Here is a 56693-nt window from a genome sequence, read left to right on the forward strand (position 1 = left end):
ACAACAGGCCGTCCACGCCGTCACGGTCGGTCGTGAAATCCTCCGCGAACCGCCGCTCACCTGTCGCGTCGGGCACGTACTTCACACAGACAACGATCCTCAAGCTCACGACCTGTCTCCTGTACTGGTCACGTTGTTACTGTCAGGTAGCTTACGCCCTGCGGCGCGCCGACGAGCGGACACCCACCCTATGAGTGCTGTTCGAGGCCCATACTCCCCCACCGCGCACGGAAGGGAATGCCGAGGGTGCCGCAACCACCTGTGACATCGACCCTATTGACCGTCATCGGCCCCCGATCCGACCGTCGATCGACCCCGGGTCGACCACCCCCGACAACGGTATGGATGTGACGACAATCTCCCGCCCCGGCCTGCTCCCTACGTGACACGGGCCGTCCCAAAGGGGCACCATCTGACGTCGGCAACTTACGCTGACGTAACCGTAGGCTCGGGCACAGGCCCGCTGACGTTGGGCTGACTGTGGCAGATCTGGTGTACCCGCCGGTCATCGGGGCGGCGCTGACCGCGTTCCGCGCGCTGGACCTGAAGATCGAGATCGTCGGCGCGGAGAACGTACCGCGTCAGGGCGGGGCCGTGCTCGTCAGCAACCACATCAGCTACCTCGACTTCCTCTTCGCCGGGCTCGGCGCGTTCAAGTCCGGCAAGCGCATGACCCGCTTCATGGCCAAGGACGACGTCTTCAAGCACCGGATCTCCGGCCCGCTGATGCGCGGCATGAAGCACATCTCGGTGGACCGCTCGGACGGCCAGCCCGCCTACGACGAGGCCGTGCGGGCGCTGCGCGCGGGCGAGGTCGTCGGCGTGTTCCCCGAGGCGACGATCAGCCGCTCGTTCATGCTGAAGAAGTTCAAGACGGGCGCGGCGCGGATGGCCGCGGACGCGCAGGTCCCGCTGCTGCCGATGGCCCTGTGGGGCACCCAGCGGCTGTGGACCAAGGGCCGCCCGAAGAACCTGACGCGGCGTCACACCCCCGTCGCCATCTACATCGGCGAGCCGATCACCCTGACCGAGAAGGACCGCCCGGTCATGGTCACCCGCAGGCTGCGTGCCGCGATGACCGACCTGCTGGAGCGCGCGCAGCGCGCGTATCCCGACGCGCCCTCCGGCCCCGACGACCGCTGGTGGCTCCCGGCGGCGCTGGGCGGCACGGCGCCGACGCCGGAGGTCGCGGAGGCAGAGGACGAGGCGGCGGCGGCGCGCCGCTCGGAAGGCGCCTGACGTTCGCACGGACGGACGTTGCAACACCTCAGGGGCGCGGGGCTCTGCTGATGTGCGGCTCCGCCGCGTGGGCGCGAGAAGCCACCCTGTGAGGTGAGTCCCCGAACGCGCAGGGCCATCCGCACGGGGTGGTTGATCGCGCAGTTCCTCGCGCCCCCGAGGTGTTGCAACGTCCCCATTGCCGCAAGTGCAACCCTCAGCTGAGCATCCGCGCAGCGTGCAAGCGGCTCGCGTGTTCGACCAGGGCGATCAGCACCCTCTTGCCCGAGTCGCGCTCACGCGCGTCACAGAGCAGGACAGGTGTCTCGACCTCCAGGTCGAGGGCCTCGCCGACCATTTCGACGGCGTGGCGGCGGGCGCCGCTGAAGCAGTTGACGGCGACGACGAACGGGATGCCGCGGCGTTCGAAGTAGTCCACCGACGGAAAGCAGTCTTCCAGGCGGCGGGTGTCCGCCAGGACGACCGCGCCCAGAGCGCCGTGGGCGAGTTCGTCCCAGAGGAACCAGAAGCGGTCCTGGCCGGGCGTGCCGAAGAGGTAGAGCGAGAGCCCGTCGCGGATGGTGATCCGGCCGAAGTCCATGGCCACCGTCGTCGTGGTCTTCTGCTCGACCCCGCCGAGGTCGTCCACGCCGCGGCCGGCCTCGGTCAGGAGTTCCTCCGTACGGAGCGGGCGGATCTCGCTGACCGCGCCGACCAGCGTGGTCTTGCCGACGCCGAAGCCGCCCGCCACCAGGATCTTGAGGGCGAGGGCGGGTTCCTCATGGGGATCGTGCGGATCATGCGGATCGTGCTCGGCGTGCGTGTTCGAAGGGACAGGGGCTTCAGAGTGCACGGAGGCCATTGATCACTTCTCGCAGGATGCGCTCGTCGGGGAGCATGGCGGGAGGAACAGGACGGCTGACGCGGATCAGACCCGCGTCCAGGAGGTCGCCGAGCAGGACGCGGACGACGCCGACCGGGAGGTCGAGGTCCGCGGCGATCTCGGCCACGGACTGCGGGCGGTAGCGGCACAGGCCGAGGATCGCGACCGACTCGGGCGCGAGACCGGGCTCGACCCCGTAGGGGCCGTCCCCGGCATACGGGCTGTCCCCGGCGTAGGGGGCGTCCGCGCCGTACGGGGTGTCGGCGACGACCATCGCGATCAGGTCGAAGACCTCGCTTGCGGGCCTGGTCCGGCCCTTGGTCAGGGCGTAGAGGCGGACCATGGGACCCGCCTCCTCGTCGAACCAGTTCGGATCCATCACGCTCATCCCGCTGACGGCGAGTCCACCGCGATGCGCGGCGGCGTGTACAGGTGCTCGCCCACGCGGCGGACCAGGCGGGCCATCTCGTAGGCGATCAGGCCGATGTCGGAGTCCGCGCCCGCGAAGACGGCCAGGCAGGTGCCGTCCCCGGCGGCGACGACGAAGAGGAAGCCGCCGTCCAGCTCGACCATGGTCTGGCGGACCTCGCCCGCGTCGAAGTGGCGGCCCGCGCCCTTGGCCAGGCTGTGGAACCCGGAGGCCACGGCGGCGAGGTGCTCGCCGTCCTCCCGGCTCAGCCCGGCGGAGACGCCCAGTGCCAGACCGTCGCGGGAGAGCACGACGGCGTGGCGTACCTGGGCGACGCGGGACACCAGCTCGTCGAGGAGCCAGTTGAGCTCACCGGTGGGAGTCGGATTGGTCGTCGCGGCCATCTGCGGCCTTCCTCTCGAAATCTGGTTCCTGGATCTTCAGATGGCGGGTCGGTCCGTTGGTCGCCGGTCCGTTCGCGGACGAGCGGCGACCGCGGGTCCAGCCCTCGCGCAGCGCGGACATGGTCTCCCTGGCCTGCTCGGGACTGCGTTCCGGCGTGCCGCCGGAGCGGCCGGGCGCCCGGTGGGTCTCGGTCGGCGCCTCGCGCAGCTGCACGGCGAGGCTGGCCTGGCGGACCCGTCGCGGCAGCTCGTCGCCGTTGCGGCGCAGCGGGGTCGGGGCGGGCACGGCCTGCTCCGTCACAAGGCGGTCGGGACCGCGTCGCTCGGGCTCGGGTCGCTCGGGCTCGGGTCGCTGGGGATCCGCCCGGTCGGGATCCGCCCGGTCGGGCACGATCTGCGGGTTGTCCGGCGGGATCTGACGGTGCATCGGTTCCTGGGAGCGTGGTCCGTTCGGGGCGGCCTGGGCGCTCGGCGACGGTCTGCGCTGCGCCGAGGGTCGTGTCGAAGGCCGGGTCGGCAGCCCGCCTCCCGCCTGCGCGGACGCGACCGACCCGGTCGTACCGGGCCGCGTGGGCGGAGCCGTCAGCGGCGGGAGGTCGAGCTCGGCGTCGATCGGGGGTGCGGTGACGATCCCCGCGCCGCCCGCGTCCCGCTGGCGCCCACGGCCGGTCTCCAGCAGCGCGTTCGGGAGCAGCACGACGGCCGTCGTCCCCCCGTACGCGGAGGGCCGCAGGCTGACCCGGACGCCGTGGCGGCGGGCCAGGCGGCTGACCACGAAGAGGCCGAGCCGGTCGCTGTCGAACAGGTCCGCCTGCTGCGCGTCGGCGATCTTGCGGTTGGCGTCGCCGACGGCGTCCTTGCCCATGCCGAGGCCGCGGTCCTCGATCTCCACCGCGTAGCCGGTGCCGACCTGTTCGCCGGTCACCTGGACCCGGGTGTGCGGGGGCGAGAAGGCGGTCGCGTTCTCGACGAGTTCGGCCAGCAGGTGGGTGAGGTCGGCGACGGCCGCGCCGACCACCGACACGCCGGGCAGGGAGCGGACGTCGACCCGGGCGTAGTCCTCGACCTCGGCGACGGCCGAGCGGACCACGTCGAGCAGCGGAATCGGCTTGCGCCAGGCGCGGCCGGGCGTGGCGCCGGAGAGGATGATCAGGCCCTCGGCGTGGCGGCGCATCCGGGTGGTGAGGTGGTCGAGCCGGAAGAGGTCCTCGAGCTCGGACGGGTCCTCGGTGCGGCGCTCCATCGCGTCCAGCAGAGTCAGCTGACGGTGCACCAGCACCTGGCTGCGTCGTGCCAGGTTGACGAAGACGCCGGAGACGCCCGACAGGACCTCCGCGCGCTCGACGGCGGCGGTGAGAGCGGCGCGCTGGACGGTGTTGAGCGCCTCGCCGACCTGGCCGATCTCGTCGTCGCCGGGCTCGATCACGGGGGCTTCGGACTCGATGTCGAGCTCCTCGCCCGCACGCAGCCGCCGCATCGCGTCGGGGAGGCGGCGTCCGGCCAGCTCCAGCGCGGAGTTCCGCAGGCCGACCAGCTCGATCACCAGGCCGCGGCCGATCCGCACCGAGATGAGCAGCGAGAGCGAGACCGCGGCCAGACCGAGGAGGACCGCCAGGCCGTTCGTGCTCAGCAGCCCGAGATAGGGGTCGTTCTGGGCCCCGGTCGCGGTCTGGCGGGCCTGGGTGAGCACGGTGTCGAGCTGTTGCTCGACACCGGTCGCGGTGGCGGTCCAGCCCGCGCCGGCGGCCTGCGCGGCGCGGGTCCCGCCGCCGCTGGCCTGGACGGCTGCCTCCAGCTGGGCCAGCGCCACCGCCTGCTGACCGCCCGTCACCTGCTGGAACGCGGCGTCGTCGGCCGCCGCCAGGTCCGGCGCGGCGGACTGCGTCAGCGTCTGGCGGGCGTAACGGGCGCCGACGAACTCCTGGTACTGGTCCGAGGTCATCCGACCCTGCGCCTGGGCGGCCTGGACGGCGGCGTCCTCCCGGGTCAGCATCTCGCGGGCCTGCGAGAGCTCCAGCAACACGCGCGCGTCGGAGGCGGCGGAACCGTTCTGCGTACCGGTGATCTGCCCGGTGACGCTGCTGAGCGAGCCGACGACGCCGAAGCCGCTGTCGATCACACCGGTGTAGGAGGTCGACGCGTCCGGCCAGCTCAGCTGACGGCCGGTCACCCGGTTCCGCAGCTGCTGGAGCGAGGCGGTCGCGGTGTCGAGCGTGCCGATCCGGGAGACCAGCGTCGCGGACAGGCCGCTTGCGGCATTCTCGCCGAGCAGCACGTCCTGGTTCATCGAGGCGACGGCCATGTCGGTGAGGTGCTGCCTGCCCTGGTAGGTGGCCAGCCGGTCCCCCGAAGGCGCGGCCAGATAGGCGAGCCCGGCGGTGCGCTCGGCCTGCACCGCGTCGACGGTCGCACCGATGGGGGCGAGCAGCGTCTGGTCGACCTGCTTGAGCTGGATCAGCGCGTCGACGGACTGCGCGGTGGTGACGGTCGCGAAGGCCCAGAGCGCGAGCAGGGAGACAACGGGAACCATCAGCAGCGAGATGATCCTGGCCCGGACGGTCCGCGGTCGCAGCCGGACGGAGAGGTTCAACGGATGCGCGCCGGTCAGCGGACGCGAGCGGTAGCCCGACGGGTGGTGCGCCGCGCCCAGCCCCTCGTCGGCGGGGCGACCGGCGTGGGCGGGGCGCGGACGGGTGCGGCGCGCGCCGGCGTCGCCGCGGGCGTCGTGGGCCGTGGAGTTCTTGGGCGTCCTGGGGCTCTTGGGACTGCCAGGGCTGCTGGGGGGTGCCGAGGTCATCGGGTCACCGCCGGGAGCACGCGCAGGCCTTCGGCGTCGGCATTGGCGGCACGTTCCTGCGCGGTGGGCGAGAGCGCGACGAACGCGGACGTCAGGAAGAGGTACGAGCCGAGCCCGACCGCGAGCGGGAAGATGAACTGCATCAGCGACGCGCCGTGCAGCGGGACGTTGGACGGGTGCACCTGAACGGTGACCGCGCGCATCCCGGTGTAGTGCATCGAACTGACGGCCAGGCCCATGACCAGCGCCGCTCCGGCCGCCGCCAGCGGCCCGCTGACGTTCAGTCCGGCCCACAGCGCGGCCGTCGCCGCGACCACGGCGATCACGACGGAGAGCGCCACCGTGGTCGGGTCGTAGTGCAGCGTGCCGTGCAGGTCGAGGGCCAGCATGCCCAGGTAGTGCATGGCCGCCACGCCGAAGCCGGTGGTGATCCCGCCCACGATCAGCGAGCGCCACTTGTGCGTGCCGTAGCCGACCGCGAAGAGGCCGAAGCCGACGAAGACCACCGCACTGACCAGACTGAGCACCGTCAGCGGGACGTTGAAGCGGATGTCCGTCCCGGTGACGGTGAACCCGAGCATCCCGATGAAGTGCATCGTCCAGATGCCCGCGCCGATCGCCGACGCGGCGGTCAGCAGCCAGTTGCGCTTGGACCGCCCGGTCGCGGCGACCGCGCGGACGGTGCAGCGCAGCCCTAAGGCGGAGCCGAGGACGGCCATCAGATACGACAGGATCGGCGTGAGCCAGCCGTAGCCCAGCTCGGTCATGCTCCCCATGGCGCCCATGCGGCGGCCCTCCGTGTGCCCTCCGTGGTCCGGCAGAGGTCACGGACGCTATTGCCCGGTTCACTCGAAATCGCGGACATGGGCAAAAGCCCGGCAAGGGCGTGCGGGTTGTGCTGGACTAATGGGGCTTGTGCCTACGGTGTGTCCACCAGGGGCGGTCGACCAGGGGTGTGTCCACCGGGTGCCGTGCCCTGCGTCCCGCCTACTGCAGGACGTTGACGGCGCGGGCGATGATCAGGGCCAGGGCCAGCAGCGAGATGATCGACTGCGAGGCCATCAGCAGCTTCGCCCAACGCGACAGCGGCATGGTGTCGGTGGGGCTGAACGCGGTCGCGTTGGTGAAGGCCACGTAGAGGTAGTCGGCGTACTCCGGCTCCCAGTCCGGCGGCGCTATCCCCTGCTGCTGCATCTGCGGGAAGAGCAGGTCGGGGTACTTGTGCGTGCCCGCCGCGCGGGCCAGCGGACCGCCGCGGTCCCACTCCCAGTACCAGAGGCTGTAGGCGATGATGTTGGTCAGCCAGACGCCCGCGCCGGTCATCAGCAGCTGCACCGGGGTGAACCCGTGCGAGCCGTCGATCAGGTCCCTGCCGAGCAGCACCGCGGACCACCCATTGGCCAGGCTCACCGCCGCGGCGAGCAGCAGGCCGAGCACGCGCACCGCCCGCGACTGCTTGGCGATGCGCGGATGCGGGTTGACCGCGACCAGCGCCACTATCAGCGCGGCCTCCAACACGGGCAGCAGCCAGTGCGGGTGGATGGTCAGCCGCTCCGGCAGCATCCACTGGATGACGATGGCCACGAGCAGCGCCGCGGTCACGCCCCAGCGCTGCTCGCCTTCGGTCCGCCGCAGCCACGCGGGGAGGGCGTCGGCGGTGGCGGAGGCGTGGTGGTCGTTCTGTTCGTGCTGTTGGTTCTGTTCGTGCTGTTCGTTCTGCCCGTTCTGCTGAGTCACGGCGATCATTGTGCCGGGCACCGGTAAGGACGCCTCAGCAGCGGCGCGTCGGCACGAGATTCGTCAGGGCGCGTCGACGCGGAACGGGTCGTGCTCGGCGAGGAGCTTGTCCAGCCTGGCCTGGTCGACGCGGCTGCTGTAGCGGCCCTCGTCCTGGCGGTCGCGGACGACCTTGGCCAGCGTGAAGGCGGAGGTGACGACGTAGAGGAGCCCCAGGGCGAGGAACGCCCGCTCCCACGCGTCGGTGTGGAGATAGGCGATGCCGAGGCCCATCGCCACCAACGAGGCCGTGAAGGAGATCACAGCCTGCACGGAGTACGCGCTGGTCGTGCCCGGTCTGACGGGCGGAGTGTTGGCCATGTCGGCAGAATGCAGGCCCCGAACCCGACTCGCATGAGTACGCGTACTCAAAGGAGCATGATCCACAGGCAACTCGATCGCTACTCTCGACCACGTGAACGAGAGCGGAACCTCCCACCCACGCGAGCCTCGCGAGTACCGCACCGAGGAGTTGGCCCACGAGGCGGGCATTCCGGTGCGTACCCTCCGCTTCTACCGGGAACGCCGGCTGCTCCCGCCTCCCCGGCGCGAGGGCCGGATCGCCTGGTACAACGAGGACCATCTGGCCCGACTCCGGGTCATCGCCGACCTGTTGGAGCGCGGCCACACGCTCGGCGGCATCGCCGAGCTGCTGGCGGCGTGGGAATCCGGCCAGGACGTCGCCGAGTTGCTCGGGCTGCGAGCCGCGATCGCCGAGCCCTGGTCGCAGGAGACCGAGGTCCCGCTGACGCGCGAGCAGCTGCTCGCGGCGTTCCCCCCGGAGGAGGCCGAGTCCGCGCTGACGACGTCGCTGGAGCTGGGTTACCTGCGGCCGCGGGGTGAGGACACCTACGTCCACGTCAGCCGCCGCCTGCTGGACGCGTCGGCGGCGCTGGTCGGCGAGGGCGTGCCGCTCGCCGCGGTCCTCACCACCGCGCGGGGCGTCCGCGCCAGCGCGGACGCCCTGGCCGACCAGTTCGTGGACCTGATCGTCGACCAGCTCCTCTCCGGCCTCGACGACCCCCTCCCCCCGGGCGAGCCCACCCGCCTCGCCGACGCGCTCACCCGCTTGCGCGGCGTGGCGCGGACCGTCGTCGACGTCGAGTTCTCCCTCGCGATGGACCGTCGCGTCCAGCGCGAGGTGAAGCGGCTCTCGCCGCGGCTGGCGGAGGGGTTGGGCGCGGCGGACTGAGCGGGGGCGCTGCGCGCCGGCGGGCAGTTGCACCACCTCAGGGGCGCGGGGCTGTGCCGATCTGCGGCTCCGCCGCGCGGGCGCGACCGGTCACTGACGCTCCCGCAGGTGGTTGCACCTCCAGGGGCGCGAGGAACTGCGCGACAAGCCACCCACGCAGCTGGCAGGCCGAACGCGCAGGGCCATCCGCACAGGGTGGTTACTCGCGCAGTTCCCCGCGCCCCTGAGCGAAGTGCAACTTCCGCAGCGGCGCCGGCCCAGCGTGTCGCGCCCACGCGGCGGAGCCGCAGATCAGCAGTTCCCCGCGCCCCTGAAGGTGCAACTCACTCCGCCGGAAACGCCTCCGGTCCGCCACGGTGGAGGTAGCGGTCCATGATGGTGGTGCTCCAGGGGCGGACGAGGTCGTGCAGGCGACGGGTGCGGTCCCAGCCGAGGGCGAGCCAGGGGGCGAGCCCCAGGCGGTCCGTCAGATCCTCGATCTCCTCGCGGGTCTCGCGTCCGCGCAGTGTCAGCCCGCCTTCCTCCGTCAGCAGGCCGCGGTCGTGGAGGCGTTGCTCCGCCGCCTCCCACTGCGTGTCGGTCCAGCCGCGGCGGGGCTGGATGGAGGCGCGGTGCTCGTGGCCGGTTGCGACCGCGTTGACCAGGACCTCGACCGCGTCCAGGCCGGAGGCCAGCAGCGCGGTGTTGTGGCCGTCACCACGCCACTCCCGGAAGGTGGTGACCGCCTGCCAGAGCGCCAGGTGCGGCGCGTCCGGCAGCGGGAGCGCGGCGTTGGCCGCGCCCAGCGGGCGGCCGGCCGTGCGGCACGCGGCCGCGGCCTCCGCGGCGAGCTCCGCCGCCTCCGCCATCTCCGGGGAGGCCAGCACCTCCTCGCCCAGGGCCTCGCGCAGCCCGGCGTCGGTGGCCTCCAGGCGCAGGGCGAGCAGCTTGTCGGGGGTGGCCGCCTCGCGGACCGCGTTCATGTGCTGGGCGACCATGCCCGGCTCGAAGTGGTAGAAGATCGCCTCCACCAGGCCCTCCGACGCCGCGCCCAGCGGCGCCGAGCGGCCGGCGAAGTAGGCGCCCCACCGGTCGAGGCCGACGGTGTCGAACACCGCGGTTGCGGCCGGGCTGAAGATCAGGGCGGCGTGGTACGCGTCGAGGCCGTCGCGCATCGCTCGGGCCACACGCAGGTCGAAGGGTCGAGTCGTCATCGCGACAGCCTAGGACCATGAGGGCATCGAGTGAAGAGGTTGACCAACTAAACCTTTCTCGTCTAAAGTTTCGCCAAGAATTACTTCAGGCTCTCAAGTATCCACACACTGAAACACCTGGCGAAGGACCCGCTCTGATGAGCAGCACCCCCCTCTCCTCCCGGCGCGGGAGCACCCCTCTGATCCTGGCCCTGGGCCTGGCGGCCATGGTCGTCTCCATGGCGCAGACCCAGGTCGTGCCGATCCTCGCGCTGCTCGGCAACGACCTGCACGCGTCCAGCGCGGGCATCAGCTGGGTGACCACGGCCACCCTGCTCTCCGCCGCCGTCTTCACCCCGCTGCTCGGGCGGGTCGGCGACCTGTACGGCAAGAAGCAGACGCTGGTCGCGGTGCTCGCGGTGATGGTCGCGGGCTCGCTGCTGGCCGCCACGACCACCTCGCTGACCCTGCTGATCATCGGGCGGGTGCTGCAGGGCTCGGCCACAGCGATCTTCCCGCTGGCGCTGTCGATCATCCGCGACCAGGTGCCGCACGAGAAGCTGCACGGCGCGATGGCGCTGGTCAGCAGCACGCTGGCGTTCGGCTCCGGCCTCTCGCTGGTGATCACCGGCCTGCTCACCCAGGGCCACAACCCCAACTACCACTCGGTCTTCTGGGTCTCCACCGGCCTCTCGCTGCTCGCGCTGCTCGCCGTCGTCTTCCTGGTCCCCAACCGCGGGCACGCCACCGGCGGGCGGATCGACTACCTGGGCACGGTCACCCTGGCCGGGTTCCTGGTCCTGCTGCTGCTCGGCATCTCGCAGGGTCACGAGTGGGGCTGGTCGTCCAGCTCGATCATCGGCTGCTTCGCGGGCGCGGTGGTCATGGCCGTCCTGTGGGTGCTGGTCGAGCGCAAGGTCGCCGCACCACTGGTGGACATGCGGATGTTCGCCCACCGTCAGGTCGCCTTCACCAACGCCGCCGGGCTCTTCGTCGGATTCGCCTCCTTCGCCCAGTTCATCGGCATCTCCTACCTGGTCCAGATGCCGCGTGAGCTGACCGGCTACGGCTTCACCGCCTCGGTGCTCCGCGCCTCGGTCGAGTACCTGCTGCCCAGCTCGCTGATCGCGCTGATCGCCGCCCCGATCGGCGGCATGCTGGTCCGGAAGCTCAGCGCCCGCGGCACCCTCGCGCTGGGCGCGGTGATCGGCGCGGCCGGGTTCGGCTGGCTCGCGTTCGGGCACGGCAGCAGCGTCAACGTGATCCTGGCCGGTCTGCTGACCGGTACGGCGATCGCCTTCGGCTACGCCTCGATGCCGGCGCTGATCGCCGCCAGCGTGCCGCTGGAGCAGACCGGCATCGCCAACGGCATCAACTCCATCTCCCGGTCCGTCGGCAGCTCCATCGCCTCGGCGGTGGTGACCTCGCTGCTGGCCTCCAAGCTGATCCACGGTCTGCCGCCGGGCGTGCCGCCGCTGCCGCAGCAGAGCCAGTTCACGACGAGCTTCGCGATCGGCATGGTCGCCATGGTGCTCACCGTCCCGGTGGCGCTGATCGGCCTGACCCGGCACCACCGGCCGCTGACCGTCGCGGCCTCGTCGGTTCCGGCCACGGACACGACGCGGAATCCGGCCGACAAGGCCGGTGAGGTCGCCACCGAAACCGTCGCCGCCGAGGTGCAAGCGCCTCTCGCGGACGGCTCCGAGGCCGCCGCAGAGGCTCTGGCCGAACAGAGCTGACCAGCAGTTTTCTGCCCGCTCTGGGCCCGGCATTCCCTGCCGGGCTCCGGGCGGGTATCTTTGCGCCGCCACATGACCGGCCCACGTCACAAGGTGCACATTACTTACCTCCTCTTACTTCGCGATCATCGGATGAGTAGCCTCTCCCCCGTGCCTGCACTCCCGGATGCCCCGACCGCGGTCGGCAGCTTCGCCGCGATCTGGAGCCGCGCGCTCTATCCGTCCGCGCGAAGCGGGCTGACGCGCGATCAACTGACGCTGCTGCTGACCCCCCTCGCGGGGCAGCTGCGCGACGCCCTGCACCAGGACCGGTTCGACCCGCGCCCGGCCCGGGCCATCGGCTGGCAACTGGTCCGCAGCCACTCCGACGAGCCCGACGCCCTCGCCCAGACCCTCGGCGTCCTCGACGCCTACCTGCTGCTCTACTTCCCCCCGCCGAAGGAGTTCTCCGGCCCCATCGCCCGCGCCCGCTCGGCCCGCCTCCAACACGCGGTGGCAGCGGGCTTCGTGGAGGCCCTGCGGGACGGCTGACCGCCCGCTGATCCCCCACCACTGGTCCCAACGCTGGTCCCGCCACCGGTTCCAGCACCCACGACGCTAGCGCCCGCCACTGACAGAATCCGCCGGGAAGGCCGAACCCGAGCCACTGTGTCCTGAGCTGTCAGTGGCAGGCGTTACTGTCGGGGGCTATGCGCTTTCTGCACACCTCCGACTGGCACCTGGGCAGGTCTCTGCACCGGGAGAACCTGCTGCCCGCGCAGCGGGCTTTCCTCGACCACCTGGTCCGCACCGTCGAGGCGGAGGGCATCGACGCCGTGCTCGTCGCCGGCGACGTGCACGATCGTGCCGTGCCCAGTCTGGGCGCGGTCGAGTTGTTCGACGAGGTGCTGCACAAGCTGGCCGCGCTCGGCGTGCCCGTGGTGCTGATCAGCGGGAACCATGACAGCGCGCAGCGGCTCGGGATCGGCGCGGGGCTGATCGCGCGCGCCGGGGTGCACCTGCGGACGGATCCCGACGCGGTCGGCGAGCCGGTGCTGCTGCGGGACGAGCACGGCGAGGTCGCCGTCTACGGCCTGCCGTACCTGGAGCCCGCACTGGTCGGGCGGCGGGTCGGGGCCGAGGAGGTCAGCCACGCGGCCGTGCTCGGTGCGGCGATGGACGCGGTCCGGGCCGATCTGGCAGGCCGTCGACAGGCCGACAGCAACTGCCGCTCGGTGGTGCTGGCGCACGCGTTCGTCATCGGCGGCGAGGTCAGCGACAGCGAGCGGGACATCTCGGTCGGCGGCGTGCCGAGCGTGCCCGCCTCGGTCTTCGACGGCGTCGACTACGCGGCGCTGGGCCATCTGCACGGCTGCCAGACCGTCAACGAGCGGGTGCGCTACAGCGGTTCGCCGCTGGCCTACTCCTTCTCCGAGGCGGACCGGCGCAAGTCGATGTGGCTGGTGGACCTGGGCGCCGACGGCGAGGTGACGGCGCGGCGCATCGACTGCCCGGTGCCGCGACGCCTGGTGCGGCTGCGGGGCGAGTTGCACGAGCTGCTCACCTCCCCCGACCACGACGACGTCGAGGACTGCTGGGTGCAGGCCACGTTGACGGACGCGGCGCGCCCCGCGCAGGCCATGGAGAAGCTGCGCCAGCGCTTCCCGCACACGCTCCAACTCGCCTTCGAGCCGGAGAACCGCGCCGACGACGGCCTCGCCTCCTACGGAGCGCGCGTGCGCGGGCGGGACGACGGCGCGGTCGCGCTCGGCTTCGTCCGCCATGTGCGCGGCTCGGTCGCCAGTGAGGCGGAGTCGGCGCTGCTGGTCGCGGCGGTCGAGGCCGCGGCGCGGACCGAGGGGGACGACTGATGCGCCTGCACCGGCTCACCGTCACGGCATTCGGTCCCTTCGGCGGACGCGAGGAGGTCGACTTCGACGCGCTGGCCTCCGGCGGGCTCTTCCTGCTGGCGGGCCCGACGGGAGCGGGCAAGACGAGCGTGCTGGACGCCGTCTGCTTCGCCCTCTACGGCTCGGTCCCCGGCAGTCGGGGCCGGGCCCGCAGCCTGCGCAGCGACCATGCCCTGGCCGGGCAGCTGACCGAGGTGGAGCTCGAACTGACGCTGGGCGGCCGACGGTTGTGCATCCTGCGCCGTCCCGAGCAGCACCGGCCCAAGCGCCGCGGCGAGGGCAGCACGCCGGAGAAAGCACAGACCCTGCTCAGCGAGTGGTCGACCGAGCTCGACGAGTGGCGTCCGCGCAGCGGTTCGCACCAGGAGATCGGCGCGGAGCTGCAGCAGCTGATCGGCATGAGCCGAGACCAGTTCTGCCAGGTCGTGCTGCTGCCGCAGGGCGAGTTCGCGAATTTCCTGCACGCCGACGCACAGAAGCGCAGGGAGCTGTTGGGCCGCCTCTTCGACACCGGCCGCTTCGGCGCGGTGGAGGCCTGGCTGACGGAGCATCGGCAACGCTGCGAGAAGGAGGCCCAGTCCGTCCAGGCCGACATCGCCGCCCGTGTGGAACGGCTGTCCGAGGCGGCCGGGGAGGCACCGGAGGGCGTCCTCGGCCCGGACGAGGCGCTCGCCTGGGCGGCGGAGCTGCGCGAGCGCGCGGCGCTGCGGCAGGAGGTGGCGGAGGTCCGCCACGCCCTGGCCGCCGAGCGCCGCGCGGCCGCGGACGAACGCCTGCGCGCGACCCAGGAGCTGTTCGACCGTCAGCAACGTCACCGGCGTGCTCTGGAGACGCGCGACGCACTGCTCGCCGAACAGCCCGCCCAGCAGGAGCGGGAGCAGCGCCTCGCACGCGCCGAGCGGGCCGCCACGGTCACCCCGCTGCTGCGCCGCCTGGCCGAGGCGGAGCGGGAGGCCGAGCGCGCCGCCGCGGCCCGCGGGCGGGCGCTCTCCGCGCTTCCGGTCGAGTTGCACGCCCGCGATGTCCAGGCTGCGGATCTCCGCGCCGAGGAGCGCGAAGCGCTGGGCCGCACCGGCGAGTTGCGCGCCCTGCTCCAGGCCGAGCAGCGGCAGGCGGAGATCGTCCGCGAGACGCAGCAGCTGGAGCGCCGCTCCGCCGACGCCGAGGAGGAGCGCTCCGAGGCCGAGGCCTGGCTCGCCGACGCGTGGCCGCGCGAACGCCAGGCCGCCCAACGCGATGTGGAGGCCGCGCGTGACGCGGCCACCGGCCGTGACGCACTGGCCGAGCGCCTGCGTGCCGCCGCGCAGCGGTTGGAAGCCGGTCAGCGCCGGGACGGGCTGGCCACGCGGGTCGCCACGGGCGAGCGAGCCGTGGCCGGCCTGCGCGAGCGGCGTTCCGAGGCGCGCGAGGCCTGGCTGGAGCTGAAGCAGCGTCGGATCGAGGGCATGGCCGCCGAGTTGGCCGCCCGACTGCAGGCGGGCGAGCCGTGCGCGGTCTGCGGCGCCACCGAGCACCCGCGTCCCGCCGAGGCCGCGCCCGACCAGGTCACCCCTGAGGCGGAGCGCACGGCCGAGGCCGCCTACCGCACGGCGGAGCAGCAGTTCCACGAGGCCGAGCACCAACTGGCCCGCCTCGTGGCTGACGCGGCCGCCGCCCAGGCGCTCGCGGACAGCCGCGCCACGGCCGAGCTGTCCCAGGAGGCCGAGTCGCTGCGTCGCGAACACGCCGACGCCGAACGCGCCGAGGCCGCCGGTCTCGCCGCCGCACGGCAGTTGGAGCGGCTGGAGCGCGAGCACGAGCAACGTGCGGCGGCCCTCTCGTCCGCCCGCGAGACCCTGGCGGCCGCCGAGGAGGCCCTCTCCCGGCTCACCGCCGAACGCGAGCAGCTCGACGTCCGCCTCACTGAGGCCCGGGCCGGAGCAGCCTCGGTGGCGGCCCGGATCGCCGCGCTGGACGCCAGGGCCGCGCTGCTGGGCCAGGCGGCCGAGGCGGTCACCGCCGCGTCCGTTGCGGCCGACGCGGCGTCAGCTGCCCGCGCCGTGGCGGAGGAGGAGTGCACGGCGGTCGGCTTCCCGTCAGCCGCCGAGGCGCAGGCGGCGGCGCTCGGCGCGCCCGAGGCGGAGGCCCTGCGGGCAGCCGTCACGCGCCACGGCGAGGGCCTGGCCCGCGCCCGTGCCGAGGCGGCGTCCCCGGAGCTGGTCGCGGCGGCGGCGCTGCCCGAGGCCGAGCCCGGCACTGACCGGGCAGCGGCGGCGGCAACGGAGGCGGCGCTCTTCGACGCGCACTCCGCGCTGGAGAGCGCGACGCACCGGGTCGCCCAACTCGCGCGGCTCAGCGACGGACTGGCCGAGGACGTCACCCACCTGCGCCCGTTCGCGGAGCGCTTGGCCACCGCGACGGAGCTGTCGCAGTTGGTCGCCGGTACCAGCCGGAGCAACGAGCTGCGGATGTCACTGGAGAACTACGTGCTGGCCGCACGGTTGGAGCAGGTGGCGGCGTCGGCGGGTCTGCGGCTCGCGGCGATGTCCGGCGGCCGGTACACCCTGGAGCACACCGACGCCCGCTCCCGCAACAACGCCCGCTCCGGGCTTGGCCTCCAGGTCCTCGACGCCTGGACAGGCCGCTACCGCGACACCTCGACGCTCTCCGGCGGCGAGTCCTTCTTCGCCTCCCTGGCCTTGGCGTTGGGCCTGGCCGACGTGGTGACGGACGAGGCGGGCGGCATGCCGCTGGATACCCTCTTCGTCGACGAGGGCTTCGGCTCGCTCGACGCGGACGCGCTGGAGGAGGTCATGTCCGTCCTCGACTCGCTCCGCGAGCGGGACCGTGCGGTCGGCATCGTCAGCCACGTCAGCGAGCTGCGGGATCGGATCCCGAACCAGCTGCACGTGCGGAAGGGCCGGGCGGGGTCGAAGCTGAGCCAGGCGAGGTAGGTGCACATTCGCGGGGGTGCGGGGCTCTGCTGATCTGCGGCTCCGCCGCGTGGGCGCGACAATCCGAGCGTGTGCTGCCGCAGGTAGTTGCAATCACCTCAGGGGCGCGGGGAACTGCGCGACAAGCCACCCTGCGAGGTAGAAGCCCGAACGCGCAGGGCCATCCGCACAGGGTGGTTTCTCGCGCAGTTCCCCGCGCCCCCAGGTAGTGCAATTCACTCCGACAGCGCATCAACCACTCTCTGCAACGCGACGTCCGCTCCGCCGACGATCGCGTCGCCGTGGCCGAAGCAGGCGATGTCGACGGAGTCGAGCCGGGGCAGGCGCTTCAGCGACTCCCCCGCCTGTCTGCGGTTGACGTTGAAGATGCCGCGCATGGTGTGGCCCTCCACGTTGGCGACCGTGTCGCCGAGAAAGATCACGCCGTGCTCCGGCAGGTGGAACGCCGCGCTCCCCGGTGTGTGGCCCGGGAGGGCGACGATGCGCGTACCGCCGCCGAAGGCCAGGGTGTCGCCGTCGTCCAGATCCGTGATCGCCTTGACCGGTGGCACGTCCGGCATCGGCGGCAGGTTGGCGTGGAACTCGCGCTCCCACTCCGGCGCGTCGGAGAGGTCCGGCGGGATCACCGGTGTCTCGCCGCGGACGACCGCCGCGTCGAGCCGGTGGGCGAGGATCTCGACCCCGCCCCAGGCGGCGACCTCCGCCGCCGCGCCCGCGTGGTCGCGGTGGAAGTGGGTCAGCAGCAGGCGGCGCACGTCGCCCGGCTCGGCGCCGAGCCCGCGCAAGGCCGCGGCGATCCCCGCGCCCGAGCCGACAGGACCTGCGTCGATCAGCGACACCCCGCCGTCCTCGTCGCGCCAGACATAGCCCTGACCGACCCGGAAGTTCAGCTGGTGCAGGCGCCCCGGAAGCAGTTCGACGACCTCGATGTCCGTGTCCATACCTTCACCGTAGGCCTGGTGCGCGCGCCACGTCGGAATCGTTCGCCAACGGCACAACCACGCGGGCCGCCAACCGACTTCGGAACGCGAAGAGGCCCCTGCCGCACGGGGGGACGGGAGGGGCCTCGACACTCATCGTACGAGCTGTCGGACCGTCACCAGTGCCAAATCCACGTCAGGATTCACTGAGCCATCGATTACTGGCAAGGTTGACGGTCCCATCTGTACTGTTCATGACCGCTATTTCGCCAAACCGGCGCGTCGCAGGGCGTCCGCCATCGCGCTGTTGGCGATCCCGCCGTCGCGCGGGGCCGGAGTACGGCGGTCGCCGCCGCCGCGACGGTCCCGGTTGCCGCCCTGACCGCCTTGCCCGCCCTGACCGCCTTGCCCGCCCTGACCGCGGTTCTGGCCGCCGCCCTGGCCCTGACCACCCTGCCCAGGGCCGCCCTGTCCCTGGCCACCCTGACGCTGCCCACCCGGCCGCTGGCCGCGCTCGCGACGCTCGCCGCGCTCACCGCGGTCACCCCGGTCGCCGCGCTCGCCGCGCTCGCCGCCCGGCTGGGCGTCGTCGTCCAGGCGCAGCGTCAACGAGATGCGCTTGCGCGGGATGTCCACGTCCAGCACCTTCACGGTGACGATGTCGCCCGACTTGACCACCTCGCGCGGGTCCTTGACGAAGGTCTTCGACAGCGCGGAGACGTGCACCAGGCCGTCCTGGTGGACGCCGATGTCGACGAAGGCACCGAACGCGGCGACGTTGGTGACCGTGCCCTCCAGGACCATGCCCGGTGTGAGGTCGCCCAGCTTCTCGACGCCCTCCTTGAAGGCGGCGGTCTTGAACGCCGGACGCGGGTCGCGGCCGGGCTTCTCCAGCTCGCCCAGGATGTCGACGACCGTCGGCACACCGAAGGTGTCGTCGGCGAAGTCGGACGGCTTGAGCGCGCGCAGCTTCGCGCCGTCGCCGATCAGCGCCTTGAGCTCGCCGCCGGTCGCGGTCAGGATCCGGCGGACCACCGGGTAGGCCTCGGGGTGGACGCTGGAGGCGTCCAGCGGGTCCTCGCCGCCGGGGATCCGAAGGAAGCCCGCGCACTGCTCGAAGGCCTTCGGGCCGAGCCGCGCGACGTTCTTCAGCTCCTTGCGGCTGTGGAACGGGCCGTTGGCGTCGCGGTGGGCGACGATGTTGTCCGCCAGGCCCGCGCCGATGCCGGAGACGCGGGTCAGCAGCGGCGCGGAGGCCGTGTTGACGTCGACGCCGACGCCGTTGACGCAGTCCTCGACCACCGCGTCCAGCGAGCGCGACAGCTTGGTCTCGGAGATGTCGTGCTGGTACTGGCCGACGCCGATCGACTTGGGGTCGATCTTGACCAGCTCGGCCAGCGGGTCCTGGAGACGGCGGGCGATGGAGACCGCGCCGCGGATGGAGACGTTGAGCTCCGGCAGCTCCTGCGAGGCGAAGGCGGAGGCCGAGTAGACCGACGCGCCCGCCTCGGAGACGACCGCCTTGGTGAGCTTCAGCTCCGGGTGACGCTTGATCAGGTCCAGTGCCAGCTTGTCCGTCTCGCGGGAGGCGGTGCCGTTGCCGATGGCGATCAGGTCGACCTTGTGCGCCGCGCAGAGCTTGGCCAGCGTGGCGATCGACTCGTCCCACTTGTTGGCCGGGACGTGCGGGTGGATGGTGTCGTGCGCGACGACCTTGCCCGTCGCGTCCACCACGGCGACCTTGACGCCGGTGCGGAAGCCCGGGTCCAGGCCGAGGGTGGCGCGGGTGCCGGCGGGGGCGGCGAGCAGCAGGTCGCGCAGGTTGGCGGCGAAGACGCGGACCGCCTCGTCCTCGGCCTCGGTGCGCAGGCGCAGCCTCAGGTCGATGCCGAGGTGGACCAGGATGCGCGTGCGCCAGGCCCAACGGACGGTGTCCTGAAGCCACTTGTCGGCCGGGCGGCCCCGCTCGGCGATGTCGAAGCGGTTGGCGATGCGGGACTCGTAGCCACCGGGCGCCTCGGCGTCGGCCTCGTCGGCGTAGGGCTCCATGGTGAGTTCGAGCACGTCCTCCTTCTCGCCGCGCAGCATGGCCAGCACGCGGTGGGAGGGCAGCTTGACGTAGGGCTCGGCGAAGTCGAAGTAGTCGGCGAACTTGGCGCCGTCCTGCTCCTTGCCGTCGCGGACCTTGGCGGCCAGCCGGCCGCGGCCCCACATCCGCTCGCGCAGCTCGCCGATCAGGTCGGCGTCCTCGCCGAAGCGCTCGACCAGGATGGCGCGGGCGCCGTCCAGCGCGGCGGCGGCGTCGGCGACGTTCTCGCCGAGGTACGCGGCGGCCTCCGCCTGCGGGTCGCGCGTCGGGTCGCCGAGGAGCGCGTCGGCGAGCGGCTCCAGGCCGTTCTCGCGGGCGATCTGCGCCTTAGTGCGGCGCTTGGGCTTGAACGGGAGGTAGATGTCCTCCAGGCGCGCCTTGGAGTCGGCGGCACGGATCTGCGCTTCCAGGGCCTCGTCGAGCTTGCCCTGGCTGCGGATCGACTCCAGGATCGCGGCCCGGCGCTCCTCCAGCTCGCGCAGGTAGCGCAGGCGCTCCTCCAGGGTGCGCAGCTGGGCGTCGTCGAGCGACCCCGTCGCCTCCTTGCGGTACCGGGCGATGAAGGGGACGGTCGCCCCTCCGTCGAGCAGTTCCACGGCGGACTGCACCTGTGCGGGACGGACGCCGAGCTCGTCGGCGATGGTCTGCTCAATCGACAGGGTCACTCTTGGTTACCGCTCTCTCGCTGGGTACTTGCGGCAGCATTCTGTCCCGATCGGCGCGGCGAGGAAAACCACCTCGCGTTCGGGCGGGTCGCGGTGTCAGGATCGCGCCATGCAGATCCGCGAGGCGACGGACGCCGACTGGGCGTCCATCTGGCCGTTCTTCCACGCGATCACGGCCGCCGGGGAGACCTTCACCTATCCGACGGACGTCGACGAGCCGACCGGCCGCGCGATGTGGATGGTCCGCGCGCCGGGCCGTGTCGTCGTCGCGGTGGACGAGGACGGCACGGTCCTCGGCACAGCGAACATGTACGCCAACAAGATGGGCCCGGGCGCGCACATCGCCAGCGGCAGCTTCATGGTCGCCCCCGAACACTCCGGCCACGGCGTCGGCCGCGCGCTGTGCACCTACCTGCTGGCGTGGGCGCGTGAACACGGCTTCCGCGGGGTCCAGTTCAACGCGGTGGCGGCGAGCAACACGCGTGCGGTGGGGCTGTACGAGTCGCTCGGCTTCGAGGTCATGACGACGATCCCGGAGGGGTTCCACCACCCGACGCTGGGTTACGTCGGGCTGCACATCATGTACCAGCGGCTCGTCTGACGGCGGGCACCGTCAGTCCTGGTACATCCGGAAGCCCGACGTGTCGACCGTCCACGGGCCGACGACGATGCGGTCGCCGAAGGTGTACGGCACGGCCTTGCGGTAGCAGATGCCGTCCGGCCCCTGGCTGGACTCGGAGTACACCATCCCATCGCCCTTGCGCGGGTCGACGATCATATAGACGGGGATGCCCATCGCCGGGTAGTCCCGGGCCTTGACCTCAAGGTCGTTGCGGGGATTGCTCGGGGAGACGACCTCTGCGGCAAGGAGGACGACACGGCTGCTGACGCGCGCCCCCACCGCGTCGACCTCGGACTCGGGGACGATCATCAGGTCGGGGACCTTGCGCAGCCCGCTGACGGGGTCCTCGGTGTCCGTGTCGGAGAACGCGGCCACACCGGCGTCCTGCTGCTCGATCTGACGCCGGAGCCGCAACACGTTGACGCCGTGCTGACCGCTGGGGCTCATCATCATGACGGTGACCTGGCCGTCGGTGATCTCGACCTTCCAGTGCTCCTGCTGGCGGTCGGCCACCTCGGCGAGCTCGTCCGCAACGGCACGCAGCCGTGCGAGCTCCTCGGGAGCCGGCTGAGGACGGTTGTCGGTCATGCCCTCAGCCTATAGCCGCCGTCCGGCCCCGCCGCGTCAGCGCGGGACGACGGCCAACTGCCGCGACTGCGCCACCAGGCGGTCGCGGGAGTCCCAGATCTCGCAGTCCTCCTCCAGATAGCCGCCGGCGAGGTTGCGGGTGGAGTGGGTGATGCGGAGCCAGCCCGGGGCGGGGAGGGCCCGGATGTGGGCGGTGAGTTCGACGGTTGGGGTCCAGCCGAAGAGGCCGAGGTCGAAGGTGACCGGCGGGAGCGCGTCGAGGGCGAAGAGGAGCGAGAGCGGGTCGGGCTCGCGGCCGTCGGCGAGGCGGAACCAGCCCTGGATCCGGCCCTCCCCGGAGGGCTTGCCCAGCGCCCAGCCGACGTAGGCCGGGTCGAGGCGGAGGTCGATCCGCTCCAGCATGTTGGCGGAGGCGAGGAACTCCGGCGGGGCGTGCTCGGTGCCGACGCACTGCTCGACCGGCGGCAGCTTCGGCGGCGTGGCGCTGGTGCGGACGTCCTCGTCGGCGCGGGCCAGGTCGCCGAAGTGCGCCAGCACGCGCAGTCGTTCGAGCGTGCGGCCCTCGTCGTCGGCCTGCAGCAGCGAGGCCTGGCCGGTGGAGTGGCTCCGGGCGGCGCGCACGGTCTCCACGCGCAGCTCGGCCGGGCCGGGGCGGGAGGCGCTGACGTAGTAGCCGCTGACCGAGACGGGGTACGGGTGCAGACCCCGTGCTGCCGCGAAGTGCTCGCCGATGGAGCGCGCCGCGAGGGAGAGCAGCAGGCCGCCGTTGATGCCGCCGCCGATCTGCCAGCCCTTGTCCAGTTCGGTGTCGAAGACGCTGCTGTCGACGGCCTCGTCGGGACGGCGGACGACGGCGGTACCCTCGTCGAACTCGCTCACGGTGCACTCCCACCACTCACTAAGTTACTTATCAGTAGCTAACTATACCTTCGCTGTCGCTTCCAACGTCAAGGCGCATCTGCTACCACCACAGGCATGCTTCCTCATGCTTATGCGCTGGACGGACGGGTGGCCATCGTGACGGGCGCGGGCAGCGGCATCGGGCGGGCCACCGCCCGGGTGCTGGCCGAGGCGGGGGCGCGCGTCGTCTGCGCCGACCTCGACGGCGAGGCGGCCACCGCCACCGCCAAGGAGTGCGACGGCATCCCGGCCGCCGTGGACGTGTCCCGCCGGGCGGCCGTCTTCGCCCTGGTCGAGAGCACCGCCGAGCAGCAGGGCCGGCTCGACATCCTCTGCAACGTCGCCGGGGTGATCCGCACCGGGCTGGTCGTCGACGTCCCCGAGGAGGACCTCGACGCGGTGATGGACGTCAACTTCAAGGGCACCTTTCACACCTGCCAGGCGGCGGCGCGGATCATGTGCGCGCAGGGCGGCGGAGCCGTCGTCAACACCGCGTCGGGCGCGGTGGACAGCGCCACACCCGAGATCATGAGCTACTCGGCGTCCAAGGCGGCCGTGGTCCAGTTGACGAAGAACCTCGCCGCCGAGGTCGGCCGCTACGGCGTGCGGGTCAACGCGGTCGCACCCGGACTGGTGCGCACCGCGATGACCGCGCGTCACTACCTGCGCCCCGACGGCAGCGTGGACGAGACCGCCCGCGCCGCCGGGGAGAAGCCGCTGCGGCGGATGTCGCCGCTCGGCCTGATCGGCGAGCCCGAGGACATCGCCTACGCCATCCACTACCTGGTCAGCGATGCCGCCCGGTTCGTGACCGGACAGATCCTGCGTCCCAACGGCGGCGTGGCGATGCCCTGGTGAGGCCTCGTCCGATCGGGGGTCGGCCGATACCTCAGCGCCCGCGCAGCTCGCGGTAGCGGATGGCCAGACCGGCCGTGGAGGAGTCCAGCGCGTCCAGGCCGGTGCCCTCGACGAGCGCGGGCTCGATCCGCTTGGCCAGGACCTTGCCGAGCTCGACGCCCCACTGGTCGAAGGAGTCGATGTTCCAGATCGCGCCCTGGACGAAGACCTTGTGCTCGTAGAGCGCGATCAGCTGGCCCAGCACGGACGGGGTCAGCTCCGGCGCCAGGATCGTCGTCGTCGGGTGGTTGCCCTTGAAGGTCTTGTGCGGCACCAGCTCCTCGGCCACGCCCTCGGCGCGGACCTCCTCCGGCGTCTTACCGAAGGCCAGCGCCTGGCCCTGGGCGAAGAGGTTGGCCATCAGCAGGTCGTGCTGCGCGACCAGACCGGGAGCCAGGTCGGCGACGGGGTTGGCGAAGCCGATCAGGTCGGCCGGGATCACCTTGGTGCCCTGGTGCAGCAGCTGGTAGTACGCGTGCTGGCCGTTGGTGCCGGGCGTGCCCCAGACGACCGGGCCGGTCTGCCAGTGCACCGGCTCACCGTCGCGCTGGACGGACTTGCCGTTGGACTCCATGTCCAGCTGCTGCAGGTAGGCGGTGAACTTGGACAAGTAGTGCGAGTACGGCAGCACGGCGTGCGCCTGGGCGTCGAAGAACGCCCCGTACCAGACACCGAGGAGGCCGAGCAGCAGCGGCACGTTCTGCTCCGGCGGCGCGGTGCGGAAGTGCTCGTCGACCAGGCGGAAGCCCTCCAGCATCTCCTCGAACGCCTCCGGGCCGATGGCGATCATCAGCGAGAGGCCGATGGCGGAGTCGTAGGAGTAGCGACCGCCGACCCAGTCCCAGAACTCGAACATGTTGGCCACGTCGATGCCGAACTCCGCCACCTTCTCGGCGTTGGTCGACAGCGCGACGAAGTGCTTGGCGACGGCGCTCTGGTCGGCGTGCAGCTCGGTGAGCAGCCAGTTGCGGGCGCTGGTGGCGTTGGTGACGGTCTCGATGGTGGTGAACGTCTTGGAAGCGACGATGAACAGCGTCTCCTCGGCGTCCAGGTCGCGGACGGCCTCGTGCAGGTCGGCGCCGTCGACGTTGGAGACGAAACGCACCGTCAGGTCGCGGTCGCTGAAGCTGCGCAGCACCTCGTAGGCCATGGCCGGGCCCAGGTCCGAGCCGCCGATGCCGATGTTGACGATGTTGCGGATCCGCTTGCCGGTGTGACCGGTCCACTCGCCGGACCGGATCCGGCGGGAGAAGTCGGCCATCTTGTCGAGCACGGCGTGGACCTCGGGGACCACGTTGACGCCGTCGACCTCGATCACCGCGCCCCGGGGCGCGCGCAGCGCGGTGTGCAGCACGGCGCGGTTCTCGGTGATGTTGATCTTCTCGCCCCGGAACATGGCGTCCCTGAGGGCCGCGACACCACGGACCTTCGCGAGCTCACGCAGCAGCGCGAGGGTCTCGTCGGTGACGAGGTGCTTCGAGTAGTCGACGTGCAGGTCGCCGACCTGCGCCGTGTAGGACTCGCCGCGCTTGGGATCCTCGGCGAACAGCGTGCGCAGGTGGGTGTCCCCCAGCGACGCGCGGTGTTCCCGCAGCGAGTCCCAGACCGGCAGCTGGTCCAGACGCGTTCCCTCAGCCATGCGCACTACTCCATCCTGAATACGGTCGTCGGGACGAGCCTATGCGTTCGAGCAGACAGGAGGTTGCAACCCGATAGGGGCGCGGGGAGAACTGTGCGCGAAGAGCACGTTGCACTACCTCAGGGGCGCGGGGAACTGCGCGAGACACCACCCTGTGCGGATGGCTCTGCGCGTTGAGGACCATCCGCATGCCGGTGGCTTGGTGCGCCCACGCGGCGGAGCCGCACATCAGCAGAGCCCCGCGCCCCCGAGGTAGTGCAACTTCCCCTCGCCCCGGACTTTCCGCCAGTTACCGTGCGGCGCCCGTCAACGGCAGACTCAAGCGGACCTTGAAGCCCCCGTCCGCCGTCGGCCCAGCGGCGAGCGTGCCTCCGAGGAGCGCGGCGCGTTCGCGGAGGCCGACGATGCCGTGGCCGCCGCCGGGCAGTGGTTCCCAGGAGGTCACCGCGGGTTCCGCCGGGTCCGGGGCGAGCTCCGGCGGCGAGCTGTTCGTGACCGCGACCCGGAGCGAGTCGTCGCGGAGTTCCACGCGGACCTGCGTCTCCGCGCCCGGCGCGTGCTTGCGGGCGTTGGTCAGGGCCTCCTGGACCGTGCGGTACGCGGCGCGTTCGATCGGCTCGGGCAGGACCGGCATGTCGCCGTTCGCGTAGCCGACGACCTCCAGCGCGGCGCCCGCCTCGGACTCCGCGACCAGGCGCGGCAGATCGGTCAGGCGCGGCTGCGGGACCAATTCGGTCGGGCCCGCGCCCGCCGCCCGCAGCACGAGGATCATGCTGCGCAGCTCCTCCAGCGTCGCGACCGCGAGGCCGCGCATCGTGCCGGCGACCTCGCGGACGCCCGGGTCGGTCGCGGTGACCTGGAGCGCGCCCGCCTGAACGGCGATCAGTCCGGCCTGGTGCGAGACGACGTCGTGCATCTCACGGGCGATCCGCGCCCGTTCCCGTGCGATGACCGTCTGCGCGTGCAGCTCGCGTTCGTGGTCGCGCAGGGTGGCCAGCTCGACGATCCGCGCGGAGAGCGCCTCCCTGGTCTGCAGCAGCAGACCGAGCGCGGTCGGCCCTATCGAGAACATCACGGCGTAGATCAGCTGCTGGATGTGGTCGCTGGCCGACTCCGTCAGGACCTTGCTGATCGGCCACGGCAGGAAGATCCCGATGCCGACGACGGCCGCCGCGACCCACGCCTGCCAGTCCACCCGGCGTGAGCGGGCGACCGTGTAGAGCGCGACCAGCGAAGCGACCAGCGCGGTTCCGGCGAAGAGGCCGGTGAGGGTGCCGAAGAGGACCAGCCGCGGCCAGCGGCGGCGGCCGGCCAGCACCACGCAGGAGACCATGGAGGCCCAGAAGGTCCAGTCCTTCTTGCCCGGGTAGTTCAGCCCGGCGTCCAGGAACGCCGCGGCCATCAGCACCAGGGTGATCGCGCCGTCGCGCACCGGCTTCGGGAGCCGCATCACCCAGGCCTTGATCCGTCTGCCGAAACGCACGGCCCAGAGCTGGAGCCGACGTCTCACAGTTCGCTCTCCTCGATCAGGCCCGCCCGCTCGGCGAGCACGGCGGCCTGGATCCGGTTGGTGACGCCCAGTTTGGTGAGCACGGCGCTGACGTAGTCCTTGACGGTGGCGGCGCCCAGGTGCATCCGGGCGCCGATCTCGACGTTGGAGAGACCGTGGCCGAGGAAGCCGAGGACCTGGCGCTCGCGGTCGGTGAGGGTGTCCACCGCGGCGGCGGCCGGGTGGTCGTTCTTGCGGCGGGTCTGGCCGAGGCGGCGCAGCACGGGTGTGGAGAGGCAGCCGGCGCCGGTGGAGACGGCGCGGACGGAGCGGGCCAGCACGTCCGGCTCGGTGTCCTTGAGCAGGAAGCCGCTGGCGCCCAGCCGCAGCGCCTGGTCGAGGTACTCGTCGGTGTCGAAGGTGGTCAGCATGGCGACGTACGGCGCGTTCGGCAGCTCGCGGATGCGGCGCAGCAGGGTCAGGCCGTCGACGTCGGGCATCCGGATGTCGAGCAGCACGACGTGCGGCTGGTGCCTGCGCACCTCGGCGACGGCCTCGATTCCCGAGCAGGTGCCGACGACCTCGATGTCCGGTGCGGTGTTCAGGATCATCGCCAGGCCGGAGCGGATCAGCGCCTCGTCGTCGACGATCATCGCCCTGATCGGACTGCCCGCTTGCGAGGGAACCACGTGCTTGTTTCCTACCCTGTGCGTTCCTGCTTGCGATGGGAGAACCCCGCGCGACCGTACCTCAGGGTTCATATTTATGAAAATCGAACCCCCGATCGGCGGTGGGATGACCTCCGAACGGGGGTGCCGATTCCGGTTCGAGTACGACCATGATGGCCGAGCTGCACGGCAACGTGCCAGGTGGCGGGCACTACGGGGGGGTGCCCGTCTCCACGGGACCTTCACGGGACGCCTTCTTCGTCCGGTTGATCCTTTCCTGCTGGCAATTGTTTAGATTTCAGCTTTATCGCTTGTGCACCCGATTTGTCAGCGTTCGTCATACAGGGGGCGTAAGCGTCTCGACCGGCTCCGCGACCGTGGCGCGGGAGCGACGACGCCGCCCGCCGAGCACGTTCCCGATCCGGACCAGCGCCGCGCCGAACGCGAGGAACGCGAGCGTGATCAGCACGCTGGAGACCGCGACGTGCGCGTAGCCGTTGTCACGCGGGTCGAGGAACGGGTACGGGTACCAACCTGCGAACGGCCCGCGGATCAGCGTGTACGCGAGGAAGACGAGCGGGAAGACCAGCCAGCGCAGCGCCTCGGAGTAGCGCAGTCGCCTGACCGGCGGGACCAGCACCCAGTCCAGGAAGATCACCACCGGCATGATCCGGTGCACGACGTCGTCGACCCACGCCAGCGTGCCCAGCGCCTCGTACTGGGCGAGCGCGACGGCGTAGACGACACCCGTGATCGCCATGTACAGCGTCGCGGCCCCACGCAGCAGATCCGGCACGCCACCCCGACGCCCCGTCAGCCCGAGCACCCCGCCCGCCAGCAGCACCACCGTCATGACGATGTTGCTCTCGATGGTGAAGTAGCTGAAGAAGTTCACCAGCGTCTTCCCCTGCGCGGCGACGTGCCACGCCTGCGCGCCCAGCGCGGCGGCCGTCAGCCCCCCGAAGGACAGTCGCGCAACCGCGACCACACGCTGCTCCGTCTGTTCCCGCATACCGCTCCCCGCGTCCGGTCCGTCCTACTGTCCGGTGATCATCTTCTCCGATGGAGGGGGCATTTCGGGTGAATGAGGGAGATGTCACGTCATGAGTGCCCAGTGACGAGTTCCGAGGAGTGGGGCACCCACGCTGTCGAGTTCCGGTCCGACATCGTGGTCAAGCGGTTCCCGGCGGAGAGCCGGGGGCAGTGCGAGCGGGAGTGGCGTGCGCTGACACTGCTCGCCGACCATGCGCCGGGCCTGGCGCCCGCGCCGCTGCGTTCGGACCTGGCGGCGGAGGAGCCGCTGGTCGTGATGGAGCGGCTGCCCGGTGAACCCCTGCGGCGAGCCGCGCTCGACGAACGGCAACTCGAAGCCTTCGCCGCGGCGGTGAGCGAACTGCACGCGGCCGTGCCATCGGAGGTCCTGGCCGGGGTCCCGCTGCGGCCGGCCCGGCAGCAGTGGCTGGTCGAGCAGATCCACGCCTGGACGCCGGAGGCACGGCCACGGGTCAGCCGTCAGGTGGGCGAGGCCATGGACCTCGGGCTCGCGTGGCTCGCGGACTCCGGCCTGGAAGGAGCCGTTCCGCCGAACGTCCCATGGGTGTTCGGGGCCGGGGACGGCAACCTCGCCAACTACCTGTGGGACGGCACGCGGGTGCGGATCGTCGACTTCGAGGACTCCGGCAGCAGCGACCGGCCCTTCGAGCTGGCGGAGATCACCGAGCACGTCGGCAGCTGGGTGGGCACGCCGCTCGACGCCGAGGCGTTCCTGGACCTGTTCGACCTGACGGACGCCGAACGGGCGCGTCTGCCGGACTGCCGCAGGCTGCTCGCGCTCGTCTGGCTGTTCCTGCTCTCCTTCGACGACCCCCGCCGGCGCAATCCTTCCGGCACAGCCGAACGGCAGGCCGCCCGGCTGGTGCGACTGCTCGGACAGCCGCTCAGTCGGTGAAGCCGCCCTCGGCGAGGAGGGCGTCGATGCGGGTGCGGTGGGCGGCTTCCCAGGAGTCGAGGGACTCCGTCGCCTCCTTGGCGAGTTTGGCGCGGGCGGCGGTGAGGATCTCGGTGGCGCGGGCGTGTGGGGTGACGACGATGCCCTCCTCGTCGGCGACGACCAGGTCGCCTGGGTGGACGGTGACTCCGCCGCAGGTGATCGATTGGCCGAGGGGCCGGACGGCCTGCTTGGTGCCCGGGATCGGGATGACGCCGCGGGCGAGGACGGGGAAGCCCATCGCGCGGATCTCGGCGAGGTCGCGGACGACGCCGTCCAGGACGAACCCGGCGATGCCCCGGCGCTGTGCCACCGCGCAGACGTTGCCGCCCGCGAGGGCGAAGTCGGTGTCGCCGCCCGCGTCGACCACCACCACCGAACCGGCCGGGGCGCGGTGGATCGCGGCGTGGAGCATCAGGTTGTCGCCCGGTGGGCAGTTGACCGTGAAGGCCGGACCGGCGAGGCGCGGCATCCGCGCGTGGAGCGGGCGGATGGCGGGGTCCATGACCTGGGCGCGGCCCAGCAGGTCGGCCAGGGTGGTGGGCGGCAGCGCGGCGAAGTCGGCGGCGGTGGGGGTGGCGTCGGTCATGCGATCACGCTAGCGGGCGGCACGACGGCAGGCTGCTGACCTGGCGGAAATCGAGTCGTGCGGGAGCGGTGCAGGCCGTAACGTCAGGACGATGACGAAGTACGTGCTCTCCGTGAACGTCGGCCGGGCCCACGCGAACGCGTGGAAGGGGAACGAGGCCACCGGCATCGACAAGCAGCCCGTCGACGGACCGGTCGCCGTGACCGTGCCCGGTCCCAAGGGCAGCGGCGAGGTGGGGCTGGCCGGGGACCGCGTCTACGACGTCGACCATCACGGCGGGCCCGACCAGGCCGTCTACGCCTACGCGCGCGAGGATCTGGACCGCTGGGAGCCCGAGTTGGAGCGGACGCTGCCGGGCGGCGTCTTCGGCGAGAACCTGACCACCGTCGGCGTCGACGTCAACGGTGCGCTGATCGGCGAGCGTTGGCGGATCGGGCGGGAGCTGGTGCTGGAGGTGTCCGCGCCGCGCGTGCCGTGTGCGACGTTCCAGGGGTGGCTGCAACGGGCGGGCTGGGTCAAGCGGTTCACCGAGGCGGCGATGCCGGGCGCGTACCTGCGGGTGGTCACGCCCGGCGAGGTCCGGGCCGGCGACCCCATCACCGTCGAGCACCGGCCGGACCACGACGTCACGGTAGCCGTCGCCTTCCGGGCGGTGACGCTTGAGCCGGAGCTGCTGCCCCGGCTGCTGGCGGCCGACGCGCTGCCGACCAAGACCCGGGCCAAGATCCGGGCGCGGCTCGGCATCGAGGAGTGACCCGGCGATGACTACTCGGGCAGCGTGGCCAGGAAGTCGATCAGGGCGGCGTTGACCTCGGTCGGGCGTTCCTGCTGGGTCCAGTGGCCGCAGCCCGGGAGGGTGATCGTCGGGCGCAGCGTCGGGTTGAGCACCTGGAGCGCGGGCAGCAGCTGGTCCATGCCGGGGAACGCGCCGACCAGGTCGCGGTCGCCGAGGACGTAGAGCGCGGGGACCTGGATCGGCAGGCCGTCCCAGGCGGCGGACAACTCCCAGTTGCGGTCCAGGTTCCGGTACCAGTTCAGGCCGCCGGAGAAGCCGTTGCGTGCGTACTCGGCCGCGAACGTGGCGATGTCGGAGTCCGTGAGCCAGTCCGGGAGTTCCTTCGGGTCGCCGAGCGAGTCGAGGAAGCGTCCGCTGTCGGGCAGCAGCGGCTGCGGGGGCGGGTCGGTGAGCGGGTTGTCGCCGCTCGCGCCGTAGAGGAAACGGCGGAAGACCTCGTCCGCCGGCGTGCCGTTGAACTCGGCGTCGGCGCCGCCCGGGCGGCAGAAGTGGGTCCAGTAGAACCGCCCGTCGAACATCGCGTCCATCGCGGGGAGCGGCGCGAAATCCGAGCGCGGCTGCGGCGGGACGCTCAGGCCGACCACGCCGCGGACCAGGTCGGGCCGCAGCTGCGCGGTCAGCCAGGCGACCGGCGCACCCCAGTCGTGCCCGACGACGGCGAACCGCTGCGCGCCCAACTCCCGTACGAGGGCGACGACATCGCCGACCAGGTGCGGGAGCGAGTAGGCCTCGACGGACTCGGGCGCGTCGCTGCGGGCGAAGCCGCGCTGGTCGGGGGCGACCACGCGGTAGCCTTCGGCGGCCAGAGCGGGGAGTTGGTGCCGCCAGGAGTACCAGCACTCGGGAAACCCGTGCAGCAGCACCACCAGTGGACCGTCGGCCGGACCGGCCGCCGCGTAGTGCAGCGTGAGCCCGTTCACCCGGGCGGTGTGGTGCTCGACGCCTTCCACGGCGTCGACGCGCGTCACCTCGGTCACGGCTGTCCCCTCCCCGCTCCGTATCAACTCGGGGCCAGACTATGCGGGTTGACGGGACATGTCACCAGCTTGCCGACACGACACGACACGGCAGGGCGCGGGCTCACCAGCCGTAGAGGTGGCGCAGGCGTTCCGCGACGAGGAGGAAGCGGGGATGGTCCAGCGCGCTGGCCTCGCGGCGCATGCCGGCGGGGTGGACGCGGAAGACGCGCTCCAGGTTGACCCAGGAGGCGCGGGCCTCGCGGTCCCAGGGGCCCTCGCCGAGGGCGACCCACTCGGCGACGTCGGCGCCGGTGGTGGCGTCGTGGCGCTTGCTGGTGAGCTCGACGGCCAGCAGCGTGCCGGCGTGCTCACGGGCGACGATCAGGACGGGGCGGTCCTTGCCGCGCCCGTCGTTCTCCTCGAACGGGACCCAGGTCCAGACGATCTCGCCGGGGTCGGGCTGCCCGTCGTGCTGCGGCGAGTAGGAGGTGTGCACCGACCCGAGGCGCCGCGGCTCCACCTGGACGGTTGCGGTGGAGCCGTAGCGGCCGTGTTCCTGCTGGGTGTTGCGCTCGGGGTTTCCGGCGTTCTCGGTGTTCGAGTGGCTCTCGTGCCTGCCTGTCAGATTGAACATCACGACAGGCTACTTGCACGGCTGTTGGACCGTCCCGCCGCGCTGCACAGCCCGGCTCAGGCGGCCTCGGGGGCGTTCTTGACCAGGGAGATCTCGAACTCGAGCACGATCTTGTCGCCGACCAGGACGCCACCGGTCTCCAGCGCGGCGTTCCAGGTGATGCCGAAGTCCTTGCGGCTGATGGTGTGCTCGCCCTCGAAGCCGAGACGGTGGTTGCCGAACGGGTCCTTGGCGGAGCCCTCGAAGCTGAACGGGATGGTCACGTTCTGCGTGACGCCGCGCACGGTCAGGTCACCGACCAGGTCCAGCTTGTCGCCGTCGAGGAAGGCGCTGGTCGAGCGGAAGGTGATCGTCGGGTGGGCGGCCACGTCGAGGAACTCGTTGGTGCGCAGGTGGCCGTCACGGTCGGCGTTGCGGGTGTCGATGGAGTCGACGTCGATGGTCAGGTCGACCGAGGAGCGCTCGGGCTGGTCCGCGTCTACCTCGACCTTGCCGTCGAAGCTGTTGAAGGAGCCACGGACCTTGGTGACCATGGCGTGACGGGCGACGAACCCGATCCGGCTGTGGGCGGGGTCGATGGTGTAGCTGCCGGTCAGCGCGGGGGTGATGGCGGTGGTCATGGTGTTCCTCCTGGGGCGGACGGAGCCGGTGGTTGAACTTTCATCTACAACTTTACCGACCATGGATGACATGTCAACCATCGATGTAGAATGAATCCATGACCACCACGCCGACCCCTCCCCCGCCCCCCGCCGACGCAACCCCCATACCGAGCGCTTCCATACCCCCCGCTTCGTCCGAGCCGCGCTGGCTCAGCCCGGACGAGCAGCACCTGTGGCGCACTTTCCTGCAGATGCAGAAGGAGCTGGAAGCCCAGCTCAGCCGCCAGATGCTGAACGACTCCGAGCTGTCCATGGCCGACTTCTCGGTCCTGGTGCAGCTGACCGACACGCCCGAAGGTCAGGCCCGGGTGCTGGAGCTGGCCCGCGGCCTGCGCTGGGAGAAGAGCCGGCTGTCGCACCACCTCACCCGGATGGTGAAGCGCGGTCTGATCGATCGTGCCGAGTGCGCGAGCGACGGCCGCGGCTCGTTCGTGGTGATCACGGACTCCGGTCGCCGTGCGATCGAGGACGCCGCGCCCAAGCACGTCGAGACGGTCAGGAAGCTTTTCTTCGACCCGCTCAGCGAGGGCCAGCTCGCGCAGCTCGGGCAGGTCGCCGAGCGCATACTCGCCGCGATGCAGGGTTGCCCGGAATCCGATCCGGACGAATGAACAGCTGTCCGAGAGCGTGTCGTCCGGGAAGATACGGACGGGACGGGGACCGGGTACGGACCGGAAGGAGCGGCGGGCATGGGACGCAAAGCGGCGCGCGCGACCGCGCAGGTGGAGCGGGAGCGGAAGTTCGAGGGTGATGCCGGCATCGGCGCCGGAGCCGCGGTGCGGCTGACCGGCCCGGCCCCGCTGGACGGGGTCGCCCAGGGTGTCGCAGCCGACACCGAACTGCTGGACGCGGTCTACTACGACACCCCGGACCGCCGACTGCTGTCCCGCCGGATCACGCTGCGCCGCCGCACCGGCGGCCACGACGCGGGCTGGCACCTCAAGCTGCCGACCGCCGACGGCGCGCGCCTGGAGTTGCACGTACCGCTCGACGCCGCTTCCGCAGCGGGCGCCGCGGGCGCCTCAGGGGCCGTCCCCGACGAGCTCGCCGCGCGGGTCCGCGCGTACGTCCGCGAGATTCCGTTGACGCCGGTCGCCCGGCTCCGGACCGAGCGTCACCGGACGCTGCTGCAGGACGACGCCGACCGGACGCTGGTCGAGATCGCCGACGACACCGTCACGGCGGAGCGCCTGGACCCGGACGGCGCGGTGGTCGGCTCGTCGTCCTGGCGCGAGGTGGAGGCCGAACTGGTCGGCGGCGACGAGACGTTGCTCGACGCCGTCGAGGCCCGACTGCTCGCCGACGGCCTGCGCCGCAGCGCCAGCGCGTCCAAGGTGGCCCGTGCGCTCGGCCAGCCCTCCGCGCCTCGGCCGCACGTCGAGAGCGGGCGGGACGACCGGCAGCGGGCGGGGACGGTCGGCCTGCTGCTCACCACGCTGCTGCGGCAGCAGGTGGACCGCCTGCTCGCCTGCGACGCCGAGGTCCGCGTCGACGCGCCGGACGCCGTGCACCAGATGCGCGTCGCCGCACGGCGGTTGCGCAGCACGCTCCGGGTGTACGAGCGGCTGCTGCGGGTGGACGAGATCGCCTCCGTGGAGGAGGAGTTGCGGCAGCTCGGCCGGACACTCGGCGTCGCGCGCGACCGCGAGGTGCTCGGCGAGCGGCTGCTGCGCGAGCTGGCGGAGCTGCGGCCCGAGGAGCGCCCCGGCCCGATCCGGCGACGGCTCTCCGCCTGGTCCCGGCGCGGCTACCGGACGGCGTGGCGTCGGGCCACGCGGGAGCTGGACGGCGCACCGTACTTCGCGCTGCTGGACGCGCTCGACGCGCTGGCGGACGCGCCTCCGCTGCGCAAGCGCGCACGGCGGAGTGCGGGCAAGGAACTCCCGCGCATGCTCGAACGCGAACGCCTCCGGGTCGCCCACCGGGTCCACGAGGCGCGACGACTCCCGTCGGGCACGGCGGAGCACGACGCAGCGGTCCATGCGGCGCGGCGCGCGGCGAAGCGCGCCCGGTACGCGGGCGAGGGCGCGGACCAGCCGGGCTACGCCACGGCGATGAAGAGCTTGCAGACGCTCCTCGGCGACCGCCAGGACGCGCTGCTCGCCGCGCAGGCGCTGCCGGAGCTCGCGGCGACGGCGCAGACGGCGGGTGAGCCGGGGTTCGGATACGGCGTGCTGTACGCGCGCCAGCAGGCCGCGGTCGCCGCGGCGGAAGCCGAACTGCCCGCCTGCTGGGCAGCGGTGGAGACGGTGGAGCTGGCGCGCGGGAAGTGAGGCCCCCGGCAGGATCGGCCTGCCGGAGACCTCACGTCAGAACTGACCAGGCTGGCTAGCCTTCGCCTGCACCGACGACGAAGCGGAAGTCGCGGTGCGCCTTGGCGTCGACGTTCAGCGGCAGCAGGATCCGTTGCGCCTCGACCAGTTTCCTGATCCTGGACCGGCTGGCGCCCAGACCGAGCATGAGCAGCTTCTCCACCCGGACCGGAGCCGGGAGTTCGAAGCGCACATGGACCTCGTGGGCTGTCGCCTGGGCCAAGGGCTCCTCGAACGGCGTGTCCGTGGCCAGCCGCCACGTCCCGGTCCAGTCGAGCCGGTATCCGGTCCGGGCCGCGAGCGAGGCGCACATCGTCAGTTCGCGCACCACACCCGCGTCGTTGTCCTCGAACTTGACCAGGCGGGCGGGGTCGAGCGACTGCACGTGGACGCGCTCGTGCACCGGGACCTTCGAGGTGCGGTCGCACTGCTCACAGCCGATCAGCATCCATATGTCGAGCAGCTTGCCGCTCGCGTTGACGCGGATCTTGCCCGTCGGCCGGTGACGCGTGGACCGGCAGTCCACGCAGGGACGGACGATGGCGGGCAGGCCGAGTTCGTGGACCGCCCACAGCGACTTGCGGTCCGGGCCGACGGTCGATTCGTGCGCTGACGGCATGACTGACGAGTTGGCTGAAGGCATGGCGGTATGTATGGCGGTATGCATAAAAAAAGGGGGCTTTCCGGATTCGGACGTCACGTAGCGAGTCGTCGCGGGCAGCGAGTCGCGTGAGGTGAGGGCATGACGCATCACCCCACCGACTCGGCGCGCGGCGGAGTACCCGGCCCACCGAACGGGGCGCAGGTGCGGAGGAAACGCGAGGACCGGCCGGGCGACTTCACCGGCCGGTATCGCTGTCGCTAGTGACTACCGGTACACGGGAGCCATGGTGTTCAACGCGGGTGCACGCCGCAACGGATTTTTCGCGCCCCCCGGGTGTGCCGACGCCATGCGACGCGGCCTGCTTGTGGTGTGCCCGCACATATCGCGGAGGGCAGGCGCGCTCCTACGGTCCCGGTGGTCACTCCCCCACCCCCAGGAGCTCGCATGAACGCCACGCGTTCCCTCCTCGCGACCGCTGCCGCCGCAGGCCTCGCGCTTGCCGCGCTGATCACGCTGCCGAACGCCGCCCACGCCAACTCCGGTTCGCTGACGCAGGTCAGCAGCTTCGGCAGCAACCCCGGCAACCTCGCCATGTACGAGTACGCGCCCGCCAACCTGCCCACCGGCGCGCCGGTCGTCGTCGCGCTGCACGGCTGCACGCAGTCCGCGAGCGACTACTACAACGACTCCGGCTGGCCCCAACTCGCCGACCAGTACGGCTTCGCCGTGGTCTTCCCGCAGACGGACTCGACCAACAACGCGCTGTCCTGCTTCAGTTGGTTCGACTCGACCAAGGACACCCGGGGCAACGGCGAGGCCGCGTCCGTCATCTCGATGGTGGACCACGCCGAGCAGCAGTACGGATCGGACACCAAGCGGGTCTTCGTCACCGGCCTCTCGGCGGGCGCAGGCATGACGGCCGACCTGCTGGCCGACTACCCGGACGTCTTCGCCGCCGGGTCGATCGACTCGGGGCTGCCCGCGCAGTGCGCGACGACCGAGACCGCGGCGACGAGCTGCCAGGACAGCAACCAGAACCTCACCGCCGCGCAGTGGGGGACCCTCGCCCGCAACTCCGACTCCGGCTACAGCGGCCCGTGGCCGCGCGTCGCCATCTGGCAGGGGACGGCCGACACCACCGTCTACCCCGTCAACGCGACCGAGCTGATGGACCAGTGGACCAACGTCTGGGGCATCTCCCAGACCGCGTCCAGCACCCAGTCACTGACCGGCGGCACCACCGAGAGCAGCTACGACGACTCGAGCGGCAATCCGGCGGTCGAGGTCTACAGCATCTCCGGCATGAGCCACGGTCTCGCCGTCAACCCCGGCACCGGGCCGACGCAGTGCGGGACGACCGGGGCGTACTTCCTGAACTACATCTGCTCGTCGTACTACACGGCCCAGTTCTGGGGCCTGACCGGCAGCACGTCGACCGCGACGCCGACGCCCACGCCTACGTCCACCACGAGCGCCAGCGCCAGCCCGTCCGCCAGCGCATCGGCCAGCCCGAGCACCTCGGCCAGCGCCAGCCCGTCCTCGACCTACACGCCGACCTGCTACAACGCGTCGAACTACGCCCAGGTGCAGGCCGGTCGGGCCTACGACTCCGGCGGCTACGCCTACGCCGACGGCTCCGCCGCCAACCTGGGCCTGGACAACGTCTTCTACACCCACACGCTGGAGGAGACCGCGCCCGGCTACTACGTCATCGCCGACTCCGGCTGCCCCGCCTAGCGGCAGCGGGACGCAGCGGCTCGCCCGCCTCGCGCACGGTCAGGCCGAGCGAGGCGGCGAGCGCCGGGGCCAGTTCCAGCAACTGCATCGGCGTGACCGCCGCGCCGCGCAGGGCGTCCACGCCGTCGGCGAGGTCGAGCGCGGTGGCCTCGCGCAGGTCCACCTCCGCGAGCTTGGCTCCGTGGAGGTGGACCCCCTCCAACCGGCTGCCGGGGAAGGAGCAGCCGGTGAGCGCCGCGCCGGCGAGGTCCACCTCGCGCAGCACGCAGTCGTGGAAGACCACCTGTTGCAGCTTGGCCCCGCGCAGGTTGACCGAGTCGAACTTGCAGCCGTGGAAGACCACCCGCTGCAGCGACGCGGCGTGGAACTCCAGCCCGGCCAGCACGCCGCCGATCAGCTCCGCGTCCAGCCAGCCGCTCTCGACCAGGTCGCAGCCGACCAGCCGGACGCCCTGCATCCAGACGTCGTTGAACCGGGCCCGCCGCAGCCGGACGTCCTCGAAGGAGGTGGCCGTCAGCGCCGCCTCGACGAAGCGCGCGCCGTCGGCCCGCTCCTCCTCGAAGGCCGCGCCGTCGACGTGCACGGTGTCGAGCGACTCCTCGGGGCCCAGCCGCCCGCCCGCGGGGAAGCGGCGCAGGTGCGGGGCGAAGGGGAGGTCGTCGAGCTCGCGCGGAGCCGGGGCGCTGGACGGCAGTGGTGACGGCATACCCGCAGGCTAACCGTCGCCACCGACAACCTGACCCACGAGCCTCAGCCGTCGCTGCGCTTCCGGTGCAGGACGAAGCTCTCCAGCGGCGTGATGGAGCCGTCCGGCTGGCCGACGTTGTAGTACGTGACGTGCATCCGGGTGGTCTCGCCGGGGCCGGTGCCCGGGTCGACGGTGAAGGCGGCGAAGCCGTACGCGTGGGCCGCGTCGCGGTAGGCCGACCACGGCGTGTCCTCGTCGACGTAGACCGGCGGGCGCTTGCCGTTGGGGCCGGGGGTGGCGCCGACGGCGGTGATCACCTTGGCCTTGCCGGGCGCGAAGAGCTCGCCGTTGGTGGGCGCGGAGTTGCCGCCGCCGCCGAGGATCATGTGCACGGTGCCGAGCGAGGTGTCGATGGACTCGGTCGCGGTGGAGACCGGGTTCGGCGTCAGCGTCTCGCTGCCGGAGACGGTGCCGCGGACGGCCAGCGAGCGCTCGTAGTGGTGCTCATGGCCGCAGAGGACCAGGTCGACGCCGTAGCGGTCGAAGAGCGGTCCCCACTGCTGCCGCACACCGAGGTCGGAGCCGTTGGCGTCGGCCGAGCTGATCATCACCTGGTGCATGCAGACCACGACCCAGTCGACGCCCTGGTCGGCGCGGGCCTTGCGCAGGTCGGCCTCCAGCCAGTCGCGCTGGGCGCCGCCGCTGTAGCCGTGGACGTAGTTGTCGCCCGCGTCCTGGTAGGCGACGTCGTCGTTCTGCAGCACGACCACGTGGACCGAGCCCGCCGTGAAGGAGTACCAGAGCCCGGCCGTCTCGGCGTCGCTCGAACCTCCCCCAGACTCCGTCCGGGGGGACCCCCATCCGGGGAGCGCGAAACGGGTTTGGAAGGCGGAGAAGCCGATCGGCCCGTTGCCGTGCTCGTCCTCGTGGTTGCCCGCGGCGGGCATCCAGGCACGGAAGCGGGCGGAGCGGCTGTTGTTGGCGTGGAAGCCCTGCCAGGTGCGCAGCCGGTCGGCGCTGATGTTGGCGTAGCAGAGGTCGCCGTTGAGGAGGTGGAACAGCGGGTCCACCTGCTCGATGCCGCCCACGATGTCGGCGGAGGCCGGCGAGCCGATGCCCGCGTCCACGACGTTGAAGCCGCCGTTGCCGTTGGGCTGCCAGACGGTGGTGGGGACGGACTGGTCGCCGAAGCTGGTGAAGGTGAGCGGGCGGCGGCCGCGCGGCGCGGTGCGGAAGGTGCCCGCGTCGGGTCGGCTGCCCGCGTGCAGGGCGGCGTAGGTGTAGTACGTGTCGGGGCGCAGGCCGGTCAGCCGGGCGTGGTGCACGTACACGGTGCGGCTGCTCACGCCGTCGACGTAACTGACGGTCTCCGCACCGACACTGCGGCCGAAGCCGCCCTCGACTGTGCCGTACGTCACGCGCGGCTCGCGGACCGGCGTCTCGGTGGTCCAACTGACCGTCATCTGCGTGGCCGGGTCCTCGCCGAAGGTCAGGTGCAGTCCCTCGACCGGCGGAGCTCCGAGCCGCTCCGGCGCGGTCAGCAACAGCGGCGATCCGCTTCCGCCCGCCGTCGCGTCGGGGGCGGCCGACGCGGGCGACGCGCCGACCAGACTCGCGCCGACAGCCAACGCGCCGCTCGCGCCGACCAGGCGCAGAGCGGTCCTACGGTCAACACTCATTGACGATTCGTCACCCTGAGTTGACGCTGTGTCGGCCGAGCGGGTGGTGGGTGTGGGCGCGTCGTTCACCTGGACTCCCAAAGCAGAGACTGCGGGGCGGAGGGCACACAGAACGCCACCACGCTAGGGGGTGCCGGTGCCACGCAAGGGATCGGACAGGCGACGGCCCGATGAACGACGGATGGCCCGGCGGACGCTCCGTCAGCTCCAGTTGACGGATGTCGGCCTCGAATTCGCGCCGCCACGCCGCGTCAGAAAGGTGATGTGAGTGGTGATACGTTGACGTCGACCGCAACACTCAAGTGGTTTGCCCCAAGTGTCCAATTCGCTTGATTCGCCTGATATATTCCTGAGCGAGTTGAACGACGACACGGGCGGCCATCGGGCGGTGCGGAAGGTCAAGGCCGGTGCCGGGCAACGGAGGTGAGCCACCCCTCCGCTGCTCGTGACGCCAACACGGCCTCGCGATCACCGCAGCGACCCACCGGCCGCCCGCTGTTGTCGCCCTGGCCGGACCGACCCACAGGGCCGAGGAGGGTGCACCCGATGCGTCGCCGACGAGCGGCACCGCGCTCCCCCCTCCCGCAGCGCGACGGCATCGACCCCGTACGGCTCCGCCTCCCCGACCCCGGCAACTGGCCCACCGTCCGCGCCTACCTCGTCCACCGGCTGCCCGCCGTGCCGCCGGAACACTTCGACGCGATGCTCGCCGCCGGGGAGATCTGGGACGAGCACGGCCCGCTGGCCCCGGACGCCCCCTACCGTCCGGGTGACCACGTCTGGTTCCACCGCGAGTTGGCCCCCGAGACGCCGGTGCCCTTCCCGCTCGCGGTGGTCCATCGGGACGAGCGGATCCTCGTCGTCGACAAGCCGCACTTCCTGGCCACCACCCCGCGCGGGCGACACGTCACCGAGACCGCCCTGGCCCGGCTGCGCAGGGACCTCGACCTGCCCGAGCTGAGCCCCGCGCACCGGCTCGACCGGCTGACCGCCGGCCTGGCGCTCTTCGTGGTCCAGCCGCGCCACCGCGGCGCGTACCAGACGATGTTCCGCGACCGCCGCGTCCACAAGGAGTACCGGGCCGTCGCGCCCTTCCGTCCCGAACTGGCGCTGCCGGTCACCGTGCGCAGCCATATCGTCAAGGAGCGCGGCGTCATCGCCGCCCGCGAGGTCCCGGGCGCGGAGCCGAACGCCGAGAGCCGGATCGAGCTGCTCGGCCACCGCGACACGCCCGGGCTCCCCGGCGCGGGCGTCGGGTTGTACCGGTTGCTGCCCGCCACCGGGCGGACGCACCAGCTGCGGCTCCACATGAGCAGCCTGGGCGTCCCGATCCTCGGCGACCCGGTCTACCCCGTCGTCCGGGACGAGCCCGCCCCGGACGACTTCTCCGACCCGCTGCAACTGCTGGCCTCGGTGCTGGAGTTCACCGACCCGGTGAGCGACGAGCCGCTGCGCTTCACGACCCGCCGGACCCTGGCGGCCTGGCCGGAGCCCCCGCACTCGTCTCCCCTGGGGCCTCACTCGCCGTAGAGCGCCTCGATCTCGCGGGCGTACGCGGTCGCCACCGCGTGGCGCTTGACCTTGAGCGACGGGGTCAGCAGACCGTTCTCCTCGCTGAACTCCCCCGCCACCACGCTGAACCGGCGGATCGACTCGGCGCGTGACACGGCCTCGTTGGCGTAGTCGACCGCGCGCTGCACCTCGGCCAGCAGCTCCGGGTCCCGGCGCAGCTGCTCGAACGGCGTGCCCTTGGGGCGCTTGCGGACGGAGAGCCAGTGTTCGACGGCCTCCTGATCCAGCGTCACCAGGGCGGCGACGTAGTGGCGGCCGTCGCCGACGACCATGCACTGTCCGACGGGCGGACGGCTGCGCAGCCGGTCCTCCAGCGCGCTCGGCGAGACGTTCTTGCCGCCGCTGGTGATCAGGATGTCCTTCTTGCGCCCGACGATGGAGAGATAGCCCTCGTCGTCGAGCCGCCCGAGGTCGCCCGTGGCCAACCAGGAGCCGGGCAGGGCGGCCTGGGTGGCCTCCAGGTTCTTCCAGTAGCCGTTGAAGACGCTGCCGCCGCGCAGCATCACCTCGCCGTCGGGCGCGATCCGGATCGTCGCACCCGGCACCGGCCGTCCGACGCTGCCGGGACGCGGGTCCAGCGGCGGCATCACGGTAGTGGCTGCGCTGGTCTCGGTCAGGCCGTAGCCCTGGTAGACGAGGATGCCGCAACCGAAGAAGAAGCTCGCCAGCCTAGGATCCAGTGCCGACCCGCCGCTGACCGCATACCGGACCGATCCGCCCAGCGCCTTGCGCACCCGGCGGTAGACCAGCAGGTCGTAGAGCGCGTGCGCGGCGCGGAGCAGTAGGTCCGGGCCGTCGCCGGTGCCGAGCAGCCGCCGCATCTCCGCCTCGCCGTAGGCGACCGCGATCCGGTCCGCGCGGACGAACGACGCGCCACGGCCCATCCGTTCGGCCATGGCGCGGGCGGTGTCGTGCACCTTCTCGAAGAAGTAGGGGACGGCGACCAGGAACGTCGGCGCGAACCGCTCCAGCTCCGGCCGCAGGTCGTCCGGCTTGATGGAGGGGAACAGACCGATCGTGATCCGCCCGATCAGGCAGGCCAGTTGCAGCATCCGCCCCAGAACGTGGGCCAGCGGCAGGAACAGCAGCGTCGTCGGGTCCTGGTGGGTCGCCTCGACGAAGACCGGCTGCAGCAGTTCGACCAGATTCGCCGAGCCCGCGTGGAGGTTGGCGTGGGTGAGCACACAGCCCTTGGGACGGCCGGTGGTTCCGGAGGTGTAGACGAGCGTGGCGACCGTCTCCGGGGTCAGCGCGGCGCGGCGGGCGTCGACGTCGGCGTCCGGCACGTCCCGGCCGAGGTCGGCAAGGAAGCCGAGCAGGTCCTCGTCGACGGACGGGACCGGCAGCCGGGTGGCCGCCGTAGGGGTGCGCTGAGGCAGTCCGTCGAGCACGGGCGCGGCCAGCTTGGCCAGTTCGGGGGTCTCCAGCAGGAGCAGCACGGCGCCCGAGTCACGCATGATCCAGTCGAGCTGGTCGGCCGAGCTCGTCGGGTAGACGGGGACGGTCTGGCCGCCGGCCGCCCAGATCGCGAAGTCCAGCACGGTCCACTCGTACCGCGTCCGCGCCATCAGCGCGACCCGGTCGCCCAGCTCGACGCCCGCCGCGATCAGGCCCTTTGCGGTGGCCCGCACCGCGTCCGCGAACGCGGCGGCGCTGACCGGCTGCCAACTCCCCTCCACCAGACGGCGCAACGCCACGTACTGCGGCGTGGCGGCGGCGTTGTCGAAGGGGATGTCCGCCAGGCTCCCCCGGCTGGGCTCCGGCACCAGCGGTGCCGCCCGCACCTCCCGGACGACGCCGTCCTCGCGGACGATCTCCACCTCGACCCGCTCGGCGAGTTCGGGCCGCGCGCGGGCGGCTCTGAGGTCCTGGAAGAAGGTGGTTCCCATGCGCGGCTCCTGTGGGTGGGGGTGGTGCGGCGTGGGCGGTGCTCCAGATGTGCGAGTGCGAGAGAGGAGTAGGAGGAGACTGACGGTGTGTCAGCGTCCCGTCCCGGGCGGCTCTCCGGGACGGGACGCGACGCGACGCCGGGGCTACCGGGCCTGCGGCGCTTCGAGCAGCGCGGTGACGCCCTGGCCGCCTGCCGCGCAGATGGAAATCAGGGCACGGCCGCCGCCGCGCTCGTGCAGCAGCTTGGCCGCCGTGGCGACGATCCGACCCCCGGTGGCGGCGAAGGGGTGGCCCGTCGCCAGCGAGGAGCCGTTGACGTTCAGCCGGTCGCGATCGACCGCACCGAGCGGAGCGTCGAGGCCCAGGCGGTCCTTGCAGAAGTCCGCGCTCTCCCACGCGGCCAGCGTGGCCAGTACCTGGGAGGCGAACGCCTCGTGGATCTCGTAGAGGTCGAGCTCGCCCAGCGTCGTCCCGGCCGCCGCCAGCAGTTCGGGCACCGCGAAGGCCGGTGCCATCAGCAGCCCGTCCTCGCCGCCGACGAAGTCCACCGCGGCCGTGCGGGAGTGCGTCAGGTACGCCAACACCGGCAGGCCGCGCCGGGCGGCCCACTCCTCGCTCGCCAGCAGCACCGTCGACGCGCCGTCGGTCAGCGGCGTGGAGTTGCCCGCCGTCATCGTCCCGTCCGCGCCGCCGAACACCGGCCCCAGCCGGGAGAGCTTCTCCACCGTGCTGTCCGGCCGCAGGTTCTGATCCTTCGTCAATCCACGGTAGGGAGTGAGCAGGTCGTCGAAGAAGCCCTCGTCGTAGGCGCGGGCCAGCCGTTGGTGACTGGTCGCCGCCAGCACGTCCTGGTCCTCGCGGCCGATGCCCCACTGGGCGGCGGTCCGGGCGGCGTGCTCGCCCATGGAGAGGCCGGTACGCGGCTCCGCGTTGCGCGGGATGTCCGGGACGAGGTGGCGGGGACGCACCCCGGCCAGGGCACGGACGCGTCCGCCCAGGCTGCGCGCCCGGCGTGCGCCTAGCAGGACGCGCCGGAGCTCGTCGTTGACGCCCAGCGGGGCGTCGCTCGCGGTGTCGACGCCGCCCGCGACGCCGCAGTCGACCTGGCCCAGCGCGATCTTGTTGGCCAGCAAGATCACCGCCTCCAGGCCGGTGCCGCACGCCTGCTGGAGGTCGTAGGCGGGCGTGCGCGAGTCCAGTGCGCTGCCGAGGACCACCTCTCGGGCGAGGTTGAAGTCGCGGCTGTGCTTGAGCACCGCACCGGCCACGAACTCGCCCAGCCGGACGCCGGTCAGGTCGTACCGCTCGACCAGCCCGGCCAGCGCGGCGCCCAGCATCTCCTGGTTGGACGCGGTCGCGTAGGGGCCGTCGGCGCGGGCGAAGGGGATCCGGTTGCCGCCGACGATCGCCACCCGGCGCACGGCCGACGGCGCGGCGGACAACGGCGCGGGCGCCGGGCCGGCAGGGGCGGGGGATGGCACGTCGACGGCTCCTTGTGCGGCGGGCGAGCTTGTCCTTACTCTCTAGTAAACTTACTCAGCCGTAAGGAGAAATCAAGATGCCCGACCGCTACCTCTCGTGGACCGCGAGCGGCCCGGGCGGCTTCGTCGCGGCACGGCTGGGCCTGCCGCGACCCGAGCCGCTGATCCGGCGTCGCCCCGGGCGTCCCGACCTCTCCGGCCCGGTGCTCGTCGGCGACAGCACCGCCGAGAACACCGGCGGGAGCACCGGCGAGAGTGGCGGCGGCAGCGGCCGACTGGCCAAGCCGGTACGGGAGTTGTTGACTTCCTGGGAGATCGCCGTCCCGGAGAGCGCCGACTCCCCCGCCGCGCTGGTCTTCGACGCCACGGGCATCACGAGCAGCGACCGGCTCTCCGCACTGCACGCCTTCTTCCGCTCCCGGATCCGCTCGCTCGCGCCCTGCGGCCGGGTCGTCGTCCTCGGCACCCCGCCCGAGCTGGCGGGCGACGCGCGCGAGGCCGCCGCCCAGCGTGCACTGGAGGGGTTCGTCCGCTCGGTCGGCAAGGAGCTGCGGCGCGGTGCCACCGCCCAACTGCTGCTGGTCGCGCCGGGCGCGGAGGACGCGATCGCCGGAACGCTGCGGTTCGTGCTCTCGGCTCGCTCCGCCTACGTCTCCGGGCAGGTGCTGCGCATCGCCGCCGTGGCCGGTGGGCGGGACGCCGAGGCGGGCGCGGCGGGCGAGGTCGGCGCGCCCGGCGAGACCGGCGAGGCCGTCGACTGGGCCGCACCGCTGTCCGGTCGGGTCGCGCTGGTGACCGGCGCCGCGCGGGGCATCGGCGCGACGGTCGCCGAGACGCTGGCGCAGGACGGCGCAACCGTCGTCTGCCTGGACGTGCCCGCGCAGTCCGCCGAACTGCGGGCGGTGGCGGACCTGATCGGCGGCGAGGCGCTGGAGCTGGACCTCACCGCCGTGGACGCCCCAGCGCGCGTCGTTGCCCACCTCCGCAAGCGCCACGGCGGCGTGGACGTGGTCGTGCACAACGCGGGCATCACCCGCGACAAGACGCTCGGCCGGATGGACCCGGCGCAGTGGGACGCGGTCGTCGCGGTCAACCTGACGGCGGTGGAACGGCTGACGGAGGCGCTGCTCGAGCAGGTCTCCGCCGAGCAGGCGCCCGTGCTCAGGGACGGCGGACGGATCGTCTGCACCTCCTCGATCAGCGGCATCGCGGGCAATGTCGGCCAGACCAACTACGCCGCGAGCAAGGCCGGTCTGATCGGACTCGTGCAGTCGCTCGCCGCCGACCCCGAGCTTTCGAACCGTCGGATCACGATCAACGCGATCGCTCCCGGTTTCATCGAGACGCAGATGACGGCGGCCGTCCCGCTCTTCATCCGCGAGGCCGGACGCCGGCTCAACAGCCTGAAGCAGGGCGGCCAACCGGTCGACGTGGCCGAGGCGGTGGCGTTCTTCGCCGCTCCGGCGAGCGCCGGCGTCAACGGTCAGGTGCTGCGCGTCTGCGGCCAGGCCCTGCTGGGAGCGTGAACGAATGATCGCAGCGGACTCGAAAGACAACGCGATCGATGTGATCGAACTGAGCAAAACCCCGTCGATCGCAAGCCTCTATGCACGTGCCGTCCTGCCCAAGCCGCGCCACGCGGGGGCCTCCGTTCCCGAGCGCGCGGTCCGGCTGCGCGACGTCGCGCCAGACCCGCAGCGGCTGCACCGGTACCGCGAGCTGTGCGGGTTCGCGGCCGAGGACCGGCTGCCCGCGACCTACCCGCACCTCGTCGCGTTCCCGCTCTCGATGGCGCTGATGACGGCCAGGGACTTCCCGCTGCCGCTGCTCGGCCTGGTCCATCTGGCCAACCGGATCGAGCAGTCGCGCCCGGTCGCCCCCGACACCCGGCTCGACCACCTCGTCCGGACCACCGCGCCGCGTCCGCACGCCAAGGGCCGCGTCTTCGACGTCGTCGCGGAGGCCACCACGGCCGACGGCGAGCAGGTCTGGCGCTCCGTCAGCACCTACCTGCACCGGGGACCCGGCGGTGACGCCCCGGGCCCGCGCCCGGCCGACGAGGAGCTGACCGGCGCCGAGCTGGACACCTCGTGGACGCTCCCCGGCGGTCTGGGCCGCGCCTACGGCGCGGTCTCCGGCGACCGCAACCCGATCCACCTGCACCCGCTGACCGCCCGGCTCTTCGGCTTCCGGCGCGCGATCGCGCACGGCATGTGGACCAAGGCCCGCTGCCTCGCCGCGGTGGAGGCGCGCCTGCCGGACGCGTTCACCGTCGGCGTGGACTTCCGCACGCCGGTGCTGCTCCCCGGCACGGTCCGGTTCCGGGCGGCGCGCGTCGCGGACCACGACTGGTCCTTCCAGCTCACCGACCCGTCGGCGGAACGCCGTCACCTGCTCGGCAGGATCACGGCCAGCAGCACGGCCCACCATCCCTGACTCTCAGCTCGCACCCCACCACCCGCACCAGACCCACCGCAGCAGACAATGGAGCCCGTCATGGCCGACACCACCGCAGCACAGCTCGCCGAGCTCGACTTCGCCACCGTCTCCCCGCAGGAGTTCGCCCGGCTGGTCAAGGGGCTCTCCACCAAGGAGATCCGCGAGATCATGCGCGGCGAGCTGCGCCTCCAGGTCCTGCGCGCGGTCTTCGGCCGGATGGAGCGCCAGTTCCGCCCGGACAACGCCGGTCACACCGTGGCGCTGATCCGCTGGAAGGTCGGCGAGGCCGCCGAGGACGCCGAGACCGTCTTCGAGACCGCCATCGACAAGGGCAGCTGCGCCGTGACCGAGGGCCGCAGCGAGGAACTCCCGAAGGTCACGCTGACCCTGGGCGACGCGGAGTTCCTCAACCTGGTCTCGGGCAACGCGAACCCGGTCACCATGTTCTTCGCGCGCAAGCTCAAGGTCGCCGGCGACCTCAGCCTGGCCGCCCGGCTGACGCACTACTTCGACATCCCGAAGGCGTGAACGACCGTGGCCCGGAGCGAAAGCTCCGGGCCACGAAACGCTCACCGCAGAAACGCTCAGACGAAAGAACGCTCAGGGAGCGATCGGCAGCTGCCGCTTGTGCTCGGTCATCCCGTAGCGGCGGACGATCGCCGCGAACGCCTCCTCGGCGACCGGCTTGCCCTCCAGGAAGTCGTCGATGTCGTTGTAGGTCACGCCGAGCGCGTCCTCGTCGGGCTTGCCCGGGGCCAGCGTCTCCAGGTCGGCGGTCGGGGTCTTGTGGACCAGCTCGGCGGGCGCGCCGAGCTCGTCCGCGACGGCACGGACGCGCCGCTTGGTGAGGCCGGTCAGCGGGACCACGTCGGCCGCGCCGTCGCCGAACTTGGTGAAGAAGCCGGAGACCGCCTCGGCGGCGTGGTCGGTGCCGACCACCAGGCCGTCGTGCGCACCGGCCACCGCGTACTGGGCGACCATGCGCTGGCGGGCCTTGATGTTGCCGTGCACGAAGTCCTGGTGGTGCTCGTCGCGGAAGACCGCGTCACCGGCGAGGACGGCCTCCAGCGCGGCGTCGCTGGCGGGCTTCACGTCGACGGTCAGCACCTTGTCGGCGCGGATGAAGTCCACCGCCAGCTGGGCGTCCTTCTCGTCGGCCTGGACGCCGTACGGCAGGCGCATGGCGTAGAAAGTGGCGTCGCCCCCGGCCGCGCGGACCCGCTCGACGGCGAGCTGGCAGAGCCGGCCGGCGGTGGTCGAGTCCACGCCGCCGCTGATGCCGAGCACCAGCGCGCGCAGCCCGGTGGAGGTGAGCCGCTCCGCGAGGAAGGCCACCCGGCGCTCGATCTCCTGCCCGGCGTCGAAGGTCGGGCTCACCTGGAGATCCCGGGCGATCTCCTGCTGCACCTGCTGCTGGGACGCGGACGCCAGGTCGGTCACGCTTGCTCCTCGGTCGGGCCCGTGGACGGGCTTACTCAGGACTCGGTTGCACTCTAGAGGAAGGCTACGACCTCCGAGCCGGTGCATGCGCCCAGGTCACCTGGCTGTAACCGGTCGGGCAGCGCGAGGACGGACGTCAAGCGTCGGTCACTCCACCCGGCCCCTGCGGGCGCGCAACGCGCGAAGCTCGGTCTTGAGCACCTTGCCCGCAGCCGAGACGGGCAGCCCGGGCAGGAAGTACAGCTCCCTGACGCGCTGGTACGGCGCGACGCGCTCGGCCACGAACGCCGTCAGCTCCTCCGCAGACACCTCGACGCCCGTCCCCGGACGCAGCACCACGTACGCGGCCGGGACCTCGCCCGCGTCCGGGTGCGGCGCGCCGATCACGGCGACCTGCGCGACCGCCGGATGCGCGGCCAGCACCTCCTCCAGCTGCGTCGGATAGACGTTGTAGCCCTTGTAGATGAGCATGTCCTTCGCCCGCCCGGAGAGGAACAGCTGACCGTCCTCGTCCAGCCGTCCGACGTCACCGGTGTTGAGCCAGCCGTCCGCCCACTGCTCGGCGGTGAGCTCCGGGCGGTTCAGGTAGCCGTCGACGATCTGCGGGCCGCGGGCGAAGACCACGCCGGTCTCGCCGACAGGCAGCGCCTTGGCCGGGTCGGCGGGCGAGCGGATCTCCAGCTCGGTGTCGAAGAGCGGGACGCCCACGCTGCCGGGCTCGCCCAGGTGGTCGCGGTCGGGCGTGACCATGGTCAGCGCCATGGTCGCCTCGGTCATCCCGTAGCCCTCGGCGACGGCGGCGTTGGGAAACGCGGCGGCGAGGCGCGCGATGGTCGGCGAGTCGAGCGGCGCGGCGCCGGAGTTGACCAGGCGCACCGCCCGCAGGTCGTAGGAGCCCGCGTCGATGGCCGCGAGCAACGCGTGATGCAGGGCGGGCGATCCGGTCAGTCCCGTCGCGCCGTTGCGCACCATGGCCGCCAGGAACGCCTGCGGCTCGAACCGGCCGTGGGCGACGACCGTGGTCCCGCCCAACACGCCGATGCTGGCGCTGATCAGGCCCATGGCGTGGAAGACGGGGACGACGTTGACGGCGAGCTCCGCGCCGATCTCCGAGGTCCACGGCGTGACCGCGCCCGGGACTTGACGGAGCGTCACCATTCCGTCGGCGTCGTACTCGGGCAGCACGGCGGCGCGTGCGCAGAGCGACTGCAGGACGTTGGCCCAGACATGGCGGTCGCGGACCCGAACCGCCTTGGAACGGCCGGTGGTTCCGCCCGTGAAGGAGAGATGGGCGAGGTCGTCCGGCGTGCGCACGGTCGCGGGCGCGGGCTCGGCGGCGAGCAGGTCCGCCAGCGGGACCACGCCCGAGGCAGCGGCCGTGGAGGCGGCGTTCGCCGTGGCCGGGCCCGGCTTGGGCGGTGGCGCGGGCGCGGTGGCCGTCGGCGGCACCAGCACGACCAGCCGCTCCGCCCTGGCCGCCTCGGTCAGGGACGGCAGACAGGCCGGGTGGGTGACCAGCGCGGTGGCGCCGATCTCGTCCAGCGCGGCGTCCAGCGCCTCGGGCGGCTGGGTGGGGTTGATCGGCGACACCGTCGCCCCCGCGAGCAGCGCGCCGTGGTAACTGACCGCGAACCAGAGGTTGTTCGGCTGCACCAGCGCGACCACACCGCCGCGTCCGATCCCGCGTTCCCGCAGCCCCTGCGCGAACCGCAACGCCTTGTCGAGCAACTCGATGAAGCTGAGCCGCAGTTCGCCGTCGACCAGCGCGGCTCTCGCGCCGTGCGCGCGGGCCGCCGAGGGGAGCAGGGTGTGCAGTCCGGTGGTCGGGTAGTCGAGCGTGCGGGGCATGCCGACCGGCCAGAGGTCGCGGGTCATCCGACAACTCCCTTCGAGCGGGGGCGGAGCGCGTTCGTCAAGCTAGGCCCGCCGCCAGGCCGTGTCCATGCTTCGGACAGAAACACGGAGGGAGTCCCGGACACCAAGGAGCCGGTGGCCGCGACGCGCTGGGCGTCGCGACCACCGGCAAGGTGGTGCTGAGCGTCAGATCGGATCAGGTCCGATCAGTGGTGCGTCAGGAGGCGTTCAGCGCCGTGTCGTCGACCACGAAGCTGGTCTGCAGGCTGGCGTCCTCGCTACCGGTGAACTTGAGGGTGACAGTCTGGCCGGCGTAGCTGTTCAGGTTGAACGAGTGCTGGGTGTAGCCGTTGGCCGCGTTCAGGTTCGAGTACGTGGCCAGCGTGCCGAGCACCGTGCCGCTGCTGTTCAGGACCTGGACCTTGAGGGTGTCGTAGGCCGTGGTCGTGGTGGTCTCAGCGGTGTCGATGTGCAGCCAGAAGGAGAAGTTGGCGCTGCAACCCGCCGGGATCGCGACCTTCTGGGCGAGGGTGTCGGTGTGGGTGGTGCCGTAGCCGTCCAGCCACGCGTCCCAGGTGCCCGAGTGGGCCGGCTCACCCGACGAGTTGTACTGGCCGATGACGCCGGAGGACGCGGACCAGACCGTGTTGCCGGATTCGAAGCCGGGGTTGCCCAGCTTCTGGCCGGGGCTGGTGCAGCCACCGGTGGACGAGTTGACGGTCCAGGTGAAGGAGGTGCTGCCCGACGCGGTGCCCGAGGAGGCGGTGACGGTGACGCTGTCGGTCCCGGCCGTGGTCGGGGTGCCGGAGATCAGACCGGAGGACGAGATCGACAGACCCGCCGGAAGACCGGTCGCGCTGTAGGTGAGCGACTTGCCCGCCGAGTCGGAGCCGCTGATCTGCAGCGAGGCAGCGGTGCCGACCGTCGCGGTCTGGTTGCCCGGGTTGGTCACGCTGACCGTCTCGTTACCGCCCTGCGAGTTGACGGTCCAGGTGAAGGAGGTGGTGCCGCTCGCGCCGCTGCTGTCCTTGGCGGTGGCCGTGACGCTGGAGGTGCCGGCGGCGGACGGGGTGCCGGAGATCAGACCGGAGGAGGAGATGGACAGACCCGCCGGAAGACCGGTGGCGCTGTAGGTCAGGCTCGCGCCGCCCGAGTCCGAGCCGCTGATCTGCAGCGACGCGGCGGTGCCGACGGTCGAGGTCTGGTTGCCCGGGTTCGTCACCGTGACGGTGTTACCACCGTGGTTGACGATGGCGTGCGACAGGTCGCACTCGTTGGTGTCGTTGGACCAGGTCGCCTGCATCGCGAACGAGCCGCTGCCCATCGAGACCATGCCCGCGCCACCGGCGGTGCCGGGAGAGAGCCAGGCGCACTCGTCGCCGTTCTCCTGGCCGTTGTAGCTGCTGCCGGACTGCTGGTTGGTCCAACCGCCCGCCGGGAACTGGTCGGAGACCGTCTCCGCGAACTCGTGGCCCATCGTGATGGTCCACCCGTCCAGCGTTCCGGGCGAGTTGACGAACCCGACGCCACAGCCGGAGCCGGAGTCCATGTTGTAGGGCTGGTTGGAGAAGGCCAGGTCGCCGTAGGGCGAGTTGACCGCACCGCCGGTCAGCGAGGAGTCGCCGGTGTAGTCGTGCCAGGCGCAGTACTGGCCCTGGTAGTTGTCCGGGTTGGCCCCGGTCGGCGAGAGGATGACGTAGTAGGCGTCACGGTTGGCGGCGGAGGTGGTGTTGCCGAAGTGCGCCGCCGCGCTGACGGCCTCGGTGCCCAGCTGGTTGCCGGACGCCGCGCTCGGCGACGCCGCCGAGTTGTCGTACCAGACGCCGGACAGCACGCCACCGCTCATGTAGGGGACGTAGCTGGCGCCGGACGCCGGGCAGCTGGTCGCACCCGAGGACACGCCGGTGCCGTCACACCACTGGGTCAGCGTCGCCGACCACAGCTCGTTGCCGGTGCCGATGCCCTTGAACATCTCCTGCGCGACCGGAGCGCCGCCGTCCGGGTCACCGGAGAACGTGTCGTCGCCGCTGCTGTTGGTGCTCTCGGTGCCCCACTGGTTGCCGTAGAAGACCAGGTAGACCTTGGCGTGACCGTCAAGCACACCCACGTTGTTGATGCCGCCGCCGTACGACAGCGTCTCCGGGCCCGTGGTGGCCTGCGGCGACTCGTGTGAGGACGCCCACGACTTCATCTTCGCGTTCTGCGAGATGGTCGGGATCACACCGTGCCGGTAGGAGTGCCCAGTGGCCGGGTTGTACGGATTGGCGGACGTGCTGGCCGCCGAGCCGGCGGTGTGCACGGGGACTGCACTGGCCGTAGGCGCGAAGCCGAACGCGACCGCGCCGGCCAGGGAGAGCGAGGCGAGGCCGGCCATGGCCGCGCGTGCCGCTCCACCGCGAAGGGGGATGCCCATCGTCTGCGGATCCTCTCATGGAGAATGTCGTGTCGTGTACACATCATTGGGGTGTACACGTGACTGCCCGTAGCGCGTGGATCAGGGGAAACAGGGCTGCCACCACCTGTGGTGGTGTTGTGCATGCACAGCGAAGCAGGGGCCTGACATCACGTCAACATGCACAGAACATGCACTTGTTGGGCGCAAGATCGGCGGATCTTACTGTCGGGTAGATTTGCCCTGGTCATGACGGGTCGGGGCGCGTAGCCGAACGTGATCGAACCATCACCCTCAGAGCAACCTCAGAGGCTCGGGTCGGGGGGCGCGCGGCGGGACGGGCGCGCCCGGACGACCACTCCGCGCGCCTGGGAGACTGAACCGGTGACGACCAACGCTGAGCACTCCCCCACCACGCCCGCGCCCGACGGCCCGCCGGCCGACCCCTCGGTCAACCTGTCGGTCACCCCGTCGGCCAACCCCTTCGCCGACCAGGCCGACCTGCGGGACAGCGCGCCGCAGTACGTGCTCCCCCTCGTCGTCCGCATCGAACGCGCCGAGCCGCCCGGTCACACCGACGCCCTGGAGACCGCGGCCCGCGCCGTGCTCGCCTTCCTCAGCGACGAGCGGGTCACCGAGCCGGACGGCGAGTGGGCGGAGGCCGTCGCGGCCTGGGAGGACGCCCGGATCCGCAAGGTGGTCCGCCGCGCGCGCGGCGGCGAGTGGCGCCGCGCGGCGGAACTGCCCGGCCTCACGACGACCGGCAAGGCCGCGGAGGTCCGCGTCTTCCCACCGATCCCGTTGGACGGCTGGCCCAAGGAACTGGCCAAGCTCCAGGTCTCCGGCACCGAGCTGGCCGACGAGACACCCCCTGCCCCGGCCGCGCCCGGCACGCCAGTGCTGTGGCTCAACCCCGACCTGGCCATGTCCACCGGCAAGGCGATGGCCCAGGTCGGCCACGCCGCGCAGCTCACGTGGTGGGCGCTCTCGCCTGCGGCGCGCGCGGAGTGGCACGCCGAGGGGTTCCCGCTGGCCGTCCGCGCGGCGGCGCCGGGCGCCTGGGCGGAACTGACCGCTGCGGACGCGGGGTTGCCGCTGGTCCGCGACGCCGGCTTCACGGAGATCGCCCCGGGGTCCAGCACGGTCGTGGCCGACCACCCTGCCCTTCGGCAGACGAGTTAGTTGCAACCACGGGGGCGCGGGGCTGTGCTGATGTGCGGCTCCGCCCCGTGGGCGCGACGAGCCGGGCTTTTCGCTCCCGCAGGTAGTTGCACCACCCCAGGGGCGCGGGGAACTGCGCGATCAACCACCCTGTGCGGATGGCCCTGCGCGTTGAGGAGCATCCGCACGCGGGTGGCTTGTCGCGCAGTTCCCCGCGCCCCCAGATAGTGCAACTTCCCAACGCCTCAACAACTCACCGTCGGCAACGCCTACCGCGGCTCGCCCGCGTACGTGCCGAAGGACCAGCGGTTGCCCTCCGGGTCGCGGGCAGCGAAGTCGCGGGAGCCGTAGTCGGTGACGTGGAGGTCGGAGGTGATCTCCGCGCCCGCCGCCTTGGCGCGGGCGTGGACCGCGTCCGGGTCGGCGGTGACGACGTACGCGCCGAAGCTGCCGGGCCGGAGCGGCCACGCGTCGCCCTTCTGGTCCGGGCGGACCGAGCCGAGCATGATGCCGCCGCCCTCCGGCCAGGACAGTTGGGCGTGTTGGACGTCGTCGCCCTCGCCGTAGACGACGGTCTCCTCGAAGCCGAACGCGTCGACCAGGAACCGGATCAGCGCGCGGGCGTCCTTCGCGCGCAGGGTCGGCCAGACCTGCGGTGCGGGATCGGTGGTCATGACGGTTGCGCCTCCCTGTGTGTCCTGCATGTCCGTTTCCTGCTTGTCCGGTGCTGCTGCTCCCAGCATCAACTCGCCGGGTGGTGGCCGGATTGGATGTTTCGGAACTCCTCCGCGAGCCAGGCGCTCGGCGAGCAGCCCGCCAGCGCCGCGAACTCGCGGTCCAGGTGGGACTGGTCCGCGTAGCCGCAGTCCGCGGCCAGACCGGCGAGGTCGGGGCGGTCCGGGCGGGCGGCCAGGGCGCGTCGGGCCAGGTCGAAGCGGACGACGCGGGCCGCGGCCTTCGGGCTGAGGCCGAACTCCGCGACGAACCGGCTCTGCAGGTGGCGTGCGCTCCAACCCACCTCCGCCGCAAGCGAGTCGACGCGGACGCGCCCGCCCGTGGCGACCAGCAGCCGCCAGGCGCGCACCGCCTCCGGCGGCGGTACGGACGCGATCCGGCCGGAGTCGGCATCCCCGCGCAGCAGCCGGCCCACCAGCCACGCGTCCACGACCGCGAACCGCTCCGGCCATCCCGCGGCCGCGCGCAGCCGCTCGTGGACCTCGCGGGCGTCCGCACCGAGGACGTCGTCCGCGTGGACGTCGATCCCGGCCAGCGCGCCGCCCGGCAGCCCCAGCAGGGACCGCGCGCCCAGCGGGCTGAGGGCGATCTGCACGCCCGACTGGCGTCCCGGCACGGCGATCAGCGCGGGTGCGGTGTGCAGGCCGCCGAGCAACGTCAGGTAGTCCCCGGGCGCGGCGGCCGGATCCGGGTGGGCGGCGACGCTGAGCGGGTCGTCCAGGGTGAGGATCAGCGTCAGCCAGGGCGACGGCAGGCCGCGGTGACGGGCGACCGGGAGGCCGCTCTGGCGGTAGCCGGAGTACCAGCCGACCAGCCCGCGCAGCGCGGGCGCAGGCACGCCCCGGACGGCCTCGTCCACGGGCTCGTCCGCGCGGGCCTCGGTGCCGATGTCCACCACGCCGGTGACCACGTCACCATTCTCCCCTCCGGCCGCCAGTCCGGCGTGCTTGCCAGTGATCACCCGAGGCGGGAGGCTGGCGGGCGACATCCGCTGCCAGGGAGGCGATCGGCTCGATGAGTGCGCAGTTCGGCGACTACCAGAACGAGATCTACTTCAACGGACTCTTCGGCCGCCTGCCCGAGCTGCCGCTGGCCCACGCCGAGCTGGCCCGCCGCGCCGAGGCCGCGCTGCCGCCGGGCGTCTGGTCCTACGTCGCGGGCGGCGCGGGCGACGAGCGGACGCAGGACGCGAACGTCACTGCGTTCGACGGCTGGGGCCTGGTGCCCCGGATGCTGATCGGGGCCACGCAGCGCGACCTCAGCGTGGAGCTGTGCGGGCTGACGCTGCCGACCCCGCTGTTCATGGCCCCGGTCGGGGTGATCGGGCTCTGCGCGCAGGACGGTCACGGCGATCTGGCGACGGCACGGGCCGCCGCGCGCCTGGGTGTGCCGATGGTCGCCTCGACGCTGTCGGTGGACCCGATGGAGGAGGTCGCCAAGGAGTTCGGCGGGACGCCCGGCCTGTTCCAGCTCTACACGCCGACGGACCGCGAGCTGGCCGCCAGCCTGGTGCGGCGGGCCGAGGCGGCGGGCTTCGCCGGGATCGTGGTCACGCTGGACACCTGGGTCACCGGCTGGCGTCCGCGCGACCTGTCGACCGGCAACTTCCCGCAGCTGCGCGGGCACTGCCTGGCCAACTACTTCAGCGACCCGGTCTTCCGCTCCCGGCTGGAGAAGACTCCGGAGGAGGACCCCGCATCGGCGGTGCTGGCCTGGACGCAGATCTTCGGCAACCCGCTGACCTGGGACGATCTCGCCTGGCTGCGCTCACTGACCCGGCTGCCGCTGATCCTGAAGGGCATCTGCCACCCGGACGACGCCCGCCGGGCCAAGGACGCGGGGGTGGACGCGCTCTACTGCTCCAACCACGGCGGACGCCAGGCCAACGGCGGTCTGCCCGCGCTGGACGCGCTGCCGGGCGTGGTCGAGGCGGCGGACGGCCTGCCGGTGCTCTTCGACTCCGGCGTCCGGTCGGGCGCGGACGTCATCAAGGCGCTGGCGCTGGGCGCGACGGCGGTCGGCATCGGCCGCCCCTACGCCTACGGGCTGGCCCTCGGCGGCACGGACGGCATCGTGCACGTGCTGCGGACGCTGCTGGCCGAGGCGGACCTGATCATGGCCGTCGACGGCTACCCCGCCCTGGCCGACCTCCGCGCCGAGGGCGCGCTGCGGCGCGTCGCGCGGTAGCGCCCG

At 72.0% G+C, this 56693-nt stretch carries 49 protein-coding genes and 1 pseudogene; 19 read left to right on the forward strand and 31 right to left on the reverse strand.

Annotated elements, in window-relative coordinates:
* Positions 1-109 (reverse strand): annotated as a pseudogene (locus I2501_RS26920) (electron transfer flavoprotein subunit beta); the annotation flags it as partial.
* A 371-nt stretch (positions 110-480) separates the two neighbouring features.
* On the opposite strand from I2501_RS26920, the gene I2501_RS26925 reads away from it, so the two are divergent.
* On the forward strand, positions 481-1239 hold the full coding sequence (locus I2501_RS26925) for a lysophospholipid acyltransferase family protein (RefSeq protein ID WP_196196846.1): 759 nt from the start codon (positions 481-483) through the stop codon (positions 1237-1239).
* 196 nt (positions 1240-1435) lie between these two features.
* On the opposite strand, the gene I2501_RS26930 is transcribed toward I2501_RS26925, so the two are convergent.
* The 7 genes from I2501_RS26930 to I2501_RS26960 form a co-directional block, all read right to left on the reverse strand.
* Positions 1436-2080: a GTP-binding protein gene (locus I2501_RS26930; RefSeq protein WP_196196847.1), complete on the reverse strand. Its 645-nt coding sequence runs from the start codon at positions 2078-2080 to the stop codon at positions 1436-1438.
* Positions 2061-2480 (reverse strand): DUF742 domain-containing protein, encoded by a 420-nt coding sequence (locus I2501_RS26935; protein ID WP_196196848.1) that lies wholly within the window; start codon positions 2478-2480, stop codon positions 2061-2063. Before I2501_RS26935 ends, I2501_RS26930 begins: the two co-directional genes overlap by 20 nt.
* Before the next feature lie 5 nt (positions 2481-2485).
* Positions 2486-2914 (reverse strand): roadblock/LC7 domain-containing protein, encoded by a 429-nt coding sequence (locus I2501_RS26940; protein WP_196196849.1) that lies wholly within the window; start codon positions 2912-2914, stop codon positions 2486-2488.
* The gene (locus tag I2501_RS26945) at positions 2880-5711 is read right to left on the reverse strand and encodes a sensor histidine kinase (protein WP_196196850.1); all 2832 of its coding nucleotides are present in this window, start codon (positions 5709-5711) and stop codon (positions 2880-2882) included. The genes I2501_RS26940 and I2501_RS26945 overlap by 35 nt, the downstream gene beginning before the upstream one ends.
* Positions 5708-6487, reverse strand: coding sequence for an MHYT domain-containing protein (locus tag I2501_RS26950; protein WP_196197067.1), 780 nt, complete (start codon positions 6485-6487; stop codon positions 5708-5710). Before I2501_RS26950 ends, I2501_RS26945 begins: the two co-directional genes overlap by 4 nt.
* A gap of 211 nt (positions 6488-6698) precedes the next feature.
* The gene (locus I2501_RS26955; protein ID WP_236047293.1) at positions 6699-7448 is read right to left on the reverse strand and encodes a hypothetical protein; all 750 of its coding nucleotides are present in this window, start codon (positions 7446-7448) and stop codon (positions 6699-6701) included.
* Between the two features lie 63 nt (positions 7449-7511).
* Positions 7512-7808 carry a YiaA/YiaB family inner membrane protein gene (locus I2501_RS26960; RefSeq protein WP_196196852.1) on the reverse strand — a complete coding sequence of 99 codons (297 nt, stop codon included), beginning with the start codon at positions 7806-7808 and terminating at the stop codon, positions 7512-7514.
* Between the two features lie 94 nt (positions 7809-7902).
* Here I2501_RS26960 and I2501_RS26965 point away from each other — a divergent pair, with 94 nt between their 5' ends.
* The gene (locus I2501_RS26965; RefSeq protein WP_196196853.1) at positions 7903-8679 is read left to right on the forward strand and encodes a MerR family transcriptional regulator; all 777 of its coding nucleotides are present in this window, start codon (positions 7903-7905) and stop codon (positions 8677-8679) included.
* Positions 8680-9002: 323 nt separating this feature from the next.
* On the opposite strand, the gene I2501_RS26970 is transcribed toward I2501_RS26965, so the two are convergent.
* A complete protein-coding gene (locus tag I2501_RS26970; protein ID WP_196196854.1) occupies positions 9003-9872 on the reverse strand; it encodes an SCO6745 family protein in 870 nt (289 codons plus the stop codon).
* 137 nt (positions 9873-10009) lie between these two features.
* Here I2501_RS26970 and I2501_RS26975 point away from each other — a divergent pair, with 137 nt between their 5' ends.
* The 4 genes from I2501_RS26975 (at position 10010) to I2501_RS26990 (ending at position 16412) form a co-directional block, all read left to right on the forward strand.
* The gene (locus tag I2501_RS26975; RefSeq protein ID WP_196196855.1) at positions 10010-11590 is read left to right on the forward strand and encodes an MFS transporter; all 1581 of its coding nucleotides are present in this window, start codon (positions 10010-10012) and stop codon (positions 11588-11590) included.
* Between the two features lie 150 nt (positions 11591-11740).
* The gene (locus I2501_RS26980) at positions 11741-12121 is read left to right on the forward strand and encodes a hypothetical protein (protein WP_196196856.1); all 381 of its coding nucleotides are present in this window, start codon (positions 11741-11743) and stop codon (positions 12119-12121) included.
* A gap of 158 nt (positions 12122-12279) precedes the next feature.
* Positions 12280-13440, forward strand: coding sequence for an exonuclease SbcCD subunit D (locus I2501_RS26985; RefSeq protein ID WP_196196857.1), 1161 nt, complete (start codon positions 12280-12282; stop codon positions 13438-13440).
* On the forward strand, positions 13440-16412 hold the full coding sequence (locus I2501_RS26990; RefSeq protein WP_196196858.1) for an AAA family ATPase: 2973 nt from the start codon (positions 13440-13442) through the stop codon (positions 16410-16412). Before I2501_RS26985 ends, I2501_RS26990 begins: the two co-directional genes overlap by 1 nt.
* A gap of 215 nt (positions 16413-16627) precedes the next feature.
* Here the strand turns inward: I2501_RS26990 and I2501_RS26995 are convergent, their stop codons facing one another.
* Positions 16628-17353 (reverse strand): MBL fold metallo-hydrolase, encoded by a 726-nt coding sequence (locus tag I2501_RS26995; protein ID WP_215910056.1) that lies wholly within the window; start codon positions 17351-17353, stop codon positions 16628-16630.
* Between the two features lie 240 nt (positions 17354-17593).
* Entirely contained in the window at positions 17594-20086 is a 2493-nt protein-coding gene (locus tag I2501_RS27000; protein WP_196196859.1) for a Tex family protein, read from the reverse strand.
* 109 nt (positions 20087-20195) lie between these two features.
* On the opposite strand from I2501_RS27000, the gene I2501_RS27005 reads away from it, so the two are divergent.
* Complete coding sequence (locus tag I2501_RS27005) at positions 20196-20687, forward strand: GNAT family N-acetyltransferase (protein ID WP_196196860.1); 492 nt, start codon at positions 20196-20198, stop codon at positions 20685-20687.
* Positions 20688-20699: 12 nt separating this feature from the next.
* Here I2501_RS27005 and I2501_RS27010 read toward each other — a convergent pair whose 3' ends face one another.
* A complete protein-coding gene (locus tag I2501_RS27010) occupies positions 20700-21296 on the reverse strand; it encodes a Uma2 family endonuclease (RefSeq protein ID WP_196196861.1) in 597 nt (198 codons plus the stop codon).
* A gap of 36 nt (positions 21297-21332) precedes the next feature.
* Positions 21333-22175 carry a thioesterase family protein gene (locus I2501_RS27015; RefSeq protein WP_196196862.1) on the reverse strand — a complete coding sequence of 281 codons (843 nt, stop codon included), beginning with the start codon at positions 22173-22175 and terminating at the stop codon, positions 21333-21335.
* 96 nt (positions 22176-22271) lie between these two features.
* Here I2501_RS27015 and I2501_RS27020 point away from each other — a divergent pair, with 96 nt between their 5' ends.
* A complete protein-coding gene (locus tag I2501_RS27020) occupies positions 22272-23054 on the forward strand; it encodes an SDR family NAD(P)-dependent oxidoreductase (protein WP_196196863.1) in 783 nt (260 codons plus the stop codon).
* Between the two features lie 31 nt (positions 23055-23085).
* On the opposite strand, the gene pgi is transcribed toward I2501_RS27020, so the two are convergent.
* The 4 genes from pgi to I2501_RS27040 all read right to left on the reverse strand — a co-directional run bounded on the left by pgi (position 23086) and on the right by I2501_RS27040 (position 27901).
* Positions 23086-24732 (reverse strand): glucose-6-phosphate isomerase, encoded by a 1647-nt coding sequence (gene pgi / locus I2501_RS27025; protein WP_196196864.1) that lies wholly within the window; start codon positions 24730-24732, stop codon positions 23086-23088.
* A 289-nt stretch (positions 24733-25021) separates the two neighbouring features.
* Positions 25022-26242 (reverse strand): sensor histidine kinase, encoded by a 1221-nt coding sequence (locus tag I2501_RS40750; RefSeq protein WP_196196865.1) that lies wholly within the window; start codon positions 26240-26242, stop codon positions 25022-25024.
* Positions 26239-26874: a response regulator gene (locus tag I2501_RS27035; RefSeq protein WP_196196866.1), complete on the reverse strand. Its 636-nt coding sequence runs from the start codon at positions 26872-26874 to the stop codon at positions 26239-26241. Before I2501_RS27035 ends, I2501_RS40750 begins: the two co-directional genes overlap by 4 nt.
* A 352-nt stretch (positions 26875-27226) precedes the next feature.
* The gene (locus tag I2501_RS27040) at positions 27227-27901 is read right to left on the reverse strand and encodes a Pr6Pr family membrane protein (protein ID WP_196196867.1); all 675 of its coding nucleotides are present in this window, start codon (positions 27899-27901) and stop codon (positions 27227-27229) included.
* Between the two features lie 102 nt (positions 27902-28003).
* On the opposite strand from I2501_RS27040, the gene I2501_RS39710 reads away from it, so the two are divergent.
* Positions 28004-28837 carry a phosphotransferase family protein gene (locus tag I2501_RS39710; protein ID WP_328806662.1) on the forward strand — a complete coding sequence of 278 codons (834 nt, stop codon included), beginning with the start codon at positions 28004-28006 and terminating at the stop codon, positions 28835-28837.
* Here the strand turns inward: I2501_RS39710 and I2501_RS27050 are convergent.
* A complete protein-coding gene (locus tag I2501_RS27050; RefSeq protein ID WP_196196868.1) occupies positions 28827-29465 on the reverse strand; it encodes an RraA family protein in 639 nt (212 codons plus the stop codon). The genes I2501_RS39710 and I2501_RS27050 overlap by 11 nt on opposite strands.
* Before the next feature lie 91 nt (positions 29466-29556).
* Here I2501_RS27050 and I2501_RS27055 point away from each other — a divergent pair, with 91 nt between their 5' ends.
* On the forward strand, positions 29557-30219 hold the full coding sequence (locus I2501_RS27055; RefSeq protein WP_196196869.1) for an MOSC domain-containing protein: 663 nt from the start codon (positions 29557-29559) through the stop codon (positions 30217-30219).
* Positions 30220-30230: 11 nt separating this feature from the next.
* On the opposite strand, the gene I2501_RS27060 is transcribed toward I2501_RS27055, so the two are convergent.
* The 3 genes from I2501_RS27060 to I2501_RS27070 all read right to left on the reverse strand — a co-directional run bounded on the left by I2501_RS27060 (position 30231) and on the right by I2501_RS27070 (position 32474).
* The gene (locus tag I2501_RS27060) at positions 30231-31238 is read right to left on the reverse strand and encodes an alpha/beta fold hydrolase (RefSeq protein WP_328806663.1); all 1008 of its coding nucleotides are present in this window, start codon (positions 31236-31238) and stop codon (positions 30231-30233) included.
* A gap of 103 nt (positions 31239-31341) precedes the next feature.
* On the reverse strand, positions 31342-31854 hold the full coding sequence (locus I2501_RS27065; protein WP_196196870.1) for a type II toxin-antitoxin system PemK/MazF family toxin: 513 nt from the start codon (positions 31852-31854) through the stop codon (positions 31342-31344).
* 56 nt (positions 31855-31910) lie between these two features.
* Positions 31911-32474: a YceI family protein gene (locus tag I2501_RS27070; protein ID WP_196196871.1), complete on the reverse strand. Its 564-nt coding sequence runs from the start codon at positions 32472-32474 to the stop codon at positions 31911-31913.
* A gap of 98 nt (positions 32475-32572) precedes the next feature.
* Between I2501_RS27070 and I2501_RS27075 the strand changes: the two genes are divergently transcribed.
* Positions 32573-33127: a MarR family winged helix-turn-helix transcriptional regulator gene (locus tag I2501_RS27075; RefSeq protein ID WP_196196872.1), complete on the forward strand. Its 555-nt coding sequence runs from the start codon at positions 32573-32575 to the stop codon at positions 33125-33127.
* Between the two features lie 78 nt (positions 33128-33205).
* On the forward strand, positions 33206-34789 hold the full coding sequence (locus I2501_RS27080; protein WP_196196873.1) for a CYTH and CHAD domain-containing protein: 1584 nt from the start codon (positions 33206-33208) through the stop codon (positions 34787-34789).
* Between the two features lie 55 nt (positions 34790-34844).
* Here the strand turns inward: I2501_RS27080 and I2501_RS27085 are convergent, their stop codons facing one another.
* Positions 34845-35447, reverse strand: a complete 603-nt coding sequence (locus tag I2501_RS27085; protein ID WP_196196874.1) for a DUF1062 domain-containing protein — start codon at positions 35445-35447, stop codon at positions 34845-34847.
* Positions 35448-35876: 429 nt separating this feature from the next.
* Between I2501_RS27085 and I2501_RS27090 the strand changes: the two genes are divergently transcribed.
* Positions 35877-37169 (forward strand): extracellular catalytic domain type 1 short-chain-length polyhydroxyalkanoate depolymerase, encoded by a 1293-nt coding sequence (locus I2501_RS27090; RefSeq protein WP_196196875.1) that lies wholly within the window; start codon positions 35877-35879, stop codon positions 37167-37169.
* On the opposite strand, the gene I2501_RS27095 is transcribed toward I2501_RS27090, so the two are convergent.
* Together I2501_RS27095 and I2501_RS27100 are read right to left on the reverse strand one after the other, a co-directional pair.
* Positions 37141-37875: a pentapeptide repeat-containing protein gene (locus I2501_RS27095; protein WP_196196876.1), complete on the reverse strand. Its 735-nt coding sequence runs from the start codon at positions 37873-37875 to the stop codon at positions 37141-37143. The two genes, I2501_RS27090 and I2501_RS27095, sit on opposite strands and share 29 nt — an antisense overlap.
* A gap of 44 nt (positions 37876-37919) precedes the next feature.
* A complete protein-coding gene (locus I2501_RS27100) occupies positions 37920-39536 on the reverse strand; it encodes a purple acid phosphatase family protein (protein WP_196196877.1) in 1617 nt (538 codons plus the stop codon).
* A 546-nt stretch (positions 39537-40082) separates the two neighbouring features.
* Here I2501_RS27100 and I2501_RS27105 point away from each other — a divergent pair.
* A complete protein-coding gene (locus I2501_RS27105) occupies positions 40083-41066 on the forward strand; it encodes a pseudouridine synthase (protein ID WP_196196878.1) in 984 nt (327 codons plus the stop codon).
* Here I2501_RS27105 and I2501_RS27110 read toward each other — a convergent pair.
* The gene (locus tag I2501_RS27110; RefSeq protein WP_196196879.1) at positions 41054-42997 is read right to left on the reverse strand and encodes an AMP-dependent synthetase/ligase; all 1944 of its coding nucleotides are present in this window, start codon (positions 42995-42997) and stop codon (positions 41054-41056) included. The two genes, I2501_RS27105 and I2501_RS27110, sit on opposite strands and share 13 nt — an antisense overlap.
* A gap of 144 nt (positions 42998-43141) precedes the next feature.
* Complete coding sequence (locus I2501_RS27115) at positions 43142-44440, reverse strand: acetyl-CoA C-acetyltransferase (protein ID WP_196197071.1); 1299 nt, start codon at positions 44438-44440, stop codon at positions 43142-43144.
* 116 nt (positions 44441-44556) lie between these two features.
* Between I2501_RS27115 and I2501_RS27120 the strand changes: the two genes are divergently transcribed.
* From I2501_RS27120 to I2501_RS27130, 3 genes are read left to right on the forward strand one after another with little or no spacing between them, the layout of a single operon-like run.
* Positions 44557-46005, forward strand: coding sequence for a 3-oxoacyl-ACP reductase (locus tag I2501_RS27120; RefSeq protein WP_196196880.1), 1449 nt, complete (start codon positions 44557-44559; stop codon positions 46003-46005).
* Positions 46006-46009: 4 nt separating this feature from the next.
* Positions 46010-46915, forward strand: a complete 906-nt coding sequence (locus I2501_RS27125) for a MaoC family dehydratase (RefSeq protein WP_196196881.1) — start codon at positions 46010-46012, stop codon at positions 46913-46915.
* Between the two features lie 60 nt (positions 46916-46975).
* A complete protein-coding gene (locus tag I2501_RS27130) occupies positions 46976-47446 on the forward strand; it encodes an SCP2 sterol-binding domain-containing protein (protein ID WP_196196882.1) in 471 nt (156 codons plus the stop codon).
* A gap of 72 nt (positions 47447-47518) precedes the next feature.
* On the opposite strand, the gene nadE is transcribed toward I2501_RS27130, so the two are convergent.
* The 3 genes from nadE to I2501_RS39715 form a co-directional block, all read right to left on the reverse strand.
* Complete coding sequence (nadE, locus tag I2501_RS27135) at positions 47519-48358, reverse strand: ammonia-dependent NAD(+) synthetase (protein ID WP_328806665.1); 840 nt, start codon at positions 48356-48358, stop codon at positions 47519-47521.
* 147 nt (positions 48359-48505) lie between these two features.
* Complete coding sequence (locus tag I2501_RS27140; protein WP_196196884.1) at positions 48506-50233, reverse strand: class I adenylate-forming enzyme family protein; 1728 nt, start codon at positions 50231-50233, stop codon at positions 48506-48508.
* Between the two features lie 196 nt (positions 50234-50429).
* Positions 50430-52625 carry a putative Ig domain-containing protein gene (locus tag I2501_RS39715; RefSeq protein WP_236047297.1) on the reverse strand — a complete coding sequence of 732 codons (2196 nt, stop codon included), beginning with the start codon at positions 52623-52625 and terminating at the stop codon, positions 50430-50432.
* A gap of 435 nt (positions 52626-53060) precedes the next feature.
* On the opposite strand from I2501_RS39715, the gene I2501_RS27150 reads away from it, so the two are divergent.
* On the forward strand, positions 53061-53786 hold the full coding sequence (locus I2501_RS27150) for an aminoacyl-tRNA hydrolase (RefSeq protein ID WP_196197073.1): 726 nt from the start codon (positions 53061-53063) through the stop codon (positions 53784-53786).
* Between the two features lie 248 nt (positions 53787-54034).
* Here I2501_RS27150 and I2501_RS27155 read toward each other — a convergent pair whose 3' ends face one another.
* Entirely contained in the window at positions 54035-54439 is a 405-nt protein-coding gene (locus I2501_RS27155; protein ID WP_196196885.1) for a VOC family protein, read from the reverse strand.
* A 68-nt stretch (positions 54440-54507) separates the two neighbouring features.
* Positions 54508-55461: an AraC family transcriptional regulator gene (locus tag I2501_RS27160; RefSeq protein WP_328806666.1), complete on the reverse strand. Its 954-nt coding sequence runs from the start codon at positions 55459-55461 to the stop codon at positions 54508-54510.
* Between the two features lie 53 nt (positions 55462-55514).
* Between I2501_RS27160 and I2501_RS27165 the strand changes: the two genes are divergently transcribed.
* Entirely contained in the window at positions 55515-56687 is a 1173-nt protein-coding gene (locus I2501_RS27165) for an alpha-hydroxy-acid oxidizing protein (protein ID WP_196196887.1), read from the forward strand.
* Positions 56688-56693: the final 6 nt, after the last annotated feature.

This window comes from Streptacidiphilus fuscans, assembly GCF_015690355.1.
Classification (GTDB): domain Bacteria; phylum Actinomycetota; class Actinomycetes; order Streptomycetales; family Streptomycetaceae; genus Streptacidiphilus; species Streptacidiphilus fuscans.

Excerpts from the sequence above, each read along its gene's own strand:
- I2501_RS26930 (WP_196196847.1), bottom strand. The coding sequence starts at position 2,080 with ATGGCCTCCGTGCACTCTGAAGCCCCTGTCCCTTCGAACACGCACGCC.
- I2501_RS26935 (WP_196196848.1), bottom strand. The coding sequence starts at position 2,480 with ATGGATCCGAACTGGTTCGACGAGGAGGCGGGTCCCATGGTCCGCCTC.
- I2501_RS26940 (WP_196196849.1), bottom strand. The coding sequence starts at position 2,914 with ATGGCCGCGACGACCAATCCGACTCCCACCGGTGAGCTCAACTGGCTC.
- I2501_RS26945 (WP_196196850.1), bottom strand. The coding sequence starts at position 5,711 with ATGACCTCGGCACCCCCCAGCAGCCCTGGCAGTCCCAAGAGCCCCAGG.
- I2501_RS26950 (WP_196197067.1), bottom strand. The coding sequence starts at position 6,487 with ATGGGGAGCATGACCGAGCTGGGCTACGGCTGGCTCACGCCGATCCTG.
- I2501_RS26960 (WP_196196852.1), bottom strand. The coding sequence starts at position 7,808 with ATGGCCAACACTCCGCCCGTCAGACCGGGCACGACCAGCGCGTACTCC.
- I2501_RS26970 (WP_196196854.1), bottom strand. The coding sequence starts at position 9,872 with ATGACGACTCGACCCTTCGACCTGCGTGTGGCCCGAGCGATGCGCGAC.
- I2501_RS26975 (WP_196196855.1), top strand. The coding sequence starts at position 10,010 with ATGAGCAGCACCCCCCTCTCCTCCCGGCGCGGGAGCACCCCTCTGATC.
- I2501_RS26985 (WP_196196857.1), top strand. The coding sequence starts at position 12,280 with ATGCGCTTTCTGCACACCTCCGACTGGCACCTGGGCAGGTCTCTGCAC.
- I2501_RS26990 (WP_196196858.1), top strand. The coding sequence starts at position 13,440 with ATGCGCCTGCACCGGCTCACCGTCACGGCATTCGGTCCCTTCGGCGGA.
- I2501_RS26995 (WP_215910056.1), bottom strand. The coding sequence starts at position 17,353 with ATGGACACGGACATCGAGGTCGTCGAACTGCTTCCGGGGCGCCTGCAC.
- I2501_RS27005 (WP_196196860.1), top strand. The coding sequence starts at position 20,196 with ATGCAGATCCGCGAGGCGACGGACGCCGACTGGGCGTCCATCTGGCCG.
- I2501_RS27010 (WP_196196861.1), bottom strand. The coding sequence starts at position 21,296 with ATGACCGACAACCGTCCTCAGCCGGCTCCCGAGGAGCTCGCACGGCTG.
- I2501_RS27020 (WP_196196863.1), top strand. The coding sequence starts at position 22,272 with ATGCTTCCTCATGCTTATGCGCTGGACGGACGGGTGGCCATCGTGACG.
- pgi (WP_196196864.1), bottom strand. The coding sequence starts at position 24,732 with ATGGCTGAGGGAACGCGTCTGGACCAGCTGCCGGTCTGGGACTCGCTG.
- I2501_RS27035 (WP_196196866.1), bottom strand. The coding sequence starts at position 26,874 with ATGATCGTCGACGACGAGGCGCTGATCCGCTCCGGCCTGGCGATGATC.
- I2501_RS27040 (WP_196196867.1), bottom strand. The coding sequence starts at position 27,901 with ATGCGGGAACAGACGGAGCAGCGTGTGGTCGCGGTTGCGCGACTGTCC.
- I2501_RS27050 (WP_196196868.1), bottom strand. The coding sequence starts at position 29,465 with ATGACCGACGCCACCCCCACCGCCGCCGACTTCGCCGCGCTGCCGCCC.
- I2501_RS27055 (WP_196196869.1), top strand. The coding sequence starts at position 29,557 with ATGACGAAGTACGTGCTCTCCGTGAACGTCGGCCGGGCCCACGCGAAC.
- I2501_RS27065 (WP_196196870.1), bottom strand. The coding sequence starts at position 31,854 with ATGTTCAATCTGACAGGCAGGCACGAGAGCCACTCGAACACCGAGAAC.
- I2501_RS27070 (WP_196196871.1), bottom strand. The coding sequence starts at position 32,474 with ATGACCACCGCCATCACCCCCGCGCTGACCGGCAGCTACACCATCGAC.
- I2501_RS27075 (WP_196196872.1), top strand. The coding sequence starts at position 32,573 with ATGACCACCACGCCGACCCCTCCCCCGCCCCCCGCCGACGCAACCCCC.
- I2501_RS27080 (WP_196196873.1), top strand. The coding sequence starts at position 33,206 with ATGGGACGCAAAGCGGCGCGCGCGACCGCGCAGGTGGAGCGGGAGCGG.
- I2501_RS27085 (WP_196196874.1), bottom strand. The coding sequence starts at position 35,447 with ATGCCGTCAGCGCACGAATCGACCGTCGGCCCGGACCGCAAGTCGCTG.
- I2501_RS27090 (WP_196196875.1), top strand. The coding sequence starts at position 35,877 with ATGAACGCCACGCGTTCCCTCCTCGCGACCGCTGCCGCCGCAGGCCTC.
- I2501_RS27095 (WP_196196876.1), bottom strand. The coding sequence starts at position 37,875 with ATGCCGTCACCACTGCCGTCCAGCGCCCCGGCTCCGCGCGAGCTCGAC.
- I2501_RS27100 (WP_196196877.1), bottom strand. The coding sequence starts at position 39,536 with ATGAGTGTTGACCGTAGGACCGCTCTGCGCCTGGTCGGCGCGAGCGGC.
- I2501_RS27105 (WP_196196878.1), top strand. The coding sequence starts at position 40,083 with ATGCGTCGCCGACGAGCGGCACCGCGCTCCCCCCTCCCGCAGCGCGAC.
- I2501_RS27110 (WP_196196879.1), bottom strand. The coding sequence starts at position 42,997 with ATGGGAACCACCTTCTTCCAGGACCTCAGAGCCGCCCGCGCGCGGCCC.
- I2501_RS27120 (WP_196196880.1), top strand. The coding sequence starts at position 44,557 with ATGCCCGACCGCTACCTCTCGTGGACCGCGAGCGGCCCGGGCGGCTTC.
- I2501_RS27125 (WP_196196881.1), top strand. The coding sequence starts at position 46,010 with ATGATCGCAGCGGACTCGAAAGACAACGCGATCGATGTGATCGAACTG.
- I2501_RS27130 (WP_196196882.1), top strand. The coding sequence starts at position 46,976 with ATGGCCGACACCACCGCAGCACAGCTCGCCGAGCTCGACTTCGCCACC.
- I2501_RS27140 (WP_196196884.1), bottom strand. The coding sequence starts at position 50,233 with ATGACCCGCGACCTCTGGCCGGTCGGCATGCCCCGCACGCTCGACTAC.
- I2501_RS39715 (WP_236047297.1), bottom strand. The coding sequence starts at position 52,625 with ATGGGCATCCCCCTTCGCGGTGGAGCGGCACGCGCGGCCATGGCCGGC.
- I2501_RS27155 (WP_196196885.1), bottom strand. The coding sequence starts at position 54,439 with ATGACCACCGATCCCGCACCGCAGGTCTGGCCGACCCTGCGCGCGAAG.
- I2501_RS27165 (WP_196196887.1), top strand. The coding sequence starts at position 55,515 with ATGAGTGCGCAGTTCGGCGACTACCAGAACGAGATCTACTTCAACGGA.